The sequence below is a fragment of the Saccharopolyspora sp. 7B genome, from assembly GCF_020177435.1.
Lineage (GTDB): Bacteria > Actinomycetota > Actinomycetes > Mycobacteriales > Pseudonocardiaceae > Saccharopolyspora_C > Saccharopolyspora_C gregorii.
The window spans coordinates 57672-114539 of sequence record NZ_JAIUKC010000015.1; the positions used below are offsets into that span (position 1 = coordinate 57672).

General features: G+C 71.7%; 58 protein-coding genes and 1 pseudogene (2 of these 59 running past the window's edge). 20 read left to right on the plus strand and 39 right to left on the minus strand.

Annotated elements, in window-relative coordinates:
• From LCD33_RS03265 to nucS, 8 genes are all read right to left on the minus strand, one after another.
• Nucleotides 1-569, minus strand: partial view of a DUF3558 family protein gene (locus LCD33_RS03265; RefSeq protein WP_224956429.1) — the 5' portion only. The gene continues 403 nt to the left of window position 1, outside the view; 569 of the gene's 972 nt are visible here — the first part of the coding sequence; it begins with the start codon at nt 567-569; its stop codon lies off the left edge, out of view.
• A gap of 251 nt (nt 570-820) precedes the next feature.
• Nucleotides 821-1492 (minus strand): dihydroxyacetone kinase phosphoryl donor subunit DhaM, encoded by a 672-nt coding sequence (gene dhaM, locus LCD33_RS03270; protein WP_224956428.1) that lies wholly within the window; start codon nt 1490-1492, stop codon nt 821-823.
• Nucleotides 1492-2079 carry a dihydroxyacetone kinase subunit DhaL gene (dhaL, locus tag LCD33_RS03275; RefSeq protein ID WP_224977499.1) on the minus strand — a complete coding sequence of 196 codons (588 nt, stop codon included), beginning with the start codon at nt 2077-2079 and terminating at the stop codon, nt 1492-1494. Before dhaL ends, dhaM begins: the two co-directional genes overlap by 1 nt.
• Before the next feature lie 17 nt (nt 2080-2096).
• The gene (gene dhaK, locus LCD33_RS03280; protein WP_224956425.1) at nt 2097-3092 is read right to left on the minus strand and encodes a dihydroxyacetone kinase subunit DhaK; all 996 of its coding nucleotides are present in this window, start codon (nt 3090-3092) and stop codon (nt 2097-2099) included.
• Between the two features lie 386 nt (nt 3093-3478).
• Nucleotides 3479-4993 (minus strand): aldehyde dehydrogenase family protein, encoded by a 1515-nt coding sequence (locus tag LCD33_RS03285; protein WP_224956424.1) that lies wholly within the window; start codon nt 4991-4993, stop codon nt 3479-3481.
• A 317-nt stretch (nt 4994-5310) separates the two neighbouring features.
• Nucleotides 5311-5577: a hypothetical protein gene (locus LCD33_RS03290; protein WP_224956423.1), complete on the minus strand. Its 267-nt coding sequence runs from the start codon at nt 5575-5577 to the stop codon at nt 5311-5313.
• Between the two features lie 13 nt (nt 5578-5590).
• Complete coding sequence (locus LCD33_RS03295) at nt 5591-7273, minus strand: sodium:solute symporter family protein (protein WP_224966743.1); 1683 nt, start codon at nt 7271-7273, stop codon at nt 5591-5593.
• 539 nt (nt 7274-7812) lie between these two features.
• Complete coding sequence (gene nucS / locus LCD33_RS03300; protein ID WP_224956421.1) at nt 7813-8472, minus strand: endonuclease NucS; 660 nt, start codon at nt 8470-8472, stop codon at nt 7813-7815.
• Between the two features lie 107 nt (nt 8473-8579).
• On the opposite strand from nucS, the gene LCD33_RS03305 reads away from it, so the two are divergent.
• The 3 genes from LCD33_RS03305 (at nt 8580) to LCD33_RS03315 (ending at nt 11349) form a co-directional block, all read left to right on the plus strand.
• Nucleotides 8580-9968, plus strand: a complete 1389-nt coding sequence (locus LCD33_RS03305; RefSeq protein ID WP_224956420.1) for an amino acid permease — start codon at nt 8580-8582, stop codon at nt 9966-9968.
• Between the two features lie 103 nt (nt 9969-10071).
• Nucleotides 10072-10605: an NUDIX hydrolase gene (locus LCD33_RS03310; RefSeq protein WP_224956419.1), complete on the plus strand. Its 534-nt coding sequence runs from the start codon at nt 10072-10074 to the stop codon at nt 10603-10605.
• Between the two features lie 99 nt (nt 10606-10704).
• Entirely contained in the window at nt 10705-11349 is a 645-nt protein-coding gene (locus tag LCD33_RS03315; RefSeq protein WP_224956417.1) for a LysE family translocator, read from the plus strand.
• Between the two features lie 109 nt (nt 11350-11458).
• On the opposite strand, the gene murA is transcribed toward LCD33_RS03315, so the two are convergent.
• Nucleotides 11459-12715 (minus strand): UDP-N-acetylglucosamine 1-carboxyvinyltransferase, encoded by a 1257-nt coding sequence (gene murA / locus LCD33_RS03320; RefSeq protein ID WP_224956415.1) that lies wholly within the window; start codon nt 12713-12715, stop codon nt 11459-11461.
• Nucleotides 12716-12865: 150 nt separating this feature from the next.
• Between murA and LCD33_RS03325 the strand changes: the two genes are divergently transcribed.
• Nucleotides 12866-13438 (plus strand): cob(I)yrinic acid a,c-diamide adenosyltransferase, encoded by a 573-nt coding sequence (locus tag LCD33_RS03325; protein WP_224966742.1) that lies wholly within the window; start codon nt 12866-12868, stop codon nt 13436-13438.
• A gap of 4 nt (nt 13439-13442) precedes the next feature.
• On the opposite strand, the gene LCD33_RS03330 is transcribed toward LCD33_RS03325, so the two are convergent.
• Both LCD33_RS03330 and LCD33_RS03335 read right to left on the minus strand, forming a co-directional pair.
• Nucleotides 13443-13913, minus strand: a complete 471-nt coding sequence (locus LCD33_RS03330) for a GNAT family N-acetyltransferase (RefSeq protein WP_224977500.1) — start codon at nt 13911-13913, stop codon at nt 13443-13445.
• 19 nt (nt 13914-13932) lie between these two features.
• On the minus strand, nt 13933-14424 hold the full coding sequence (locus LCD33_RS03335) for a GNAT family N-acetyltransferase (protein ID WP_224956412.1): 492 nt from the start codon (nt 14422-14424) through the stop codon (nt 13933-13935).
• 71 nt (nt 14425-14495) lie between these two features.
• Here LCD33_RS03335 and LCD33_RS03340 point away from each other — a divergent pair, with 71 nt between their 5' ends.
• A complete protein-coding gene (locus LCD33_RS03340; RefSeq protein WP_224956411.1) occupies nt 14496-15413 on the plus strand; it encodes a LysR family transcriptional regulator in 918 nt (305 codons plus the stop codon).
• Nucleotides 15414-15514: 101 nt separating this feature from the next.
• Here the strand turns inward: LCD33_RS03340 and LCD33_RS03345 are convergent, their stop codons facing one another.
• From LCD33_RS03345 to LCD33_RS03400, 12 genes are all read right to left on the minus strand, one after another.
• Nucleotides 15515-15967 (minus strand): DUF2550 domain-containing protein, encoded by a 453-nt coding sequence (locus LCD33_RS03345; RefSeq protein ID WP_224956410.1) that lies wholly within the window; start codon nt 15965-15967, stop codon nt 15515-15517.
• A 13-nt stretch (nt 15968-15980) separates the two neighbouring features.
• Complete coding sequence (locus LCD33_RS03350; RefSeq protein ID WP_224956409.1) at nt 15981-16346, minus strand: F0F1 ATP synthase subunit epsilon; 366 nt, start codon at nt 16344-16346, stop codon at nt 15981-15983.
• Between the two features lie 245 nt (nt 16347-16591).
• Nucleotides 16592-18025 (minus strand): F0F1 ATP synthase subunit beta, encoded by a 1434-nt coding sequence (atpD, locus tag LCD33_RS03355; protein ID WP_224956408.1) that lies wholly within the window; start codon nt 18023-18025, stop codon nt 16592-16594.
• Nucleotide 18026: 1 nt separating this feature from the next.
• A complete protein-coding gene (locus LCD33_RS03360; RefSeq protein WP_224956406.1) occupies nt 18027-18950 on the minus strand; it encodes a F0F1 ATP synthase subunit gamma in 924 nt (307 codons plus the stop codon).
• 10 nt (nt 18951-18960) lie between these two features.
• Entirely contained in the window at nt 18961-20604 is a 1644-nt protein-coding gene (gene atpA, locus LCD33_RS03365; RefSeq protein WP_224956403.1) for a F0F1 ATP synthase subunit alpha, read from the minus strand.
• Between the two features lie 63 nt (nt 20605-20667).
• Complete coding sequence (locus LCD33_RS03370) at nt 20668-21498, minus strand: F0F1 ATP synthase subunit delta (protein WP_224977501.1); 831 nt, start codon at nt 21496-21498, stop codon at nt 20668-20670.
• Between the two features lie 72 nt (nt 21499-21570).
• Nucleotides 21571-22128: a F0F1 ATP synthase subunit B gene (locus tag LCD33_RS03375; RefSeq protein ID WP_224956477.1), complete on the minus strand. Its 558-nt coding sequence runs from the start codon at nt 22126-22128 to the stop codon at nt 21571-21573.
• Between the two features lie 37 nt (nt 22129-22165).
• Nucleotides 22166-22423 carry an ATP F0F1 synthase subunit C gene (locus tag LCD33_RS03380; protein WP_308011215.1) on the minus strand — a complete coding sequence of 86 codons (258 nt, stop codon included), beginning with the start codon at nt 22421-22423 and terminating at the stop codon, nt 22166-22168.
• A gap of 62 nt (nt 22424-22485) precedes the next feature.
• Nucleotides 22486-23265, minus strand: a complete 780-nt coding sequence (gene atpB, locus LCD33_RS03385; protein ID WP_224956399.1) for a F0F1 ATP synthase subunit A — start codon at nt 23263-23265, stop codon at nt 22486-22488.
• A 231-nt stretch (nt 23266-23496) separates the two neighbouring features.
• On the minus strand, nt 23497-23952 hold the full coding sequence (locus LCD33_RS03390; protein ID WP_224956396.1) for a hypothetical protein: 456 nt from the start codon (nt 23950-23952) through the stop codon (nt 23497-23499).
• The gene (locus tag LCD33_RS03395) at nt 23953-25128 is read right to left on the minus strand and encodes a glycosyltransferase family 4 protein (RefSeq protein ID WP_224966737.1); all 1176 of its coding nucleotides are present in this window, start codon (nt 25126-25128) and stop codon (nt 23953-23955) included.
• 238 nt (nt 25129-25366) lie between these two features.
• A complete protein-coding gene (locus LCD33_RS03400; RefSeq protein ID WP_224966736.1) occupies nt 25367-26017 on the minus strand; it encodes an L-threonylcarbamoyladenylate synthase in 651 nt (216 codons plus the stop codon).
• A 255-nt stretch (nt 26018-26272) separates the two neighbouring features.
• On the opposite strand from LCD33_RS03400, the gene LCD33_RS03405 reads away from it, so the two are divergent.
• The gene (locus LCD33_RS03405; protein WP_224966735.1) at nt 26273-27142 is read left to right on the plus strand and encodes an alpha/beta fold hydrolase; all 870 of its coding nucleotides are present in this window, start codon (nt 26273-26275) and stop codon (nt 27140-27142) included.
• 62 nt (nt 27143-27204) lie between these two features.
• Here LCD33_RS03405 and LCD33_RS03410 read toward each other — a convergent pair whose 3' ends face one another.
• Genes LCD33_RS03410 through LCD33_RS03425 form a run of 4 tightly spaced genes read right to left on the minus strand, consistent with a single transcriptional unit; the run spans nt 27205 to nt 31037 of the window.
• Nucleotides 27205-28164, minus strand: coding sequence for an ABC transporter substrate-binding protein (locus tag LCD33_RS03410; RefSeq protein WP_224966756.1), 960 nt, complete (start codon nt 28162-28164; stop codon nt 27205-27207).
• Nucleotides 28165-28220: 56 nt separating this feature from the next.
• On the minus strand, nt 28221-29264 hold the full coding sequence (locus tag LCD33_RS03415; RefSeq protein WP_224956389.1) for an ABC transporter permease: 1044 nt from the start codon (nt 29262-29264) through the stop codon (nt 28221-28223).
• Nucleotides 29264-30028: an ATP-binding cassette domain-containing protein gene (locus tag LCD33_RS03420; RefSeq protein WP_224966734.1), complete on the minus strand. Its 765-nt coding sequence runs from the start codon at nt 30026-30028 to the stop codon at nt 29264-29266. The genes LCD33_RS03415 and LCD33_RS03420 overlap by 1 nt, the downstream gene beginning before the upstream one ends.
• A gap of 34 nt (nt 30029-30062) precedes the next feature.
• Nucleotides 30063-31037 carry a LacI family DNA-binding transcriptional regulator gene (locus LCD33_RS03425; RefSeq protein WP_224956387.1) on the minus strand — a complete coding sequence of 325 codons (975 nt, stop codon included), beginning with the start codon at nt 31035-31037 and terminating at the stop codon, nt 30063-30065.
• A gap of 357 nt (nt 31038-31394) precedes the next feature.
• Here LCD33_RS03425 and LCD33_RS03430 point away from each other — a divergent pair, with 357 nt between their 5' ends.
• A complete protein-coding gene (locus LCD33_RS03430; protein ID WP_224956386.1) occupies nt 31395-31754 on the plus strand; it encodes a DUF3817 domain-containing protein in 360 nt (119 codons plus the stop codon).
• A 108-nt stretch (nt 31755-31862) separates the two neighbouring features.
• Here the strand turns inward: LCD33_RS03430 and LCD33_RS03435 are convergent, their stop codons facing one another.
• Nucleotides 31863-32363, minus strand: coding sequence for a MarR family winged helix-turn-helix transcriptional regulator (locus LCD33_RS03435; RefSeq protein WP_224956385.1), 501 nt, complete (start codon nt 32361-32363; stop codon nt 31863-31865).
• A gap of 123 nt (nt 32364-32486) precedes the next feature.
• On the opposite strand from LCD33_RS03435, the gene LCD33_RS03440 reads away from it, so the two are divergent.
• Nucleotides 32487-32792 (plus strand): MTH1187 family thiamine-binding protein, encoded by a 306-nt coding sequence (locus LCD33_RS03440; RefSeq protein WP_224956384.1) that lies wholly within the window; start codon nt 32487-32489, stop codon nt 32790-32792.
• Between the two features lie 59 nt (nt 32793-32851).
• On the opposite strand, the gene LCD33_RS03445 is transcribed toward LCD33_RS03440, so the two are convergent.
• A complete protein-coding gene (locus tag LCD33_RS03445) occupies nt 32852-33112 on the minus strand; it encodes a hypothetical protein (RefSeq protein ID WP_224956382.1) in 261 nt (86 codons plus the stop codon).
• Nucleotides 33113-33461: 349 nt separating this feature from the next.
• Here LCD33_RS03445 and trxA point away from each other — a divergent pair.
• From trxA to LCD33_RS03460, 3 genes and pseudogenes are all read left to right on the plus strand, one after another.
• A pseudogene (gene trxA / locus LCD33_RS03450) lies at nt 33462-34355 on the plus strand (thioredoxin); the annotation flags it as partial.
• Nucleotides 34356-34702: 347 nt separating this feature from the next.
• Nucleotides 34703-34888 (plus strand): hypothetical protein, encoded by a 186-nt coding sequence (locus tag LCD33_RS03455; RefSeq protein ID WP_224977502.1) that lies wholly within the window; start codon nt 34703-34705, stop codon nt 34886-34888.
• A gap of 111 nt (nt 34889-34999) precedes the next feature.
• The gene (locus LCD33_RS03460) at nt 35000-36325 is read left to right on the plus strand and encodes a DNA polymerase IV (RefSeq protein WP_224960405.1); all 1326 of its coding nucleotides are present in this window, start codon (nt 35000-35002) and stop codon (nt 36323-36325) included.
• A gap of 6 nt (nt 36326-36331) precedes the next feature.
• Here the strand turns inward: LCD33_RS03460 and LCD33_RS03465 are convergent, their stop codons facing one another.
• From LCD33_RS03465 to LCD33_RS03475, 3 genes are all read right to left on the minus strand, one after another.
• Entirely contained in the window at nt 36332-37117 is a 786-nt protein-coding gene (locus tag LCD33_RS03465; protein WP_224960404.1) for a hypothetical protein, read from the minus strand.
• 106 nt (nt 37118-37223) lie between these two features.
• The gene (locus LCD33_RS03470; RefSeq protein WP_224960403.1) at nt 37224-38411 is read right to left on the minus strand and encodes an acetyl-CoA C-acetyltransferase; all 1188 of its coding nucleotides are present in this window, start codon (nt 38409-38411) and stop codon (nt 37224-37226) included.
• A gap of 222 nt (nt 38412-38633) precedes the next feature.
• Nucleotides 38634-39575, minus strand: a complete 942-nt coding sequence (locus LCD33_RS03475) for a hypothetical protein (protein ID WP_224967040.1) — start codon at nt 39573-39575, stop codon at nt 38634-38636.
• Between the two features lie 124 nt (nt 39576-39699).
• Between LCD33_RS03475 and mce the strand changes: the two genes are divergently transcribed.
• Nucleotides 39700-40140, plus strand: a complete 441-nt coding sequence (mce, locus tag LCD33_RS03480; RefSeq protein WP_224960400.1) for a methylmalonyl-CoA epimerase — start codon at nt 39700-39702, stop codon at nt 40138-40140.
• A gap of 3 nt (nt 40141-40143) precedes the next feature.
• Here the strand turns inward: mce and LCD33_RS03485 are convergent, their stop codons facing one another.
• On the minus strand, nt 40144-40737 hold the full coding sequence (locus tag LCD33_RS03485) for a TetR/AcrR family transcriptional regulator (protein WP_224977503.1): 594 nt from the start codon (nt 40735-40737) through the stop codon (nt 40144-40146).
• A 75-nt stretch (nt 40738-40812) separates the two neighbouring features.
• On the minus strand, nt 40813-41202 hold the full coding sequence (locus tag LCD33_RS03490; RefSeq protein WP_224960398.1) for an SPW repeat protein: 390 nt from the start codon (nt 41200-41202) through the stop codon (nt 40813-40815).
• 183 nt (nt 41203-41385) lie between these two features.
• Here LCD33_RS03490 and LCD33_RS03495 point away from each other — a divergent pair, with 183 nt between their 5' ends.
• Nucleotides 41386-43017 (plus strand): M protein, encoded by a 1632-nt coding sequence (locus tag LCD33_RS03495; protein ID WP_224960397.1) that lies wholly within the window; start codon nt 41386-41388, stop codon nt 43015-43017.
• A gap of 215 nt (nt 43018-43232) precedes the next feature.
• Here the strand turns inward: LCD33_RS03495 and prmC are convergent, their stop codons facing one another.
• The 3 genes from prmC to rpmE form a co-directional block, all read right to left on the minus strand.
• Nucleotides 43233-44108 carry a peptide chain release factor N(5)-glutamine methyltransferase gene (gene prmC, locus LCD33_RS03500; RefSeq protein ID WP_224960396.1) on the minus strand — a complete coding sequence of 292 codons (876 nt, stop codon included), beginning with the start codon at nt 44106-44108 and terminating at the stop codon, nt 43233-43235.
• Nucleotides 44109-44245: 137 nt separating this feature from the next.
• Nucleotides 44246-45319, minus strand: coding sequence for a peptide chain release factor 1 (gene prfA, locus LCD33_RS03505; RefSeq protein ID WP_224960395.1), 1074 nt, complete (start codon nt 45317-45319; stop codon nt 44246-44248).
• Nucleotides 45320-45444: 125 nt separating this feature from the next.
• On the minus strand, nt 45445-45669 hold the full coding sequence (rpmE, locus tag LCD33_RS03510) for a 50S ribosomal protein L31 (RefSeq protein WP_224960393.1): 225 nt from the start codon (nt 45667-45669) through the stop codon (nt 45445-45447).
• 236 nt (nt 45670-45905) lie between these two features.
• On the opposite strand from rpmE, the gene LCD33_RS03515 reads away from it, so the two are divergent.
• A complete protein-coding gene (locus tag LCD33_RS03515; protein WP_224960391.1) occupies nt 45906-46289 on the plus strand; it encodes a hypothetical protein in 384 nt (127 codons plus the stop codon).
• A gap of 302 nt (nt 46290-46591) precedes the next feature.
• Here LCD33_RS03515 and LCD33_RS03520 read toward each other — a convergent pair whose 3' ends face one another.
• Nucleotides 46592-47281: a DUF305 domain-containing protein gene (locus LCD33_RS03520; protein WP_224960389.1), complete on the minus strand. Its 690-nt coding sequence runs from the start codon at nt 47279-47281 to the stop codon at nt 46592-46594.
• 4 nt (nt 47282-47285) lie between these two features.
• Nucleotides 47286-48086 (minus strand): DUF3105 domain-containing protein, encoded by an 801-nt coding sequence (locus LCD33_RS03525; protein WP_224960387.1) that lies wholly within the window; start codon nt 48084-48086, stop codon nt 47286-47288.
• A 209-nt stretch (nt 48087-48295) separates the two neighbouring features.
• Between LCD33_RS03525 and argS the strand changes: the two genes are divergently transcribed.
• From argS to rho, 6 genes are all read left to right on the plus strand, one after another.
• Complete coding sequence (argS, locus tag LCD33_RS03530) at nt 48296-49957, plus strand: arginine--tRNA ligase (RefSeq protein WP_224960385.1); 1662 nt, start codon at nt 48296-48298, stop codon at nt 49955-49957.
• Nucleotides 49958-50042: 85 nt separating this feature from the next.
• Entirely contained in the window at nt 50043-51461 is a 1419-nt protein-coding gene (gene lysA / locus LCD33_RS03535) for a diaminopimelate decarboxylase (protein ID WP_224960383.1), read from the plus strand.
• The gene (locus LCD33_RS03540) at nt 51462-52766 is read left to right on the plus strand and encodes a homoserine dehydrogenase (protein WP_224960381.1); all 1305 of its coding nucleotides are present in this window, start codon (nt 51462-51464) and stop codon (nt 52764-52766) included.
• Nucleotides 52763-53848 carry a threonine synthase gene (thrC, locus tag LCD33_RS03545; protein WP_224960379.1) on the plus strand — a complete coding sequence of 362 codons (1086 nt, stop codon included), beginning with the start codon at nt 52763-52765 and terminating at the stop codon, nt 53846-53848. Before LCD33_RS03540 ends, thrC begins: the two co-directional genes overlap by 4 nt.
• A gap of 2 nt (nt 53849-53850) precedes the next feature.
• Nucleotides 53851-54771, plus strand: coding sequence for a homoserine kinase (gene thrB, locus LCD33_RS03550; protein ID WP_224960394.1), 921 nt, complete (start codon nt 53851-53853; stop codon nt 54769-54771).
• A gap of 854 nt (nt 54772-55625) precedes the next feature.
• Nucleotides 55626-56868, plus strand: partial view of a transcription termination factor Rho gene (gene rho / locus LCD33_RS03555; RefSeq protein WP_224960377.1) — the 5' portion only. The gene runs 731 nt beyond the window's last position; 1243 of the gene's 1974 nt are visible here — the first part of the coding sequence; its start codon is at nt 55626-55628; the stop codon falls past the right edge of the window.

A 56868-nucleotide genomic window follows, 5' to 3' on the forward strand; every position in this document is an offset into this window, starting at 1 on the left:
CACGGATCCAGCACGGCCAGCGAGTTCGCGGGGAAGTTCCGGTGCGACACCCGGTGTTCCCGGATGGCGGCGGCGACCTGTTCGGCACCCGCCTGCGCCATCCCGCACAGCTCGACACCCGGACCACCGGCCAGCTGGTCGGCGCTCACCAGCACCGACCGGTCGCCGAGCAGCACCCGCCGGGTGCAGTGGCCCGGCAGCGGCGCCTCCTGCGCGATGCGCGGCTCGGCCTCGCCCACCACCGGATCCGACTGGCCGGGGTCTTCCGGCGCGAGTTCGCCGACCTTCACCTGCGCGAGGGCACCGCCGTCCGCGCGCACCCGCAGCAGGCAGTAGTCCAACGAGACGGTGCCCGCGTCGCGCACCTCGCCGAAGCGCGCCAGCGCGGCATCGTCGACCAGCGAACACGGGTCGACCGTGCGGGGATCGCCGAGGGCCGCCGCCCGATCGGCGGACTCGCGGTCCGGCGCGGGTTCGGGGAGCTGCTGCGCGACACCGCTGCACCCTGCGGCCAACAGCAGCGATAGCAGCAGCACCGGCAGGCCTCGGAAGCGGGGGCGCGACGGCATCGACTCACCCTAACCGCCCGGCGACCCGCTCCCGCGACGATGGGGGCGGGCCGCGCGGAACTCCCGGTCGCCGCGCCTCGACTCGTCGCACGGTCCCCGGACGGCAGGACGTCCGCGGCCGTCCGGTGGACCGCTTTCCGGGCGCGGGCGCGGATTTCCGGCCCGAGCTGCGAGGTCCCGGGCGGCGGTCCTCCGGGCGAAGCTGCCGATCCCCGAGCCGGGCGGGGCCGTGATCTCCCGGGCAGGCCCGGTCACTCGCCGAAGTTGCCCTCCACCAACTCCAGCACGCGCCGCACCGCCTCCCCGGCGTCGGCGCCGCTGGCGACGAGGGTCACCCGGTCGCCCTTGCGGGCACCGAGCCCCATCAGCCCCAGCACGCTCGCCGCATCGGCCTCCGCGTCGCCGAGCCGCACCCGCACGTCCGCCTGCAACCCGGCGAGGCTGCGGGCCAGCAACGCCGCCGGGCGGGCGTGCAACCCGACCTCGTTGCGCAGCTCCAGCTCCTCGGTGATCGTCTCCCCGGCCGGAGCGGCCTGCTCGATGTCCGACCCGACCCCGGCGGCGACCGCGGCGCGCGCCACCGCGTCCAGGTCCTTGCCGCCCTGCGCCTCCACGGCCGCGGCCACCGCGCCCTCCACCAACGGGGCGTCCGCGACGATGGCCCGCGTCGGGTCGCCCAGCGTCTCCACCGCCAGCTCCGCCGTCATCTGCGCGCTGCCCAGGTCGTAGAGCAGCACCACCCCGGAACCCGAGTCGGCGTCCGAGAGCGCCGCGGACACCTTGTCGAAGTCGGTGCCGAGAGCACCCCCGGCCAACCCGCCCGCGGGCAGCACCACCACGTCCGGCGCCATCTGCGCGGCCAGCTCCGCCACCCCCGCGGCGAGCCGCTCGCTGTGCGACACGACGACCAGTCCGACACCCATCACGACCTCGATTCGGCGAACGCGGACAACAGCAGCGCGGTCGAACGGGCGCCCGGGTCGACGTGCCCCGCGCTGCGCTCCCCCAGATAGGACGCCCGGCCCTTGCGGGCGACGAGCGGTTCGGTGGACTCCGCACCCGTGCGCGCGGCGGCCGCGGCCACCGCCAGCACCCGGTCCGGGCCCGCGCCCTCCGCGGCGGCGGCCGTCGCCGCGTCCACCGCCGGGACCAGCGCGTCCACCATCGTCTTGTCCCCCGGCTCGGCCCTGCCGCGGGCCACCACGCCCTCCAACCCGGACTGCAGGGCCGCCGCGACCGCCATGCCGTCCAGCTCGGTCGCGTCCCCCACCGCGGACGCCGCCCGCAGGAACGCCGTGCCGTACAGCGGACCGGACGCCCCGCCGACCGTGGAGATCAACGTGGTGGCGACCTGCTTGAGCACCGCGCCCGGCGTCTCCGGCGCCGCCGTGTCCAGCTTCGAAGCGACCGCGCGGAACCCGCGGTCCATGTTCTCGCCGTGGTCCGCGTCGCCGACCACCGCCGCGCCCGCCCGCAGCGCGGCGATCACGTCCTGTGCCGTGCAACCCATCAGTTCACCCGTCCTCGTCACCAGTGCAGTGCGGCCGTGCGCACCGGGTCGTCCCACAGCTCGGTGAGCTCGTCGTCCAGCTTCAGCAACGTCAGGCTCATGCCCTGCATGTCCAGGCTCGTCGTGTACGGGCCGACCAGCCTGCGGCGCACCCGCACGCCCCGCTCCGCCAACAGCCGCTCCGCGACGCCGTGCGCCAGGTACAGCTCGATCAGCGGCGTCGCGCCCATCGAATTCGTGAACAGCAGGACCTCGTCGCCCGCCTCGAACGGCAGGTCCGCCAAGATCGGCTCCAGCAGCCTCGCGACCAGGCCGTCCGCGTCCTCCATCGGGATGCGTTCCCGGCCAGGCTCCCCGTGGATGCCGATGCCGATCTCCACCTCGTCGTCGCCGAGCGTGAAGCTCGGGGAGCCCGCGTGCGGAACGGTCGGCCCGGTCAGCGCCACGCCCATCGACCGCACCCAGCCCACCACGCGCCGGGCGATCGCCTCGCAACCCGCCAGGTCCACGCCGCGCTCCACCGCCGCGCCGACGATCTTCTCCACCAGGACGGTGCCGCCCACGCCGCGGCGGCCCGCGGTGTGCGTGGAGTCCTTCACCGCCACGTCGTCGTCGACGATCACCGCGCGGACGTCGGTGCCCTCCAGGCCCGCCAGCTCCGCCGCCGTCTCGAAGTTCAGCACGTCACCCGTGTAGTTCTTCACCAGCAGCAGCGCACCCGCGCCCGCCTCGGTCTCGGCGATCGCCGCCTGCACCGCGTCCGGCGTCGGCGAGGTGAACACCGCGCCCGGCACCGCCGCCGTGAGCATGCCCCGCCCCACGAAACCGCCGTGCAGCGGCTCGTGGCCCGAACCGCCACCCGAGATCAACGCCACCCGGCCCGCCAGCGGCGCGTCGGCGCGCACGATCAACGCCGGATCGGTGCGCACCCGCAGCAGCTCCGGGTGCGCGGCGGCCATGCCGCGCAGCGCGTCGCCGACCACCGCGGCCGGATCGTTGATGATCTTCTTCACCGTTGCTCTCCTCGCCGCCGGATCGCGACCGCGGCGCCGCCTGCTCGACGACCGGTCTCGCTGGAACGTTCGGGCGCACCGACCACACGCGCCCGGAGCGACCGCCTCCGCACAATCCTCACCCCCACCGGGGCCGCGCGGCACCTCTCGGCCCGCCGCGACGCGCATTCGATCACTCCGAGCGGGCAGGTTACGCGGCGCGACGCACCAGCACACCGAGCACCGCCGGTGCGAGGAAGGGAGCCTTCCTGTCACGGGTGCGAGGAAGGGAACCTTTCTGTCACCAGCACGGCCAAGGGAACCTTCCTGTCACCGGCGCGAGGAAGGGAACCTTCCGGTCACCGCACGCGGGGCGCGGTGACCGGAAGGCCCTCGTGCTCAGCCCGTCAGCGCCCGCGGGTGAGGCGGATCAGCCGAACGACCGCGCGCACCGTGCCCTTCGAGCGGGCGAAGCTCATCGGGTTCAGCGGGATGCGGAACTTGGTGCGGGTCATCGACTGCGGGCGGGCGAACTCGCGCAGCCCGTCCTCGCCGTGGATGCGCCCGAACCCGGAGTCGCCGACGCCGCCGAAGGGCAGCGCGGGAACCGCGGCGAACGCGATGACCGAGTTGACCGCGACCATCCCGGCCCGCAGCTTCCGCCCCAGCTCCACCCCGCGGGACCGCGAGAACACGGTGCCGCCGAGGCCGTAGTTCCCCTGGTTGGCGCGCTCGACGCCTTCGTCCGCGTCGCGCACGCGTTCCACGACGAGGGTCGGGCCGAAGGTCTCGTCGACCGCCGCCGCCGAGCCGGCCGGGACGTCGACGAGCACCACCGGTTCCACGAACGGGGGCCGCACCGAGTCCTTGCCACCGACGACGGCCCGCGCGCCCCCGTCGAGTGCTTCGTCGACGTGCCTGCGGATGACCTCGACCTGGGAGGGCATGGTGATCGGCCCCAGGTCGGCGCCCGGCTCACCGCCGGGCCGCAGCTTCTTGGCGCGTTCGGCGACGAGTTCGAGGAACCGGTCCGCGACGGCCTCCACCACGAACACCCGCTCCACGCCGATGCAGGTCTGCCCGGCGTTGGACATGCCGCCCCAGACGGCGGCTTCCGCGGCGGCCTTGAGGTCGGCGTCGGAGTCGACGATGAGCGCGTCCTTGCCACCGCACTCGACCAGCACCGGGGTCAACGTCTCCGAGCAGGCCGCCATCACGCGCTTGCCGGTGGCCGTGGAGCCGGTGAACGCCACCTTGTCGACGCCGGACGCGCACAGCGCGGCACCGGTCTCGCCGAATCCGGTGGTGAGGGCCAGCACGGGGTGCTCCGGTACGACCTCGGCGAAGCTGTCCACCAACCAGCGACCGACGCCGGGGGTGAGTTCGCTGGGCTTGAACACCACCGAGTTGCCCGCCGCGAGCGCGTAGGCGATCGATCCCATCGGAGTGAACGCCGGGTAGTTCCACGGGCCGATCACGCCGACGACCCCGAACGGCACGTACTCGACGGTGGCGGCCTGGTTGGCCATCAGCACGCCGGACCCCACCTTGCGCCTGCGCAGCACCTTCTCGGCCTTGTTCGCCGCCCAGTGCAGGTGGTCGATCACCAGGACCAGTTCGAGCCGGGCGTCGTCGAGCGGTTTGCCGGTCTCCGAACAGATCACCCCGGCCAGCTCGTCGATGCCGCGCACCAGCAGGGCGCGCCACTGGTCCAGTCGTTTCTTGCGCTCCGCGAAGCCGAGCTCCGCCCACCACCGCCCGGCGACCCGGGCGGATTCGACGATCTCGTTGACCTCGGTGGCGTCGTGCAGCGGGTACCGGCCCACGACTTCGCCGGTACGCGGGTCGAGCGAGTCGAACGTGGTCTGCGCTGAGCTCGCTGCGGCCATCGGCTCGGCCTCGCCGCTGGCGGTCCGGGTCATGTGCTGCCTCCCACCGTGTCAATGGTCGTTGTGAATCGGCAGCCTACGGAAATCCCGCGCTCAGCGGCAGGTTCTGCGAACTAATGCCGGGTTCGCATGTGAACGGCGCGAAGTCCTCGCCCGCCCGCGCGGCCGCGGCAGCGGGCTCCCGGGTTCGCGGCGCACCGCCGTCGGACCGCACCTCGGTCGGCGCGGCGGCGGTCGCGCGTCCCGGGCCCGGACGTGCGAACGCGGCGCCGCCGACCAGGCCGAAGCCGTGGTCGACGACGCCGCGCGGACGGGCCGTTCCGCCCGGTGACCGGGCGGGAAGGTCCCGGTCAGTGTTCGGTCGCGGTGTCCTCGGAGACGTCCGCGGGCACCACGATGGGCCGCAACCGGACCCACAGGGCGAACAGGACGGCGAAGACGAGCATGCCGACGCCGCTCCACAGGTTGATGTTCATGCCCGCGGCCTTCGCCACGTCCTCGGAGCTCGCGGTGGCCCCGAGCACGGTGAGCACCAAGCCGTACAGGAAGAACAGCACGGCGATGATCAGCCGGATGTCGAAGGCGCCCGCGGTGCGCTTGCTTGTCTCAGTAGCCATGGGGTTCCTCCGGTCAGCCGAAGACGATGTTGAGCACGATGGTGATCACCAGGACGATGCCCGCCATCAAGCCGGGCTTGCGGTACCAGCCCGCGTCCTCACCCGAGTTCGAGGCCTGGAGCTTGGTCCGCGGCGTGAGCGAGTACACCAGACCGACCAGCTCGGCTTCGGGCTTCGGCCGGGTCACCACGCTCACCAGCACGCTGACCACGATGTCGACGACGAACGCGGCACCGGCACCGACGAAGCTGGCGCCCTGGCCCGGCAGGTCCAGCACCCCGGCCTCGGAGAGGCCGAACACCGCGACCGCGGAGACGGTACCCAGCACCAGGCCGAGCCAGCCCGCGGTCGGGGTCATCCGCTTCCAGAACATGCCCAGGATGAACGTGGCGAACAGCGGCGCGTTGAAGAACGAGAACAGCTGCTGCAGGTAGTCCATCAGGTTGGAGTAACCGGAGGCGATGAACGCGGTGCCGACGGCGATCACGGTGGCACCGACGGTGACCCAGCGACCCATCTTCAGGTAGTACTGGTCCGGCCGGTCCTTGGCGATGTACGCCTGCCAGATGTCGTAGGTGAAGACCGTGTTGAACGAGCTCAGGTTCGCCGCCATGCCGGCCATGAACGAGGCGAGCAGACCGGCCAGCGCCACGCCGAGGATGCCGTTGGGCAGCAGGTCGCGCATCAGCAGCAGGATCGCGTCGTTGTAGTCCACGCTGCCGGTCTCGGTCGCCTTGTAGGCGACGAGTTCCTGCACCGCGACGCCGGCGATCATGCCGGGGATGATGACGATGAACGGGATCAGCAGCTTGGGGAAGGCACCGATGATCGGGGTGCGCTGGGCCGCGGACATGCTCTTGGAGGCCATGGCGCGCTGCACCTCGACGAAGTTCGTCGTCCAGTAGCCGAAGGCCAGCACGAAGCCGAGGCCGAACACGATGCCCAGCACGCTCAGGAAGCTGTTGGTGAAGCCGGTGAGCTCGGTGCCCGGCCACGCCGAGAGCTGCTCGGCCCCGCCCGGGCTGGCGCTGATCTTCTCGACCAGGCCGTCCCAGCCACCGACCTTGTGCAGGCCGACCAGCGTCAGCGGCAGCAGTGCCGCGACGATCACGAAGAACTGCAGCACCTCGTTGTAGATCGCCGCCGACAGCCCGCCGAGCGCGGTGTAGGTGAGCACGATCGCGGCGGCCACCAGCACGGAGACCCACAGCGGCCAGCCCAGCAGCACGTTCACGATACTCGCCAGCAGGTACAGGTTGACGCCCGCGATGAGCACCTGGGCGACGGCGAAGCTGATGCCGTTGACCAGGTGGGCGGGCTTGCCGAACCGGCGCAGCATGAACTCGGGAACGCTGCGGACCTTCGAGCCGTAGTAGAACGGCATCATCACGATGCCGAGGAACAGCATCGCCGGGACCGCACCGACCCAGAAGTAGTGCATGGTCGGCATGCCGTACTCGGCGCCGTTCGCCGACATGCCGATGATCTCGATCGCGCCCAGGTTGGCGGCGATGAAGGCCAACCCCGTCACCCACGCCGGCAGCGCGCGCCCGGACAGGAAGAAGTCCAAGCTCGTGGAGACCGAGCGCCGGGCGAGATAGCCGATTCCGAGCACGAACGCGAAGTACAGCGCGAGCAGCACGTAGTCGACCGCACTGGCATCGAGCCGCAACTCTTCTTGGGCTAGCACGTCCACGGCTACCCCACCTCCAGACCCAACAAAGTCCAACGATAATCACCACCCGATCGGCGGCAGACGGACACTACCGCACAGTGGGACCACTCACACTGGACCGATACCAATTCGTTGAGCGTCACCTTTCGGAGGTATCGACACTCCCCCGAGCAGCGGAAACATCACGGACAGTCAGCCGCAGCAGCGGCACCGGAAACCCACCACGAACCGACGCCGAACCAACGCGGACGGTGAATCCACCACGCCGCACCGGACCAGTCCACAGGAGAAAACGGAAATCAACCCGAGCCGCCGGAGGCGCACCGAGCCGGTTCGCGCACCGGCGGAGCGCCGGGGCGGGCGGTGCGCGCAGGTGGGCCGCCGAACCCGGCCGGCCACGCCGAACACCGGCCGTCGACACGGCCGGCAGGACGAGGAGCAGGAGCGGAGGCGCGGAGCGCTAGGCTGATCATGCCTCCAGTGTTCCGCGCCCCACCGCGGAAATCATCACTCAGCGGAGTGAACACACGTTCGAAAGTCGGGTTTCACCCGGTGGCGGATCAGAACAGCCGGAACTCGTCCGGCTCGATCCCGCGCAGCTGGTCGTAGTCCAAGGTCACGCACCGGATGCCGCGGTCCTCGGCCAGCGTCCGCGCCTGCGGCTTGATCTGCTGCGCGGCGAACACGCCCGTCACCGGGGACAGCAGCGGATCCCGGTTCAACAGCTCCAGGTAGCGGGTCAGCTGCTCCACCCCGTCGATCTCGCCGCGGCGCTTGATCTCGACCGCGACGCTGGAACCGTCCGAATCCCGGCACATCAGGTCCACCGGACCGATCGCCGTCGGGAACTCGCGGCGCACCAGCGACCACCCGTCGCCGAGCGTCGTGACGTGCTCGGCCAGCAGTTGCTGCAGGTGCGCCTCGACGCCGTCCTTGACCAGGCCCGGTTCCGGGCCGAGCTCGTGCTTGGAGTCGTGCAGCACCTCTTCGAGGCTGATCACCAGCTTCTCGCCGGCCTTGTTCTGCACCGTCCACACGCCGGGATCCTCGATGAGCCAGCACGGCGGGCTCATCCAGTTCAACGGCTTGTAGGCGCGGTCGTCGGAGTGCACCGAGACCGAACCGTCCGCCTTCACCAGCAGCAGGCGCTGCGCCATGGGCAGGTGCGCGGTGAGGCGGCCGACGTAATCGACCTTGCAGCGAGCGATGACAAGACGCACCCGGCACAGGGTACGGGCGACGATCACGATGTCGAGCACCCATGCCGGTTCAGGGCAGGCGAACCTTCGAAAGATCACCAGTCGCACCGGGTCTACCGTGCGTTCCCGTGTCGTACGCCCAGCTGTTCACCCGAGTCAAACCGGTCGAGCGCCTCGCCGACGACGGCTCGCACACCGCGCTGCACCGCACGCTCGGACTCGTGCCGCTCATCGCGCTGTCCGTCGGCGCGACCCTCGGCACCGGCATCTTCGTGGTGCTCGCCGAAGCCGCGCCCGCCGCGGGCCCGGCCGTCGTCGTGTCGTTCGTGCTGGCCGGTCTCGCCGCGCTCTGCTCCGCGCTGTCCTACGCCGAACTGGCGGGCAGCGTGCCCGTCTCCGGATCGGCCTACTCCTACGCCTACGCCACGCTCGGTGAACTCGTCGCCTGGATCTGCGGCTGGTGCCTGCTGCTGGAGTACGGCGTCTCGGTGGCCGCGGTCGCCGTCGGCTGGGGCGGCTACCTCAACGAGTTCCTGCGCGGCACCATCGGGCTCACCCTGCCCGACGCGCTGTCCGCGCCACCCGGTGAAGGCGGCGTGGTCAACGTGCCCGCCGTCATCGTGGTGCTGCTGGCCACCGCCGTGCTGATGATGGGCGTGCGGGAGAGCGCCGCCGTCACCACCGCCACCACGCTGCTGAAGATCGGCGTGCTGGTGTTCTTCGTCTGCGTGGCGCTGACCGCGTTCCGCTCGGACAACCTCACCCCGTTCGCGCCCGCCGGCATCGCCGGGATCTCCGCCGGGGCGTCCGCGGTGTTCTTCTCGTTCATCGGCTTCGACGCCGCCTCCACCGCGGGCGAGGAAGCGCGCAATCCGAAGCGGGACCTGCCGCGGGCCATCATGATCTCGCTCGCGATCGTCACCCTCGTCTACGTCGTGGTCGCGTTCGCCGCCGTCGGCGCCGTCGGCACCGACGTGCTCGGCGGGTCGGACGCCTCGCTGGCCACCGCGCTGGAGATCGTCACCGGCCAGGGCTGGCCCGCGGTGCTGCTCGCCTTCGGCGCCGTCGTCGCCATCGCCTCCGTGGTGCTCACCGTGCTGTACGGGCAGACGCGGATCCTGGTGTCGATGTCCCGGGACGGGTTGATGCCCGCCAAGCTGTCCGCGGTCAACCGCCGGGCCGTGCCCGCGCACAACACCATGATCGTCGGACTGCTGGTGGCCGCCCTCGCCGCCGTGGTGCCGCTGAGCAGCCTCGCCGACGCCACCAGCATCGGGACGCTCGTCGCGTTCGGCGTCGTCAACATCGGCGTCATCGTGCTGCGCCGGCGCAAACCCGACCTGGAGCGGTCCTTCCGCACCCCGCTGATGCCGTGGGTGCCGCTGCTCGGGGTCGCGCTGTGCGCCTACCTGATCCTCGGATTGGACCGGGTGACCTGGCTCGTCTTCGCGATCTGGATGGTGGCGGGGCTCGCCGTGTACCTCGGGTACGGGCTGCGGCGGTCCAAGCTCAACTGAGCCCGGGTCGACGGGAAGGGAACCTTCCGCGCAGCCATGACCGGAAGGTTCCCTTCCGCACACCGCGCGACCGGCGCGCGGCGGGGCGGTGGACGATGGTCGGATGCGCATGACGAGCAGCCGCGAGGTGTACGCCAACGCGTGGATGACCGTCCGGGAGGACGGCATCCGCCGCCCCGACGGGTCCGACGGCATCTACGGCGTGGTGGACAAACCGGACTACGCGTTGATCATCCCGCTGGACGGCGACCGGATTCACCTGGTCGAGCAGTTCCGCTACCCGCTCGGGCAACGCCGCTGGGAGTTCCCGCAGGGCACCGCGCCCGACCGCGCCGAAGTCGAGACCGCCGAACTCGCCGCCCGCGAACTGCGCGAGGAAACGGGCCTGCGCGCCGAGCGGCTCACCGAGCTGGGACGCCTGGACGTGGCGCCGGGCATGTCCAGCCAGCGCGGTCGCGCATACCTGGCGACCGGGCTCACCGCGGGCGAGCACGAACGGGAACCGGAGGAGCAGGACATGCGGGCGGCGTGGTTCGAACGCGCCGAGTTCGAGCGGATGATCCGCGGCGGCGCGGTCACCGACGCCCAATCCGTGGCCGCCTACCAACTGCTCTGCTTGCACGAACGGGGGGTTTGACCGGTATCGCACCGGTCCCGGTCACGCGCGGCTGTGGCGCCCGTCGCGGGCGCCCGGAATCACGTGACGGAACCCGCCCCGGCTCCTTATCCTGCGCTGGTGCCAGCTCAACTCGTGCCCTTCGTGCTGTTCGTGATCGTGGTGACCCTCGCCCCCGGGCCGGACATGGCGCTCGGGCTGCGCAACAGCATCCGCGGCGGCTCGACCGGGATGTGGTGGACCGGGCTCGGCTGCTGCGCCGGCCTGCTGGTGCACGCGGCGATCTCGGTGGCGGGGCTCTCCGCGCTGCTGGCGGCCTCCGCCGTCGCCTACACGGCGCTCAAGCTCGGCGGCGCCGCCTACCTGGTGTGGCTCGGCGCGACGACGCTGTGGAAGAGCATCCGGAACCGGCACGAGGCGCCCGCGGCGGCGCTGCCGGAACCGCGGCCGGTCGCCGGGGGGCTGACGCGGCGCGCGGCGTTCCGGCAGGGCCTGGTGAGCAACGTGCTCAACCCGAAGATCATCCTGCTGTTCCTGACGCTGCTGCCGCAGTTCATCTCGCCCGGCGAACCGCGCGCGCTCACCTCGATGATCCTCACCGTGGCGTTCCTGGCCGTGGCGCTGGTGTACTGGCGGCTGGCGTCCTGGCTGGTCGGCGGCCTGCGCGAACTGCTCAGCCGCCGGAAGGTGAAGCTCGCGCTGGAACGCGCCACCGGCACCGTGATGATCGCCCTAGGCCTCCGGGTGGCCTTCGAGAGCGGCTGATGCAGACTCCACTTCGGCCACGTGGTGCTCGGGTGGCGGAACCTCAGCGGCGGCCGAACCGCGGAGCCGTCGGGAGCTGCTGAGCCGCGAGGAGTCCGCCGCCGGTCGGTCAGTCCGTGACGCGCTCGATGTAGGCACCCAGGCTGCGCAGGTTCTCCACGAAGTTCGGATAACCCCGGTCGATGTGGAACACGTCCCACACCTCGGTCACGCCGTCCGCGCACAACCCGGCCAGCACCAGGCCGACCCCGGCGCGGATGTCCGACGCCCACACCGGGGCGCTGGAGAGCCGCTCCAACCCGCGCACCACCGCGTGGTGCCCGTCGGTGCGCGCGTCCGCGCCCATCCGCACCAGTTCCTCGATGAACCGGAAGCGGGACTCGAACAGGTTCTCCGTGATCATCGACGTGCCGTCGGCCACCGCCGACAGCGCCAGCGCCATCGGCTGCAGGTCCGTCGCGAACCCCGGGTACGGCAGCGTCACGTAGTCCACGGCCAGCGGGCGGCGGTCCGCGACCACGCGGAACTCCTCATCGCCCACCACGACCTCGGCGCCCGCGCTGCGCAGCTTCTCCAGCACCAGGTTCACGTGGTGCGGGTCCACCCCGCGCACCTTGATGTCTCCCTGGGTGGCCACCGCGGCGAACGCCCAGGTGGCGCCGACGATGCGGTCGCCGATGACGCGGTGCTCCACCGCCTTCAGCGAGGTCACCCCGTGCACGGTGAGCGTCGAGGTGCCCGCGCCCTCGATCTTCGCGCCCATCTGCTGGAGCATCACGCACAGGTCGACGATCTCCGGCTCCCGCGCCGCGTTGTCGATCATCGTGGTGCCTTCGGCGAGGACCGCGGCCATCAGGATGTTCTCCGTGGCGCCCACGCTCGGGAAGTCCAGCCAGATCTGGGCGCCGCGCAGGTTCTCCGCCTCCGCCACCACCGCGCCGTGCTCGATGTGGCTGGTCGCGCCGAGCTGCCGCAGCCCGCTCTGGTGCATGTCCAGCGGACGCGAACCGATCGCGTCGCCGCCCGGCAACGTCACCACGGCCTTGCGGCACCGCGCCACCAGCGGGCCCAGCACGCACACCGAGGCGCGCAGCTTGCCCATCGACGGCGACACCGCCTCGTGGCTGATCTCCGCGGGCGTCGTGATGTACGCGGTGCGGCCCTCGATGGCGACCTCGCAGCCCAGGCTGCGCAGCACGTCGCCCATCAGCGGGACGTCCAGGATCTCCGGGCAGTTGGTGATCGTCGTCGTGCCCTCGGCCAGCAACGCGGCCGCCATCAGCTTCAGCACGCTGTTCTTCGCGCCGACCACATCGACTTCGCCGACGAGGCGCGCCCCGCCGTGCACGCGGAAGTGCTCACTCACGAACAGCAGGTTACGGGCCGGGCGCCGCCCCGTCCGTGGCGGGTGCGCCGGGCCGCGGCCGTGCGATGAAGGGAACCTTCCTGCCACCGGTGACCGGAAGGTTCCCTTCATCCCACGATCAACCGGCGCGCAGCACCTACCCTGGAAGGCATGGCCGTACACCTGACGAAGATCTACACCCGGACCGGCGACGCCGGCACCACGCGGCTCTCGGACAACTCGCAGATCAGCAAGACCGATCCGCGGCTGGTCGCCTACGCCGACGTGGACGAGACGAACTCGGTGCTGGGAGTGGCGCTGGCCACCGCGAGCTTCGACGCGGCGATCGTCGAGGTGCTGCGGACCGTGCAGAACGACCTGTTCGACGTGGGCGCCGACCTGTCCACCCCGGTGGTGCCGAACCCCGAGTTCCCGCCGCTGCGGGTCACCCAGGACTACATCGACCGGCTCGAAGGCTGGTGCGACGAGTACAACGCGCAGGTGCCGAAGCTGAACTCGTTCATCCTCCCCGGCGGCACCCCCGGCGGTGCGCTGCTGCACCAGGCCCGGTGCACGGCGCGGCGGGCGGAGCGCTCTGCGTGGGCGTTGCTGGAGGTCGACGCCGAGCGCAGCAACGCGCTCGCCGCCAAGTACCTGAACCGGCTCTCCGACCTGCTGTTCATCCTCGCCCGCGTCGCCAACCCGGACGGTGACGTGCTGTGGCGCCCGGGCGGCGGCGCCTGACCGGTCACAGCCGCTTGGCGAAGCACACCGAATCTGGATCGCCGCGGTACGGGCCGAACGCCGGGATGCCGGAGTAGCCCGCCGAGCGGTACAGCGCGATGGCCTCCGGCTGCCGGTTCCCGGTCTCCAGCAGGATCCGCTTGTGCCCGGCCGCCGCGGCCCGCTCCTCCAGCTCGGCCAGCAGCCGCCGCGCCAGGCCGCGGCCCCGCGCGCCGGGCGACACGTACATCCGCTTGAGCTCGACGTCGCCGTCCGCGAATTCCGACTCCGCCGGGTCGTACACCCGCCAGCCGCCGATGGCGACCGGTTCCGCCGCGAGGTAGCCGAGCAGGAACGTGCCGCGCGGGGCGCTGAACTGCCCGGAGTCGATCGGTGTCTCGTCCCGGCGCCCGTAGCGGCCCACGTACTCCTGCTGGACCTCCTCGATCAGCCGCTGCGCGTCGGGATGGTCGAACTCGGCGATCTCGATGTGCATGCGACCAGCTTAGGAGCGCTCAGCCCAGCACCTTCTCGAACCAGTGCCGGGCGTACTCGTTGTCGTTGTAGGCGGGGATCTCCGCGTAACCGGCCGAGCCGTACAGGGCGCGCGCGGCGTGCAGCTCGGCGGCGGTGTCCAGGCGCACCACTCCGCACCCCAGCTCCGCCGCGCTGCGCTCCAGCTCGGCCAGCAACGCCCGGCCCGCGCCGCGACCGCGCAGCACCGGGGAGATCCACATCCGCCGGATCTCCGCGATGCCGGGCTCCAGCACCCGCACCGCGCCGCAGCCCCGCACCGCGCCCGCCGCGTCCCGGACCAGCAGGAAGCGGCCGCGCGGCGGCGCGAAATCGCCCGGTTCCGGCGGGGCCGCCCGGCCCGGGTCGAACCCGGCGGGGAACACCTGCGCCAGCTCGGCGACGTACTGCTCCAGCGCGGCCGTGGCGTCCGCACCGGCGATCGATTCGGCGGTGATCGTGAACCGGCCGCTGTCCGGGGTCGCGTCCATCATGCGCCCAGTCTTTCCGAGCCGAAGCCTTCACCGCCAGTTACTCCGGCTTCCGATGGCTAAAGTGGAGCTTCATGGACCCGGTGAAGTTGCTGCTGCTGTTGGCGTTGCGCGAGGGCGGCAGCGTCACCCGTGCCGCCGAGCTCACCGGGCGCACCCCGCCCGCGGTGTCCCAGCAGCTCGCCCGGCTGGAGCGGGAAGCGGGCACCGCGCTCGTCGAACGCCTCCCGCACGGCGTCCGGCTCACCTCGCTCGGGGAGCAGCTCGCCGAACGCGCCGACCGGATCGCGCACGCCCTGCGCGGCGCCGAAGCGGACCGGGCGCGGCACCTGCGGCTGCACCGCACCAGGCTGCGGCTCGGAGCCTTCCCCACCGCGGGCGTGCGGCTGCTGCCCGAAGCCCTGGCCGCGCTGAACCGGCTGCACCCGGACAGCGAGCTGTCCGTCGTGGACCTCGGCCCCACCGAGGGCAACGCGCTCGTCGCCGAACGCGAACTGGACCTGGCGCTCGTCGCCTCCTACGGCGAACCGCTGCACCCGCCCGCCGGGGTGCGGCTGGTGCCGCTGCTCGACGACCCGGTGCTCGCCGTGCTGCCCGAACGCCACCCGGCCGCCACCGGTGGATCCCCGCTGGTGCTGCGGGACTTCGCCGCCGACGCGTGGGCGTGCGCGCCGCGGGAACTGCCGAACCGGCGCCAGCTCGACGACCTGGCCCGCACCGCCGGGTTCACCCCGCACGTCCCGTTCGAATCCGAGTCGTACGCCGTCGCGCAGGCCGTGGTGTCCGCCGGAGTCGCCGTCGCCTTCCTGCCGCGGCTCGCCATCGGCGACGTGCCGGGCACCGTCACCCGGGAACTCGACGAGTCCGCGCTGTTCCGGCGGGTGCACGCCGTGCTGCCCGCGCACTCCCCCACCGAGCTCGCCGAGGTGTTCCTCGGCCTGCTGCGCGACGTCTGCGCCGAACACGGCGGCACCGCGCACCCGGTGCGATGAAGGGAACCTTCCGGTCACCGGTGACAGGAAGGTTCCCTTCCTCCGGACCCGGCGCGCGAAAAAGCGCCCCCTCCGAAGAGGGGGCGCTGGACGCTGCGGGCTCAGGAAGCCCAGGGCACGGAACGCCCGGGCGGAGCGGACTCCAACCAGGACAGGAAGCCGGTGAGCGCATCCGCGCCCATCGCGACCTCGATCTCCTCGCCGCGACCGGTCAGGTGCAGCACGGTGGCCGCCTGCGGCAGCGCGTACACCTCGGACGCCGAGGGCTCGCGGCGGGTGGCGATCTCCACCTCCCGGCGGTTCACCACCCAGTTCGGGCCGGAACGCAGGCTCAGCACCCGGTACCAGGTGAACTCCTCACCGCGGTAGTGCGCGACGCCGAGGTGCCAGCCCCGCCCGCGGTCGTCGGTGCGCAGCCGCAGCGCCACGTCGATTCCGCCGGCGCGCAACTGCTGCAACCGCCGGCGCGCGGCCAGCACCACGCTCAGGGCCGCGGCCGCCAGGAGCAGCACCAGCCCGAAAACGATGATCGACCACACGCCCGCGGAGCCCATGTTCTGCGGCCCGTCAGACCGACTGCCCGGCCGCCCGAAGTCGACTCAGCGCTCTCGTGCGCGCTTCCTCGTCGTCGCTCTTGGCGTCGGCGCGGGCCTGCGCGACGTCGATCTCCTGGGCGAGTTCGGCCGACTCGGCGAGGACGCTGACGCCATCGGCGGTGACGGACAGGAATCCGCCCTGCACGGCGGCGGTGACGGTGTCGCCATCGGTCGTGGTGATCTTCACGACGCCACCCTCGACGAGCTGGCCGAGCAGCGGCTCGTGCCCCGGCAGGATGCCGATCTCGCCTTCGGTCGTCTGGGCCACGACGGTGGTCGCCTCACCGGACCACAGGCGGCGCTCGACAGCGACCAGCTGGACGGACATGTTGGCCACGCGCGTCTCCTTTGTCGGGTGTACAGCCCGCAGTCTAGCCAACGCCAGGCGGGCCCTGGTGACGGGCCGAGCAGGGCCGCGTCACATCCGGAGGGGTGCGAGCAGGGGAACCTTCCGATCACGGGTGACCGGAAGGTTCCCTTCCTCGGGGAAGGGCGAAAAAGAAGGCCGGGGCCCGTGACCGGACCCCGACCCGCTGCCGGTGGGTCTTCGCCGCGGTGGTGCACCGCGACGAAGACCAGGGCTCACTTCTCGGTGAGCTTCTTGTAGGCCTGCTCCAGGTCCTCCAGACCACCGATGGACAGGAAGGCCTGCTCCGGGTAGTGGTCGAAGTCGCCCTTGCAGAGCTTGTCGAACGCCTCGATGGTCTCCTTCACCGGCACGAAGGAGCCGTCCTGGCCGGTGAACTGCTTCGCCACGAAGAAGTTCTGGGACAGGTAGCGCTGGATGCGCCGCGCCCGCTGCACCGTCACCTTGTCCTCTTCGGACAGTTCGTCCATGCCGAGGATGGCGATGATGTCCTGCAGCTCCTTGTACTTCTGGAGGATCCGCTTGACCTCCTGGGCGACGCGGTAGTGCTCGTCGCCCACGACGGCCGGGTCCAGAATGGTGGAGCTGGAGGTCAGCGGGTCGACCGCCGGGTAGATGCCCATCTGCGAGATCGGCCGGGAAAGCTCCGTCGTCGCGTCCAGGTGGGCGAAGGTGGTCGCCGGCGCCGGGTCGGTGTAGTCGTCCGCGGGCACGTAGATCGCCTGCATCGAGGTGATCGAGTTGCCGCGGGTCGAGGTGATCCGCTCCTGCAGCTCACCCATCTCGTCGGCCAGCGTCGGCTGGTAACCCACCGCGGAAGGCATCCGGCCCAGCAGGGTGGACACCTCCTGACCCGCCTGGGTGAACCGGAAGATGTTGTCGATGAACAGCAGCACGTCCTGGTTCTGGACGTCGCGGAAGTACTCCGCCATGGTCAGCGCCGACAGGGCGACCCGCATGCGGGTGCCCGGCGGCTCGTCCATCTGCCCGAAGACGAGGGCGGTGTCGGCGAGCACGCCGGACTCCGCCATCTCGACCCAGAGGTCGTTGCCCTCACGGGTGCGCTCGCCGACGCCGGCGAACACCGAGGTGCCACCGAAGTTCTTGGCGACGCGGCGGATCATCTCCTGGATGAGCACCGTCTTGCCGACACCCGCACCGCCGAACAGGCCGATCTTGCCACCCTGCACGTACGGGGTGAGCAGGTCGATCACCTTGATACCGGTCTCCAGCACCTCGGTGCGGCCTTCGAGCTGGTCGAACGCCGGAGCCTTGCGGTGGATGGACCAGCGCTCGGCGTCCGAGGCGTAGCCCGGCTCGTCGAGGCAGTGCCCGAGGGCGTTGAACACGTGGCCCTTGACCACGTCGCCCACCGGCACCGAGATGCCCTCGCCGGAGTCGCGCACCGCGACGCCCCGGACGAGGCCCTGGGTCGGCTGCATCGACACGCAGCGCACCACGCTGTCGCCGAGGTGCTGGGCGACCTCGAGCGTCAGCGTCTTCGCCATGGCCTCGGCCGTGATGTCCACGGTGAGGGAGTTGTTGAGGTCGGGCACCTGGTCGCGCGGGAACTCGACGTCCACGACCGGGCCGAGAACCCGGACGACGCGGCCGGTGCCAGTAGCCGTGCTAGTGGCAGTCGCAGTCATGTCACTCACTTCCTGCTGACGAGAGCGCCTCGACACCACCGACGATCTCGCTGATTTCCTGGGTGATCTGGGCCTGGCGGGCCTGGTTGGCCTCACGGCTGAGGTTGCGGATCAGTTCGTCCGCGTTGTCCGTGGCCGCCTTCATCGCGGTACGACGCGCCGCGAAGACGGACGCCGCCGAGTCCAGCAGCCCGGCGAAGATCCGGGTGTTGATGTACTTCGGCAGCAGGGCGCGGAACAACGTGTCCGCGTCCGGTTCGAAGTCGTACACCGACCGCGGCTTCTTCGGCTCGTCGGAGTACTCGACCTCCAGCGGGGCGATCCGCGTGACGGTCGGCCGCTGAGTCAGCATCGAGACGAACTCGGTGTGCACCACGTGCAGCTCGTCCACGCCCAGCGTACCGTCCGGCCCGCCGTCGTCGGGGTAGTCGTCGGCGCCCGCGAGGAACGCCTTGACCAGGGTCTCCCCCACTTCGGCGGCGTCCGAGTAGGCGGGCTTCTCGGCGAAGCCGGTCCAGCTGGCCGCGACCGGGCGCTGGCGGAACCGGTAGTACGCGTCGCCCTTGCGGCCGATCACGTACAGCACCGGGGTCTTGCCCTGCTCGCGCAGCAGGCTCTGCAGCTCCTCCGCCGCGCGCAGCACGTTGGAGTTGTAGCCGCCGCACTGGCCGCCGTCACTGGTCACCACGAGCACCGCGGCCCGCTTCGGGTTGTCCCGCTCCACCAGCAGCGGGTGGTCCAGCGAGCTCGCGCCTGCCAGCTCGGACAGGGACTTGGTGATCTCGGCCGCGTACGGCCGGGACGCCTCGACCCTGGTGCGGGCCCGCATGATGCGGGAGGTGGCGATCAGTTCCTGCGCCTTGGTGATCTTCCGGATCGACTTGACCGACCGGATGCGGTCTCGCAGTTCTCGAAGATTGGCCATGGCTACCCGGTCACTTCTTCGGGGCGGGCTTGTTGACCTGGACGGTTTCCTTGCCCACCGCGTTCGCGTCCATCGCCTCGGCGTCGGCCTCCTGCGTGAGCGAGGTGCCGTCGGAGGTCGTGAACTGCTTCTTGAACTCCTCCACCGAGTCCACGATCAGCTTCTGGCCGTCGTCGGAGAGCTTCTTGCTCTCGACGATGTCCTTGAGCAGCGACTCGTGGGTCCGGCGCAGGTAGGCGAGGAATTCCGACTCGAAGCGCCGCACGTCGTTCACCGGAACGGTGTCGACGTGGCCCTTCGTCCCCAGGAACAGGGACACGACCTCTTCCTCGACGGGCAGCGGGTCGCCTGCGCCCTGCTTGAGCAGCTCCATCAGGCGGGCACCGCGGTCCAGCTGCGCCTTCGACGCGGCGTCCAGGTCCGAGGCGAAGGCGGAGAACGCCTCCAGCTCGCGGAACTGCGCCAGGTCGATCTTCAGCGAGCCGGTGACCGACTTCATCGCCTTGATCTGCGCGGAACCACCGACGCGGGACACCGAGATGCCGACGTCGATCGCGGGGCGCTGACCGGAGTTGAACAGGTCCGACTGCAGGAAGCACTGGCCGTCGGTGATGGAGATGACGTTCGTCGGGATGTAGGCCGACACGTCGTTCGCCTTGGTCTCGATGATCGGCAGACCCGTCATCGAGCCGGCGCCCATCTCGTCCGACAGCTTCGCGCAACGCTCCAGCAGGCGGGAGTGCAGGTAGAAGACGTCACCGGGGTAGGCCTCGCGGCCCGGCGGGCGGCGCAGCAGCAGCGAGATCGCGCGGTACGCCTCGGCCTGCTTGGTGAGGTCGTCGAACACGATCAGGACGTGCTTGCCCTGGTACATCCAGTGCTGGCCCAGCGCGGAGCCCGCGTACGGCGCCAGCCACTTCAGACCCGGCGAGTCCGAGGCGGGGGCGGCGACGATGGTGGTGTACTCCATCGCGCCCGCGTCCTCGAGGGACTTCTTCACGCCGGCGATCGTGGAGCCCTTCTGGCCGATCGCGACGTAGATGCAGTGCACCTGCTTGGCAGGGTCACCGCTGTCCCAGTTGCCCTTCTGGTTGATGATCGTGTCGACCGCGACCGTGGTCTTGCCGGTCTTGCGGTCGCCGATCAGCAGCTGGCGCTGGCCGCGGCCGATCGGGGTCATCGAGTCGATGGCCTTGATGCCGGTCTGCATCGGCTCGGCGACGCCCTGGCGCTGCACGACCGTGGCGGCCTGCAGTTCCAGCGCGCGCTGGCTCTCGGCCTTGATCTCGCCGAGACCGTCGATGGCCTCGCCCAGCGGGTCCACCACGCGGCCGAGGAAGCCGTCGCCGACCGGCATGGACAGCACCTTGCCGGTCCGCTTGACCTCTTGGCCCTCTTCGATGCCCGCGGACTCGCCCAGGATGACCGCGCCGATCTCCTGAGCCTCCAGGTTCATCGCCACGCCGTAGACGCCACCGGGGAACTCCAGCAGCTCTTCGGTCATCACCGAAGGCAGGCCCTCGACATGGGCGATGCCGTCACCGGTATCGGTGACGACGCCGACCTCCTCGCGGCTGACCTCCGGGGAGTAGCTGGAGACGTACTTCTCGATCGCACTGCGGATCTCGTCCGACGAGATCGTCAGCTCCGCCATGTCTCGTTCCTGCTCTCGGTTCGTTCTGGAAGGAAGTTCGTGTCCGGGCCGCGGCCCCCGCCGTCAGTCGGCGAGGTCGCGCCGGAGGGACTGCAGGCGCCCCGTGGTCGTCCCGTCGATGACCTCGTCACCGACCTTGATCAGCAGGCCGCCGCCGACCGCAGGATCCACTTCCAGGTGGACCGCGATGGGCCGCGAGTAGATCCGCTGCAACGTGGCCGCGAGCCGCTGCTGCTGCTGCTCGGTCAGTTCGACGGCGGACCGCACGTGCGCCACCGAACGCTCCCGGCGCTTCGCCGAGAGCTCCGCGAGCTCCTCCAGGCCTTCGCTGACGTGTCCGCCGTGCGGGTGCGCCACCAGCTGGCGCACCAGGGCCTGGGTGACCGGTTCGACCTTGCCGCCGAGCAGCTGGTCGACCAGCGCGGTCTTGCCGTCGGGGGCAGCGGCCGGATCGGCCAGCAGCCGCTCCAGCTCCAGTTCGGCGCCGATGATGCGGCCGATGCGGAACAGCTCGTCCTCGACCGCGTCCAGCCGGCCCGCCCGTTCCGCCTGCACCAGCAGGGCGACCCGGGCCAGCCGCTCCAGACCTCCGACCAGGTCCTTCGCGCTCGACCAGCGGGAGCGGACGGCTTCGACCACCACGGGCAGCGCCCGGGCGCCGAGCTTGCCGGCCAGCAGCTGCTTGGCCAGTTCCTCCCTCGAACGGGGTTCGGTGGAGGCGTCCGCCAGCGCCCGGCGCAGGGTCGACTCACGACCCAGCAGGGCGGCCACGCCGAACAGTTCGTCGGCGAGGCCGGTGATCTCCGCGGCCCCGGCCCCGTCGGTGGCCTGCAACAGCTGCAGCTCGGTGGCTGCCAGCGCATCGCGGCTCGCGGCGTTCACGAGGGTGCTCAACTCTCCAGGGCCTTTCGTTCTGGGGGAACCTTCGGGGACCACATCATGTGCGTGTCCATCGCACCGGCTCCGTCAGGACCTGCTGGACCCGGACGGTGCCGACGTGGATTCCAGTTCCTCCAGGAACCGGTCCACGGTGCCGCGGCGACGGGTCTCGTCCTCGAGGGACTCACCGACGATGCGACCGGCCAGATCCACGGCCTGCCGGCCGAGGTCGCCGCGCAGCTCGGCGACGATCTGCGAGCGCTGCGCGGCCAGCTGGTTCTGGCCTTGCGTGACGATGCGCTCCGACTCGGACTGCGCCTGCGCGCGCATCTCCTCGACGATCTGCTGGCCCTCGGCCCGCGCGTCGTCCCGGATCCGCGCCGCTTCGGCACGTGCCTCGGCCAGCTGCGACTTGTACTGCTCCAGCGTCCGCTGCGCCTCGGCCTGGGCCTGCTCGGCGCGGGCGATGCCGCCTTCGATCCGCTCGCTGCGCTCCGCGTAGAGCTTCTCGAAGCGCGGCACCGCGTACTTCCACAGTACGAAGAGCAGGATCAGGAAGGCGATCAGGCCGACGACGATCTCGGACGGCTCGGGGATGACGGGACTGTGCCCGCCCTCGGCCGCCAACAGCATCTGTGTCTTCACCACGACGTCTCCCAACGCTTTCCAGCCGTGAACAAGATCAGGCGGCGGAGGCGATGAAGTACACGACCAGGCCGATCAGGGCGAGCACCTCGACCAGGACGAAGGAGATCCAGGCGATGCCCTGCAGCTGGCCCTGGGCCTCCGGCTGGCGGGCGGTGCCGTTGATGACCGCGGCCCAGATCAGGCCGACGCCCACGCCCGGGCCGATGGCGCCGAGCCCGTAACCGATCGCGGCCAGACCGGGGTTGATGTTCCCAGCGGTTTCAGCGGCCTGCGCAAGAACGATGTTGCTCACTTTCACTACCTTTCAACTCGGTCCGCGCGAGTCGGCGCGGATCGGAGGTCTTGGTCTTGCTCTCAGTGCTCCTGGGCCAGCGCACTGCCGATGAAGTTCGCGGTCAGCAGCGCGAAGATGTACGCCTGGAGCACCTGGATCAGGGCTTCGACGAACGTCAAGGCAATGGAGAAGGCGAAAGCGACGATGGAGACCGGCTTCAACCCCGCACTCGCCTCCATGAGCAGGTACTCCCCGCCCAGGGTGAACACCAGCAGGATGAGGTGACCGGCGAACATCGCGGCGAACACCCGGATCGCCAGCGCGACCGGCTGAGCGATGAACTTCTGGAAGAACTCGATCGGCGACAGCAGCAGGTAGATCGGCTTCGGCACGCCCGGGGGGAACATGACGTGCTTGAAGTAGCCGAGGAATCCGTGCCTGGCGAAACCGACCGTGTGCATCACCACGTACGCGACGATGAACAGCGCGATCGGGAACCCGATGCGCGACATCGTGGGGAACTGGATCAGCGGGATGATCCCGAAGATGTTGTTCACCAGGACGAACGTGAACATCGCGAAGATCAGCGGGACGAACTTGCGGAAGTCCTTCGCCCCGATCTGCTCCCGCGCGATGTTGTTGCGGCTGAACTCGTAGAGGAACTCCGCGACGAACTGGGACTTGCCCGGTACCAGCTTCAGGTTGCGGGTCGCCATCACGAAGTACGCGCCGACGATCACCACCGACAGTGCGATCAGCACCATCGGTTTGGTTACGCCGCCGAAGATCGGCGGGAGGTCAAAAGCATCGGCACCCGGCGGTACGAACTGTCCGCCTTGGGCCAGCACCAGCGCGCCCAACTGGGCTCCTTCCGGTTCTCCCGAGGTTCACACCACCGGGGGAATCGTCATGATTTGCACGTAACGTACCCGATACGCGATCTGGCACGTTCGCCGACCCCACCCTAGTGAGCGCGAATACGTTCAGTAAGAGGTGGACGGTCGCCACACTGATGGGCGACCTGGCCGAAGCGGACAATACCAGCGGGTAACAAGTTTCGGGAAGCTACCCGCTGCAGATCAGCGACACCGTCACTGACCAGGAACGATGGTCGGAATCTTGGTCTTGCGGAAGGCAACGACCTCGGCTCCGGCCCACACCATGATGGTGGCCAGCATGGTGAGCGCCAGCGATGTCGGATGCAGCGCGTCGACCCCGCCCAGCAAGGTCATCACGATGAGTAACACCAGCATCTTGCCGACGTACCCGCCGAGCGCCACCGCCATCACGAACATCGGGTGCAACCCACCCGTCCAGCGCATCAGGAAGATCGTCAGCAGCGACGACCCGAACGCCACCGCTCCGCCCACCACCGCGCCGAACGCACCGGTCGCACCGACCAGCACCGCGGACACCACGACTCCGAGCAGCACCGTCACGGCGCCCGGCACCAGCGCGGTGCGCAGCATGGCGTCGGCCAGCTTGCGCACCGTCGCAGCGTGCGGGTTCTCCGCGGACTGCTCGGTGGACTGCTCGGTCTCGCTCATTCAGGCCCCTCGATCGGATCGCCATCGTCCGGCCATTCTCGGAATCAGCGAAATGATAGCTGCCGCCACCACGCCCAATCCGGCGACCCAGCCGACGACGGCCGCGCTGAACAGCGTCAACGACACCGCACCGAACGCGAGCACGCCCGCCCACAGGTAGATGAGCAGCACCGCGCGGCGCTGCGAGTGCCCGATCTCCAGCAATCGGTGGTGCAGGTGCATCTTGTCCGCGTGGAACGGGCTCTTGCCCGCCGCGGTCCGCCGCACCACCGCCATGATCAGGTCGAGCAGCGGGACGAACAGCACCGCGGCCAGCACCAGCAGCGGCGACAGCAGCGCCAGCAGGTCCTTGCCGCCGAAGCCCGCGTAGTCCGCCTTGCCCGACGCCGAGGTGCTCGCCGTCGCCAGCATCAAGCCGATCAGCATCGACCCCGAATCACCCATGAAGATCCGCGCCGGCTGGAAGTTGTACGGCAGGAAACCCATGCAGGAGCCGGCGATCGACGCCGCGATCAGCGCCGGCGGGTAGGCGGTCACGTCGCCGCCGTGCTGCTGGAGCAGGCTCAAGCAGAACGCGCAGGTCGCGCTGGCCGCGATCAGGCCGATGCCGGAGGCCAGCCCGTCCAGGCCGTCCACGAAGTTCATCGCGTTGATCATCGTGACGACCAGCAGCACCGTCAGCAGCTGGCCCTGGTTGCTGTTGAGCACCATCAGCTGGCCGATGTGCCCCTCGTCGCCGCCCCACGGCACCCAGAAGCCGAACCACTGCACGCCGAACAGGACCAGGATCCCCGCCGCGGTCACCTGCCCCGCGAGCTTGGTCAGCGAATCGAGTTCGAAGCGGTCGTCCAACGCGCCGACCAGCACGATCAGCCCACCGGCCACGATCGCGGCGGCGGCATCGTTGGAGAAGTCGAAACCCCGCGACAGCGCGGGCAGGTTGCTCGCCAGGAACATCGCCGCGAGCACCCCGCCGAACATCGCCACCCCGCCCATCCGCGGGATCGGCGTCAGGTGCACGTCGCGCTTGCGCGGGTAGGCGACCGCGCCCACCCGGATCGCCAGCAGCCGGACCAGACCGGTCAGCAGGAACGTCACCGCCGCCGCGGTGAGCAGAACGAGCAGGTATTCGCGGACGGGCAATCCCGCCGGCGCCCACAGAGGTGCGTTGTCCATGGCGGCTCTACCCTCGCGGGGCGACGGCCCGCGGAAGGTCGATGTCCGGCCACCGGAACGGCGTCTTCAAGCTCGGCGCTCCTCATCGCTGTCCACGTTGCGCATCCGGGTGCTAACGCTATCGGCAAACAGCCGCGCCACGACCACCGGTCCGGATCAGCGAAGATCGTCCGTCCTGTCCGCCTCCTCCCGCTCCCGGCGAACTCCTCACCGCGGGAGCGGGACGGGCGGACAGCGGTCAGGCGAGCGGTTCGACCTCGACGCCCAGGACCTCGGTGAGCTGCTCCAGGGTGATCTCACCCTGGCGCAGCACGCGCGGCGCCGCCTGGGTCAGGTCCACGATCGTCGAGGCGACCGGCTCCCCGGTCGGGCCGCCGTCCAGGTAGACCTGCACCGAGTCACCGAGCTGGTCCTGCGCCTGCTGCGCCGTCGCGGGCGGCGGGTTGCCGGTGCGGTTCGCGCTCGACACCGCCATCGGGCCGACCTCGCGGAGCAGGTCCAGCGCCACCGGGTGCAGCGGCATCCGCAGGTTCACCGTGCCGCGGGTGTCGCCCAGGTCCCAGGCCAGTGACGGCGCCTGCGGCAGGATCAGCGACAGGCCACCCGGCCAGAACGCCTCCACCAGCGCGCGGGCCTGCTTCGACACGGACTGGACCAGGCCGTCGATCGTCGACCACGAGCCGACCAGCACCGGGACCGGCATGTCGCGGCCGCGGCCCTTCGCCGCCAGCAGCGCACCCACCGCCTCCGCATCGAAGGCGTTCGCGCCGATCCCGTACACGGTGTCGGTGGGCAGGACCACCAGGCCACCTGCTCGGACGGTGTTGGCGGCGGCGGCGAGACCGGATTCCCGGCCGTCCGGACGGTTGCAGTCATACGCGGTGCTCACGCTCCGAATCCTGGCACGCCCCGCGCGCAGCACGGCGGGTGGTGCCCGTCCGCACCGGCGCGGGCCTATCCTGCCGAGTAACACCGGCGCCCCCGCACGAGATCTGAAGGGGTGCGCCCGTCCCCGGCGGAGTCGTCGCCCCCAGCACGCTCGAACGCGGCCACGCGACGGACCCGCCCACGTCTGCTCGAACGATCGGCAGGTCCGCGTCGCCGCACCGGACTGCCGCACGCCGGTCCCGAACAAGGAGTACAGATGACCGCCCCGCCCCAGGGTGTCGAGGTCGACCACGTCGAGTTCCCTGCCGGCAAGATCCGCTACTACCGCGCGGGAGCCTCGGGGCCCGCGATCGTGCTGCTGCACGGCGGCGGTCTGGACAACGCGATGCTGAGCTGGCGGCACGCCATCCCGGTGCTCGCCGCCGACCACCGGGTCTACGTCCCCGACCTGCCCGGCCAGGGCGGCAGCCTCCCGTGGCACGGCCGCGCCAACCAGCGCACCTGCGAGGAGGTGCTGCGCTGGCTGCTCGACGCGTGGGGAGTGCGGGACACCATGATCGTCGGGTTGTCGCTGGGCGGCAGCATCGCCACCGGCTTCACGCTGCGGCACCCGCGGCGGGTGCGCGGCCTCGTGCTCGTCGGCTCCGGCGGGCTCGTGGCCCGGCTCGACCGGCACCTGCTCAGCTACCTCGCCACCCGCGTCGACCTCATCGGCACCACCGGCGCGAAGCTGCTGGCGCGGCACCGCGGACTGGCCCGCCGGATGCTGGCGAAGCGGCTGTTCACCGGCGACCGTCCGGTGCCCGACCTGGAGAGCATCGTCGACGAGGTCGCCGCCGAAGCCGCGCAGCGCGACTCGGTGTTCGCCGACTGGCAGCGGGACTCGCTGGGGCGGCGCGCCATGCGCGTCAACCACGGGCCGCACCTCGACCAGCTCCGCTGCCCCGTGATGTTCATCCACGGCGAGCAGGACTCGGTGGTGCCCGTCTCCTCGTCGCGGCAGGCCGCCACCGCCATCTCCGGCGCGCAGCTGCACGTGATCCCCGGCGCCGGGCACTGGCCGAACCGGGAGAAGCCGAACGAGTTCAACGCGCTGCTGCGCGAGTTCGTGAACGCGCGGGCGTGAGGGGGGGAAGGGAACCTTCCGGTCATCGGTGACCGGAAGGTTCCCTTCATCGCACCCCCTCGTCAGCAGGTGGCGCGGTAGAAGTGCTGCGCCTGCTGCTCCATCGAATCCCGGGTGAGCGCGATCATGTCGGTCTTCGTCTCCCGCTCCACCGGCTCGCCCTTGATGGCGGCGATCGCCCGGTTCACGCCCTCCCGGCCGATCTCGGCGGGGTTCTGCGCGATGAGCGCCTGCACCCGCCCGCTGCGCAGGTCGTCGACCTGCTTGGGGCTGGCGTCGAAGCCGACGAGCTGCACCTGACCGGACCGCCCGGCGTTGGCGAGCGCGGTGCCCGCCCCCTCACCGGTGTTGAGATTGGTGCCGAACACGCCCACCAGGTCCGGGTTGGCGGCCAGCGTCGCGGACACGATCTGCGCGGCGGTGGCCGGTTCGTTCTCGGTGTACTGCGTGGGCAGCAGCTTCAGGTTCGGGTGCTTCGCGATCTCCTCCTCGAAGCCGCGGGCCCGCTCGTCGGTGGTGGAGGTGCCCGCCTTGGTGTTCAGCGCCAGCACCGAACCGGGCCGGTCCCCGACGAGCTCGGCGAGGGTCTGCGCGGCCAGCACGCCGCCCGCGTGGTTGTCCGAGGACAGCGAGCTCACCGCGATCGACCGGTCCTCCAGCGCGGTGTCGACCTCCACGACCTGCACACCGTTGTCCTTCGCCTGCTGCAGCGGGGTGGCGAGCGCCTTGTCGTCGGTCGGCGCGATGATCACCGCACCGGGCCGGGAGCTGACGACGCCGTTGAGCAGCTGCGCCTGCTCGGCCTGCTCGAACTTCTCCGGGGCTTGCGCGTTGAGCTCGTACCCGGCGGCCGCGGCCGCCTCCTTCGCCGCGCACTCGATGGAGACGTAGAACGGTTCCCCGCGCATGCCGGTCAGCAGCGCCAAGTTCTTGTTGCCCGGCTCGGTGGCCGCTCCCCCGCCGTCCCCGATCTGCCCGGATCCGCAGCCCGCGAGCAGAGCGCCCGCCGCCAGCACGACCATCACCTTCGACTTGATCTTCACTTGTTCCTCCACACACCGTTGTGCTGCAAAGCGGGTCAGCGGCTGCTGCGCGCCCGGCGGCGCCGCTGGTCGAGCCAGACGGCGGCGACGAGCACGGCACCGACCGCGATCGGTTGCCAGAACGGCCGGACCCCGGCCATGACGAACCCGGCGTCGAGCACGGCGGGGATGAACACGCCGATCACGCTGCCGAGGATGGTGCCCACGCCGCCGAACAGGCTGGTCCCGCCGAGGACCACCGCGGCGATGGCGTTGAGGTTGTCGTTGCTGTGACCGCTGATCGTCGTGGTGCCGAAGTAGGCCAGCGACATGAACCCGGCGAGCCCCGCCAGCACCCCGGTCAGCGCGTACACCGCGACCAGGTGCCTGCTGACGTCGATGCCCGCGCGCCGCGCCGCCTCCGCGTTGGAACCGATCGCGTAGGTGTGCCTGCCGAACCGGGTGGTGTGCAGCGCCCAGCCGGCCAGCAGGGTGACCGCCGCGGCCAGCAGCACCAGGTTCGGCACCACCCCGAACGAGGTGCCGGTGCCGAAGGTCTCGCGCAGCGCCGCGGGCACGGTCCGCACGTCGATGCCGTTCGTGAGCAGCTGCGCGGCGCCGAGAGCCGCGCCGAACGAGCCGAGCGTGACGATCAGCGCCGGTACCTTCGCCACCGCCACCAGCAGCCCGTTGAGCACGCCCCACGCGGCACCGCCGAGCAGCGCCACCACCAGCCCGACCGCGATCACACCCCACCCGGCACCGGTGGCGTCGCCGCCGCTGACCGCCTCCATCGTCTGCGCGGACACCACCCCGGCGAACACCAGCACCGAACCGACGGACAGGTCGATGCCGGAAGTGATGATCACGAAGGTCATGCCGACGGCCAGCATCAGCAGCGGCGCCGCCTGCACCAGCAGCGTCTGCAGGTTGAACAGGGTCGGGAAGGCGTCCGGGCGCACCGCGCTGAACAGCACGCACAGCGCCACCAGCACCAGCCCGGTCCACAGCGTCGGCGAGGCGGCCAGCCGGGCGCGGAAGCCCTTCGGGGTCTCGGCGAGCTCTCCGGTGACCTCGGAGTTCGGTGTCGTCGCGGGCATCAGCTCTCGTCCTCCTGGGTCAACGCCCCGGTCATGGCGCCCACGAGCTCTTCCAAGCTCACGTCGGCGGCGCGGAAGCGGGCGACGCGGCGGCCCAGCCGCAGCACCTCCACGCGGTCGGCGACCGACCGCACCTCCGGCATGTTGTGGCTGATCAGCACCACTGAGATCCCGGTGTCGCGGACGCGGCGCACCACGTCGAGGACCCGCTCCCGCTGCACCACGCCGAGCGCGGCGGTCGGTTCGTCGAGGAACACCAGCTTGTCCGCCCAGGCCACCGAGCGGGCCACCGCGACGCTCTGCCGCTGGCCGCCGGAGAGCGCGCCGATCGGCACGTCCAGGTCCGGCAGCGAGACGCCGAACGTGGCGAACTGCTCGGCGGCGCGGCTGCGCATGGCCTTCTTGTCCAGCATCCCGAGCTTGCCGAGCAGGCCGGGGCGGCGGATCTCCCGCCCCAGGTACAGGTTCGCCGCCGGATCGAGGTCGGGAGCCACCGCCAGGTCCTGGTAGGCCGTCTCCACCCCGTGCGCGCGGGCGGCGACCGGCGAGTCCAGCTCCACCGGTTCGCCGGAGATCAGGACCTGCCCGGAGTCCGGGCGCTCCACACCGGACAGGCACTTGACCAAGGTGGACTTCCCGGCGCCGTTGTCGCCGATGAGGGCGACCACCTCGCCGGGGTGGACGGTGAACGAGGCGCCGCGCAGCGCTTCCACGCCGCCGTACCTCTTGGTGAGTTCGCGTGCTTCCAGCAGCGGTTCGGACATCAGACCTTCCCGGGTTCGAGGGGGTGGTTCCGGTTCACGCCGACACCTCGCCGGATCCGCGCGCCAGCAGCCGCGTCGGCAGCACCAGCCGCCGCGGCGGGGCGGTGTCGCCGCCGAGCCGCGCGTACACCGCCCGCGCCGCCGAAGCGCCCAGCTCCCGCACGTCGTAGGTGATCACCGTGATCGGCGGGTCCAGCAGATCCGCCAGTTCGAAGTCGTCGAAGCCGACCAGCGCCGGGCGCGCCACCCGGCCCGCCAGCGCCCGCAGCGCGTGCACCGTGATCCGGTTGTTCCCCGTGACCAGCGCGGTGGCCGCGCGCAGCGGCCCGGCCAGCGCGTCCGCCACCGACTCCGCGGTGTGCGGCCCCATCCGCACCAGCTCGGCGTCGAACGGGACACCGGCCTGCGCGCAGCCCTCGCGGAACCCGCGGAGCCGCTCCGCCGCGGTGCTGATGCCCGGCGCGTCCCCGAGGAACGCGATGCGCCGGTGCCCGTGCTCGGCGAGGTGCCGTGCGGCCAGCGCGGTGCCGCCCACGTTGTCGACCAGCACCGTGTCCGCTTCCACCCCGCCCGCCGGCCGGTCCACGAACACCACCGGGGTGCCGGTGCCGACCTCCCGCGCCAGGTAGCCGTGCCGGTCCCCCGCGGGCACCACCAGCAGGCCGTCGACCCGGCGGGACAGGAATTCCAGCACCAATTCCCGCTCCCGCGCCGGATCCTCGCCGGAAGAACCGGTCAGCACCTGGGCGCCCTGCGCGCTCACGACCTCTTCCACGGCGCGCGTCAACATCGAGTAGAACGGATTCGCCACGTCCTCCAGGACGAGGCCCACGATTCCGGTCTCGGCACCACGCCGCAGATTTCGCGCCCCCAGGTTGCGGCGGAAACCGAGCTGGTCGATCGCGACGAGAACGCGGGACGCCGTGCCCGGATGCACCCCGCGCTCCCCGTTGACCACCCGAGACACCGTTTTGATGCTCACCCCGGCGAGGCGCGCCACATCGTTCATCGTGGCGCGCCGAACATTCCCGGAATCAGACAACGTTGTCATGATCTGGCGGATTCCACCGGGCCGGGCCAGCGGTGTCAATGCTCGACCGCACCGCTGCATACCGACGGGCGCAGAAATGCGGCCGAACGGCGCAGCGGAACCGCGGAAATCATTCGTCCGCGATCGGCCCCGCACTTTTCCGAATCAAGATCGAAACCAGCGGAATCCACCGGGAGGACAAGGTTGTCACAATTCCGTTTCGGGATCGATCACGACGCGACGCCCGTCACCGGTGGCCGTGTGACCGCGCGCACCCGGCACACTCGAAGACGTCGAGCGCCGACCGGCGGCGCCGCGCGGAAAGGCTGGTTCACGGTGTTGCGCACCTACGCGGGGTGGTTCCGCCTCGTCGCGATCGCCGAAGCGTGCTCGTGGGCGGGGCTGCTGATCGCGATGGCGTTCAAGTACGGCCTCGGCATGCCGACGGGCGTCACCGTCCTCGGCTGGGTCCACGGGCTCGTGTTCACCGGCTACGTCGTGACCTGCCTCGTGGTGTTCAGCCCGCTGCGCTGGTCGTTCCCCGTCCTGGTTGCCTCGCTGGTGTCGTCCATCCCGCCGCTGGCCTCCGTCGCCTTCGAACGCTGGGCGAACCGGCGCGGACTGCTGACGTGGCGCGACTCGGCGGAACCGACGTTCTGGGGGCGGGTCGCCCACGTCCTGCGCACCCTCAACTGATCATGCGATGAAGGGAACCTTCCGGTCACCGGTGGCAGGAAGGTTCCCTTCATCGCACCGGGACGCGCGGGGCCGCCGCGATGATCGAGAGGTACCGGCGGGTGCGCCTCAGAAGTCCCCGGCCGCGTGGCGGACCCTGCCGAGCAGTTCGGTGAGCTGCTGGGTCTGCCGCTCGGTCACCCCACCCAGGCCGAACTCGATCTCGGTGACCGATTCGGTGGCGCGCTTCATCAGGTCCCGCCCGCCGTCGGTGATCTCCACCAGGGTGGTGCGCCGGTCCGTGGGGTGCGGCACCCGGCGCACCAGCTCGTCGTGCTCCAACCGGTCCACGATGTTGGTGACGCTGGTCGGGTGCAGCTGGAGGCGGTCGCCCATCACGCGCATCGGCAGGCTGCCGCGCCGGGAGAAGGTGAGCAGCACGAGCGCCTCGTAGCGGGCGAACGTCAGGTTGTGCGGCCGCAGCGCGGTGTCCACTGCGGACTGGAGGATCTGCTGGACCCGCATCACGCTGGTGACCGCGGCCATCGTCGTCGACGGTCCGATCCGCTCCGACCACAGCTCGGCCGCTCGTGCGATGGGATCGAAGGGCAGCGGACTACGAGCGCTCATGCCCCGACGCTAGCAGCGGGCGTCGCGGAGACGAATGACCATTCGCCCGCCGATGCGCGAGGTCCCGGCCGGATCGCGCATGATCGTGCTGAATCTGCCCGAACAGCGCAGGAGGAAGAGCGAATGCTGGTGGCGTTCAGCGTGGCCCCGTCCGGTTCCGGCGAGGACGGCGGCGTGAGCGAGGCGGTCGCGGCGGCGGTGCGGGTGGTGCGCGAATCGGGCCTGCCGCACGAGACGACCTCGATGTTCACCACGATCGAAGGTGACTGGGACGAGGTGATGGACGTGGTGAAGCGGGCGACCGAAGCGGTGTCGTCGCGCTCGCCGCGCACCAGCCTGGTGCTCAAGGCCGACATCCGGCCCGGGCACACCGGGCAGCTGCAGGAGAAGGTGCGCCGCGTCGAAGAGCACCTGTCGGCCGGGGAATGAACGAACCGGCCGGGGAGTCCTCGCGGACTCCCCGCCCGGTCGTGTTCGCACTGGGTCGATCAGCCCTTGATGGAGGGGTGGTCGACGACCGGCGCGTTGGTGCAGTCGCTGGTCTGCGGCGACAGGACCGGCACCACGACGCCGATGGCGGCACCGACGTTGTTGCCGCAGGCCTGCACCGGCACCGCGCTGATGTTGTTGTCGTCGACCAGGTTCACACCTTCGTTGCCGGCGGTGTCGGCGAAGGCGGTCGAGCCGAGGGACACCATGCCGAGGGCTGCGATGCCGGCAGCGCCGGCGACGCGGGTTGCAATACGCACGTTCTGAAACCTCTCCTAGAACTTCGGGCAGGGAGCTCGGTCCCGGCTCTTTCCCGGGGCTCCCCTCGCACCGATCGAGACAAGATCCCGACCAGGCACAGTGGCTCCTTCGGCGACCACCCCGGGAAAACCTGAGGGGAATCCACGTAACCTCAGCCTTTCGAGTGGTCATCAACACTCGTTCAGGTTGATCTCTCAGGTAGAGCTAGCGGACCGTCACCGGCCGTGCGGCGCAGCTCCCGGCCCCGCCGGACAACCCTTGCCCACGCACCGCGCGCGAGGCGCCGCGTGTCAGGATGGAGAGGTGACGAGGCCCGATCCACGCCAGAACGCAGCCATGCCCGCCGCGATGGCGGGCGCAGTCGACCTGTCCGCGCTGAAGACCAAAGCGGACAACGCCTCCCGGCAGCCCGCCGCGGGCGGCCCCGCCGAGCACACCTCGGCCCCCGGGACCCCGACGGTCATCGACGTCACCGAATCGACCTTCCAGGCCGAAGTCGTGGACCGCTCCATGCAGGTCCCCGTCGTCGTCGACCTGTGGGCCGAGTGGTGCGGCCCCTGCAAGCAGCTCTCCCCCGTGCTCGAACGCCTCGCGGCCGAAGGCGGCGGCAGCTGGGTGCTGGCGAAGGTCGACGTGGACGCCAACCCGCGGATCGCGCAGCTGTTCCAGGTCCAGTCCATCCCCACCGTGATCGCGATCGCGGGCGGCCAGCCCGTCGAAGCCTTCGCCGGCGCGCAGCCCGAACCGCAGATCCGGCAGTGGATCACCCAGCTGCTCGACGCGCTGCGCGAACAGCTCCCCGGCATCAGCGCCGCCGAGCAGGGCGCAGCCGATCCCGGTGAGCAGGAAGAACCGGAAGACCCCCGGTTCACCGCCGCCGAAGACGCGCTGGAGAACGGTGACTTCGCCGCCGCCGAAGCGGCCTACCAGCGGATCCTCGACGCCGAACCCGCCAACGAGCAGGCCAAGGCCGCGCTCGCCCAGGTCCGGTTCAGCGCTCGCGCCGAGAACGCCGACCCGGCCGCCATCGAGCGCGCCGACGCCGCGCCCGACGACGTCGACGCCCAGCTCGCCGCCGCCGACGCCGAACTCGCCGGGCAGCAGGTGGAAGCCGCGTTCGACCGGCTCGTGCGCACCGTCAAGCGGACCTCCGGCGACGAGCGCAACCGCGTCCGCCAGCACCTCATCGACATGTTCGAGCTGTTCCCCGACGGTGACCCGCGGGTCACCCAGGCCCGGCGGGGGGGTGCCCGCCGCCGCGGAGTTGCTGAGTCGCCCACCCCCCCCCCCCCCCCCCCCCCACGGCCAAGGCAGGGCGCCCCCCGCGGGGGGGGGGGCGCCCCCCCCCCCCCCCCCCCCCCCCCCCGGGGGGGGCGCCCGGTTTCGTTCCGGGGGTCGTCGCGACAGGAAGGTTCCCTTCGTCGCGTCCGTGACAGGAAGGTTCCCCTCATCGCACGCGCCGGGCGCCCACGAACTCCGCGTGACAGGAAGGTTCCCTTCCTCCCACCCGTGACCGGAAGGTTCCCTTCCTCGCAGCACGGCGGCCCGGATCGGTGCCGTGCCTGCCGCGACCGCCCTACGCTGGGGACATGGCTTCCTACGGAGAACTCTTCCCGGGGCGCAAGCTCCGGCACGAGGGCGATCAGGGCGCGCCCGGGCGTGAGCACGATCCGGGTGGCCCGCTGGACCTGGACGGCGGCGTCGTGTTCCTCGCGCCGCCGAAGCAGGGGTCCGGTGAGGCACCACCGGAGCGGGACGCGCCTGCCCAGGACTGACCGCGCCCGAGGGCGAGGAAGGGAACCTTCGTGTCATCCGTGACCGGAAGGTTCCCTTCCTCCCGGGCGGGGTGCGTGGTCGTTGTCGGTGGCATCTCGTTGAATGTGCACATGCGCAGATGGGTGCTGCACGTGGACATGGACGCGTTCTTCGCGTCGGTCGAGCAGCTCACCCGTCCCACGGTCGCCGACCGGGCGGTGCTGGTGGGCGGCTTGGGGCCGCGGGGCACGGTGGCGGGGGCGAGCTACCAGGCCCGCGCCTACGGGGCCCGGTCGGCGATGCCGATGGCGGAGGCGCGGCGGCGCTGCCCGGTGGCGGTGGTGCTGCCGCCGCGGGGCCGTGTGTACCAGGCGGTGAGCCGCCGCGTGTTCGAGATCGTCCGGGACGTGTCGGAGGTGGTCGGCCAGGTGTCGATCGACGAGGCGTTCCTGGAGCCGGTGGAGCTGGCGGGTGCCGAGCCGGCGGAGGTGGAACGGTTCGCGGCCGGGTTGCGGGAGCGGATCCGCGGCGAGGTGGGGGTGCCGGCGTCGGTCGGTGCTGGTTCCGGCAAGCAGCTGGCGAAGATCGCGTCGGGGTTGGCGAAGCCGGACGGAGCGCTGGTGGTGCCGCCGGAGCAGGAGCTGGAGCTGCTGACCGGGCTGCCGGTGCGGAAGTTGTGGGGCGTGGGCCCGGTCACCGAGTCGAAGTTGCACCGCATCGGGGTGTACAGCGTGGGTGAGCTGGCGGCGCTGCGCTTGGGCGATGCGACGGCGCTGCTCGGGCAGGCGCACGGCGCGGAGTTGCACCGGCTGGCGCACGGCGTGGACGACCACCCGGTGGCGGAGCGCGCGGAGGCGAAGCAGGTCAGCGCCGAGACGACGTTCGACGTGGACATCACGGAGCCGGTGCGGTTGGCGACCGAGGTGGACGGGATGGCGGAGCACGCGCACCGCAGGCTGGTGTCCTCGGGCCGGGCGGCGCGGACGGTGACGGTGAAGGTGCGGGACGCGGATTTCACGACGATCAGCCGGGCGGAGACGTTCGCGACGGCGACCTCGGACCTGGGCCCGCTGGGTGCGGCGGCGCGGCGGCTGATCGGGGTGGCGGTGCCGCCGGGCACCCCGGTCCGGCTGGTGGGCGTGTCGTTCTCGGGTTTGGCGACGTCGGAGCAGGAGGCGTTGTTCGGCAACCCGTCCCAGGAACCCGAGGCGGTTCCGGAACCGGACTCGTCGGCGCCGGTGGCGGATCCCGCGCCGGTGGCGGCGCACCGGTCGTGGCGCGCGGGCGACGACGTGTTCCACCCGGATGCCGGGCACGGCTGGGTGCAGGGCGCCGGGTTGGGCCGGGTCACGGTCCGCTTCGAGACGGCCGTGACGGGTCGCGGCCGAGCCCGCACGTTCCACGACGACGACCCGGCACTCACCTCCGCCGACCCGTTGGACAGCCTCGGCTGGTGAAGAGCCTCAGAGCTTGGTCGAGTCCGGGAAGTGGATGGGCGGGAGGTGCCTTCGGTAGTGCCCGACCCACTTGCGCGGCGCCACGGTCTGCACGGCGCGTTCCACGGCGCGCGGGAGCCGGGTGAACGGCGGCAGGTGGAAGCGGTAGCGCACCGACGGGGTCCCGGGCAGCGAGGGCTGCTCTTCGACGCGCCAGCGCTCCAATTCGGGGTGCCTGCTGCTGAATCCCGGGTCGGCCGGGTAGAACTCCAGCGCCACGCGCCGCTCGGGGTGCACGGGCCGCTTCTGCTCGATCCACGGGAGGCTGCCGATGCCGATGGCGGAGATCTCGTTCCACGACACCCCGTACACCTCGCCGAGGGTGCGGGCGTAGAAACCGCTGCGGTCGAGCAGGAAACCGCGGCTGCTGAGCATGCCCCGGGAGGAGATCACGAAGCCGAGGAACACGATGCCGAACACCAGCTGCCACACCCACATGCCGACGGTGCTGCCGTTGTTCGCCAGGGTGGCCGCGCACAGCACGGTGCCGAGACCGCTGACGCCGCCGCCGATGAGCAGCAGGCGGAAGCTGTTCGCGGACACGTCGACGTCCTGCGCTTCGGGACCGAGCCCGACGGGCGCCGGGGGTTCCGGGGGCTGCTCCTGCTTGCCGTAGACGCGGGTCGCGGAGCCGCCGCGTTCCGCCCCCATCCGCGCGGTGGCGTCATTCCTGCGGGTGACGCGGCCGGGCACCGTCGCCCATTCCCGTCCGGCCCGGTCCGCGCGTTGCCATCCACCTGGAAGCCACTTCATGCTCGCCAGGGTAGCGGCGAACACGGAACGTGATCACGGTCGGTGGCGCGAAACCAGGGCGGCATCAGGGTGATTTCCGGGCTCCCCCGATGCCGCCCGTGCCGGGTCAGCCGGCGGGGACGCGGAGGATCAGCGCGTCGCCCTGACCGCCGCCGCCGCAGAGCGCGGCCGCGCCGGTGCCGCCGCCGCGGCGCCGCAGTTCCAGCGCCAGGTGCAGCGCGATGCGGGCACCGGACATGCCGAGCGGGTGGCCGAGGGCGATGGCGCCGCCGTTGACGTTGACGACGTCCGGGGAGAGCCCGAGCGCGCGGGTGGAGACGATGCCGACGGCGGCGAACGCCTCGTTGATCTCCACCAGGTCGAGGTCGGCGACGTCCACGCCGCCCTTGGCGCAGGCCGCCTTGATCGCGTTCGACGGTTGTTCGTGCAGGCTGGCGTCCGGGCCGGCGACGACGCCGTGCGCGCCGATCTCGGCGAGCCAGGTCAGGCCGAGTTCCTCGGCCTTCGCCCTGCTCATGACGACGACGGCGGCGGCGCCGTCGGAGATCTGCGAGGCCGACCCGGGGGTGATGGTGCCGTCGGGGGCGAACGCCGGGCGGAGCTTGCCGAGCGATTCGGCGGTGGTGTCCGGGCGGATGCCCTCGTCGGCGTCGACGACGACCGGGTCGCCCTTGCGCCGCGGCACCTCGACGGGGGTGATCTCCTCGGCGAACGCGCCGCGTTCCGCGGCGGCTCCGGCGCGCTGGTGCGAGCGGGCGGCGAACTCGTCCTGCTCAGGCCGGGTGAGGCCGTGCCGGGAGTTGTGCTTCTCCGTGGAGGCACCCATCGCGATGTCGTCGAAGGCGCAGGTCAGGCCGTCGAACGCCATGTGGTCGACGAGCTGCGCGTCGCCGAACTTGGTGCCTTCGCGGGAGCCCGCGAGCAGGTGCGGGGCCTGCGTCATCGATTCCTGGCCGCCGGCGACGACGACGTCGAACTCGCCGGCGCGGATGAGCTGGTCGGCGAGGGCGATGGCGTCGAGCCCGGACAGGCACACCTTGTTGATGGTCAGCGCGGGCACGTCCATCGGGATCCCGGCGTGCACGGCGGCTTGCCGGGCGGGGATCTGGCCGGCGCCGGCGGTCAGCACCTGCCCCATGATCGTGTACTGCACCTGGCCGGGGGCGACGCCGGCGCGTTCGAGGGCGGCTTTGATGGCCACACCGCCGAGCTGCGCGCCCGAGAAGTCCTTCAACGAGCCCAGCAGGCGGCCCATCGGGGTGCGCGCCCCGGCAACGATCACAGATGTGCTCACAGTGGCCTCCCGGCCCTCTCGTCGACTACCGCTGCGCACCGCTCGGGCGCGCTCTCCATCATGCGCTCGACCCGCCCACGTCCACGCGTGGCACGCAGTGCCATCTGGGCACTCTCGCACAGGAACACCATCGGCAGGAAGGTTCCCTTCCCGTCACGGCGCCTGCGAGGAAGGGAACCTTCCTGCCACCGGTGACCGGAAGGTTCCCTTCCTCGCAGTCCGTCAGCAGGCGCCGCGGCCCGCGGTGAGGTCGCACAACCCCGCCCCCGCCGACCAGCGCAACGACTCCCGGGCGTCGGAGCCGAGCGCCCTGGACGCGGACACGTCGCCGCGCGCCCCGGTGTCGGCGGCGAGCCAGTAGCGCACCTCGTGTCCGCCGCGGGTCAGCACGTAGAACGGGTCCGGCACCGGCGCGGGCCCGTAGCCGGGGACCCGCCACGCCTCGTCCCCCTGCGCCGCGGCGGGGTCGACGAAGGCGCAGTCGTGGACGGCGCCCGCGTAGCGGCACCGCCGAGGTGCGGCCCCGCCGTGCATGCCGACGGTGGTGTCCTCGACGACGCCCGCGGCGAGGAGCCGCTGGTACACGTCCTCGCAGGCACCTTCGTCGCAGGCGTACCAGGAGCTCCAGGCGGCGGCGCGCGCCGCGGCCGGGGAGGAGCCGTCGCCCAGTTCGCCGCAGTACTTCCGCACCACGTGCGGTGCGACGGTGCGCGCGGCCGTGCCGGTGTCGATGGCGGCCGCCGCGGTCGCGTCCGCGCCGAGCCCGGCCGAGTCGAGCTGCCAGGCCCCGACGCCGGGGCTGAAGAAGATCCCCGGTGAGCTCCGCCCCGGGTCGGCGAGCGCGGTCCCGTCGTCGTACCGGGAGAGCGTCATGGGCGCCGGTGCGCCGCCGGAGGCCGCGACCTCCGGCCAGGTGGGCGCGAGGACCAGGCGAGCGGCGGTGTCCACGTCCACCGCGCAGTCCGCCCCCGCCGCGGCGTCGGCGGCCGCGGCGCGCACCGCCGCGTGCGGTTCGGCTCCGAACTCCAGCGGCCCCGGGTCGACCCAGGCGCGTTCGTGCTTGAGCCGGACCTCGTCGGGTACGCCCGCGGAGATCGACGGGAGGCCGATCACGAGCACCGCGGTGGCCACCGCGATCAGCCGGGTTCGTCGTCCGGAGACCATGTCCCACCCTCCACGTAGACGGCGCGCGGCGCCCGGGCGCGCACCGCGGCGGCACCCGGGCCGAGGCCTTTCCTGCCACATCTCGCACCCCCGCGCAGGATTCGCGGCGCGTTAGGCTCCCGCCATGCAGAGCGAACTGAGCGGGTTGGTCACCGCCGTCGACCACGTCGGCATCGCGGTCACCGATCTCGACGCCGCGATCGAGTTCCAGCGCGCCACGTTCGGCCTGGAGGTCGCTCACACCGAGGTCAACGAGGAGCAGGGGGTGCGGGAGGCGATGCTGCGCGCGCCGGGCGACGCCGCCGGGGCCACCCAGCTGCAGGTGATCGCGCCGCTGCGCTCCGACTCGGCGATCGCGAAGTTCCTGGACCGCAACGGGCCGGGCCTTCAGCAGCTCGCGTACCGGGTCACCGACGTGGACGCGGCGAGCGAGGCCCTGCGCGCCAAGGGCCTGCGGCTGCTCTACGACGCGCCGCGGCGGGGCACCGCGGGCAGCCGCATCAACTTCGTGCACCCGAAGGACGCGGGCGGGGTGCTGGTGGAGCTCGTCGAACCCGCGTCCTGACCGTCAGCGCGGGCCGAGCCCGCGGGCGATGAACTCGATCTCGCGGTCGGCGGACTCGTCGTGCTCGGCGCGCGCGGCGACCGCGTGCCGGTGGTCGATCACCCTGGCCAGCAGGACGGCGGCGGTGTCCACGTCGGCGCGCGCCGGAGCGGGTGCCGCGGCGGTGACGACCTCGCGGACCTGGGCCACGACGGCCCGGAAGCGTTCGCGCAGCGCGCGCCGGACCGCGCTGTGCGTGTCGGCCTCCCGCCACAGCAGGTGGTGCAGCGGCAGCGTCGCCTCGAACCGCCGGTCCAGCTCGGCGACCAGGCGGCGCAGCGTGCCCGCCACGTCGCCCGGCACCACGATCCGCCGGACGTCCACGCGCTCCGCGGGCAGCCGGTCCACGAGCGCCACCAGCAGGTCCGGTTTGCGGCGGAAGTAGTAGTGGATCAGGCCCTTCGGCACGCCGGCCCGCTCGGCGATCCGCGACGTGGGGGTGGCGGCGAACCCGGACTCGGCGAACAACTCGCCCGCCGCCGACAGGATCCGCTCCCGCGCCGACGCCGCCGGCGCGCGACGTCGGCGACTCGGCTTCCCGTCGGTGAACTCGCGCACAGCGCCTCTTCCCGTCAGCGGGCCGCACCGACCGACCGCGCGGAAGTCCCGCGGCCGGAGCGCGCGGCCGACCGGTCAGTGCTGACCGGCCACGCCCCTGCCGTGCGCCACGGTCGCCTGCGGCAGCGCCGCGGCGCCGACGAGGACGGCCAGCACCCCCGCCACCCAGGAGGTCCACGCGGCCCCGGTCAACGCCGCATAGCCCAGCACCCACGGCGCGATGAACAGCAGCACCCCCAGCAGCATGTGGGCGTACTCGCTGGTCATCGACCTGGGCAGCGCCAACGACCACACGGCGGCGATCACCAGCAGCCCGCCGAGCACGACCATCGCCGACAGCGCACCGCCGTTGGTGCGCGTCCACATCGTCGCGAGCACGACGTACACCCCGATCACCAGCGCCGCCCAGTCCTGCCACCGCGTCCAAGGCCGGACCTGCGACGGTTCGTTCGTCCTGGTCGCCATGTCGATCACCTCCAGCAGCCCGCCCGACGCACCCCACCGTTCGCGTTGACCGGCCGGCCGAACAAGGGACTTCCGGCCCGAGACCGCGCGCTCAGCCCCGGTCCGGTGGTTCCGCGGCGCGATTCTCCGGTCATCCCGCCCACACCTCCCACAACGCGGTTGCCTTCCAGGTAGCGTTGAACCATGGGCCTCGCCGACGATCGTGATCTTCTCCCGCTGGGATCGGGCTTCGACCTCGTTCGCAAGAACGGATACGACCGCGCCCAGGTCGACGAGCATCTCGAACGGGTCGACGCGGATCTGCGCATCATCACCTCCGACCGCGACGCCGCCGTGTCGCAGGCACGCGATCTGTCGAAGCAGCTCGAATCGTCGCGCTCGGAGATCGAGAACCTCCGCGGTCAGGTGGAGCGGCTGTCCAAGCCGCCGACCACGCTGGAAGGGCTCAGCGAACGGCTGCAGCGGATGCTGCGCCTCGCGCAGGACGAGGCCAACGACATCCGCGCCCGCGCCGAGAAGGACGCCGCCGAGACCCGCGCCCGTTCCGAGGCCGAAGCGGGCGCGCTGCGCACCCGCTACGAGAAGCTCATCGCCGAGGTCGACACGCGGCGCTCCGAGATGGAGCAGGAGCACCGGTCGACGCTGGAGAAGGCCAAGGCCGAAGCCGAGCGGATCACCACCGAGGCGGAGGAGAACCGCAAGCGCGCCGACGAGGAGTCCGAAGCCCGCCGGGTGCAGGTCGAAGAGGACTTCGAGATCGCGATGGCGGCGCGGCGCACCGAGTCCATGAAGCTGCTCACCGAGCAGGAGACGACCAGCAAGGCCGACGCCCAGCGCCGCGTCCGCGAAGCCACCGAGGAAGCCAACCGCAGGCTGCGGGAAGGCACCAACGAGGCGCACCGCCGGGTCCGCGAGGCCACCGACGAGGCCACCAGGCTCACCACCGAAGCCCAGCAGGCCGCGGAGAAGCTGCACCGGGAGAGCACCGAAGCCGCCCAGCTCCTCGAACGCGAGAGCACCGCGGCCGCGGACAAGCGCGAGAAGGACAGCATCGCCGCCGCCCAGCAGCGCGAGAAGGAGAGCGTCGAGGCCGCCGAGAAGCGGGAGCTCGACAGCACCCGGGAAGCGGAACGGCTGGTCGCCGAGGCCACCGAGAAGTCCGAGCGGATGGTCCGGGAGACCACCGACGAAGCGACCCGCCTCGTCGAGGAGGGCACCCGGGAACGCGAACGCCTCATCCGGGAAGCGCGGCTCGACGCCGAGCGCAGGCTCGGCGCCACCACCGAGGAGTGCCAGCGCAGGCTCACCAAGGCCGACCAGCAGGTGCACTCGCTCACGGAGCTGCGCGACACCGTCGCGAGCAAGCTGCGGGACGCCGCGGAACTGCTCGGCCAGACCACGCCGCTGCTCGCCCGCCTCGACCAGGAGGACGAGGAGGAGGCCGCGCTGCGGGAAGCCGCCGCGGAAGCCCGCGAGCAGGCGCGCAAGTCCGCCGAAGCCGAGGTCGCCGAAGACCGCTCGCACGAACCCGCACCGCAGGCCGCCCAGCCGGGGCAGCGCCCCGCGCAGCAACCCCAGCAGCGGCCGCAGAACCAGCAGCGCAGCGGAGCCGAAGGGCCCACGGAGAAGATCCAGCGCCAGAACCTCCCCGGCGCGGCCAACCCCGGGCAGCAGCAGCGGAACCCGCACGACCCGCCGACCCGGCGGATCCAGCTGCCCATCCCCGGCGCGGCCGAACAGCAGCAGCGCCAGGGCACCGAGCAGGGCGGCCCGAAGTCCGCACCCGCCGAGCAGGCACCGCGACAGCACCGCTGATCGACCACCGGGCGAGTCCCGGACGCGTTCGCGAAGCCCGGCCAGGGCACACCCCGGCCGGGCTTTTCGACGTCCGCACCCCGGTGGAGGAAGGGAACCTTCCGATCACCGGTGGCAGGAAGGTTCCCTTCCACCACCCACCGCGCGGATCCGGGCAGCACGAAGGCCCGCTCGTCGCGGGAAGCGGAACGGCCGGCAGCGCACCGGCCGGTGGATCAGTGCTCCGGCACGGCCCGCCGCGCGGTGGCGAACCGCGGGCGCCCCGCCAGGTCCGGGTGGTCCTCGACGTCGCACAGCACCCGCCGCGCCTTGAGCAGCGCGGGCACCGAACCGCCGTGGGTGTCGTCGTGCTCGATCGCCACCCCGCCGCCGGGCCGCAGCAGCCGCGCGGCGCACCCGACGACCTGCCGCACCACGTCGAGCCCGTCGCGGCCGCCGAACACGGCGCCGTGCGGGTCGTGGTCGCGCACCTCCGGCGGCACCGGCGTGCCCTCGGGCACGTACGGCGGGTTGCACAGCACCAGGTCGACGAGCCCTTCGAGCTCCATCAGCAGCGTCGGATCGCCCACGTCACCGGAGTAGAGCCGGACCGGGGTGTCGCCCGCGGCGGCCTGCTGGTCCACGTTGTGCCGCGCCCACGCCAGCGCGTGCGGGTCCAGTTCGACGGCGTGCACCTGGGCGTCGGGGCGGGCGTGCGCGGCGGCCAGCGCGAGCGCCCCGGTCCCCGTGCACAGGTCGACGATCACGGGCCGCTCCACGCCGTCGAGCACCGAGAGGCCCCAGGCGAGCAGCAGCTCCGTCTCCGGCCGGGGGACGAACACGCCCGGCCCGACGCTGAGCTCCACGCCGCCGAGGTGCGCGTTGCCGACCAGGTGCTGCAGCGGGATCCGCTCGGCGCGGCGCTGCACGAGCGCCTGCAGCGCCTCCACCACCGGCGGGTCGACCAGCGGCACCATCATCAGTTTGGTGCGTTCCACGCCGAGCAGGTGCGCGGCCAGCAGTTCGGCGTCCGTCCGGGGGCTCGCCACGCCTGCCGCGGACAACCGACGTTCCGCTTCGAGGATGGCCAGGCGCAGTGGCTGTCGAGTCACGGGGGCAAGCTTAGAGCGCATGATCCGGGAGCTCGTTCAGGCGACACCCCGGAACGCGGAGAACCGCCCCGGCACGGCGAACACGACCCGGTCGGGTCGATCCGGTACCGCGCGGCCCGGGCACGCGGCCGGTCCGCTCAGGCACTCGCGGCAAGCCGGTCGGCGCGGTCCGCGGCGACCAGCGCCTCCAGCACCCCGTCCAGGTCCCCGTCGAGCACGTGGTCCAGGTTGTAGGCCTTGTAGTTGACCCGGTGGTCGGAGATGCGGTTCTCCGGGAAGTTGTAGGTGCGGACCCGTTCGGAGCGGTCCACGGTGCGCACCTGGCTGCGCCGCGTCTCGGCTGCCTCCTTCTGCGCTTCCTCCTCGGCGAGCGCCTGCAGCCGGGCGCGCAGCACCTGGATGGCGCGCAGCTTGTTCTGCAGCTGCGACTTCTCGTTCTGGCAGGACACCACGGTGCCCGTCGGCAGGTGGGTGATGCGCACCGCAGAGTCGGTGGTGTTGACGCTCTGCCCACCGGGCCCGGAGGAGCGGTACACGTCGATGCGCAGGTCCTTCTCGTCCACCTCGACCTCGACCTCTTCGGTCTCCGGGTACACCAGGACACCGGCCGCGGAGGTGTGCACCCGGCCCTGCGATTCGGTGACCGGCACCCGCTGCACCCGGTGCACGCCGCCTTCGAACTTCAGCTTCGACCACACGCCGTCCGGCCCGGTGTCCCCGGCTTTGGCCTTCACCGCGACCGTCACGTCCTTGTAGCCGCCCAAGTCGGATTCGGTGGCGTCGAGCACCTCGGCCCGCCAGCCCTGCCGCTCGGCGAAGCGCAGGTACATCCGCAGCAGGTCACCGGCGAACAGCGCCGATTCCTCGCCGCCCTCCCCGGACTTGACCTCCAGCACCACGTCGGAGGAGTCGTGCGGGTCGCGGGGCAGCAGCAGCTCGGTGAGCTTCTCCTCCAGCTCCGGCACGGATTCGGCGAGCGCATCGGCTTCGGCGGCGAACCCCTCGTCGTCGGCGGCCAGCTCGCGCGCCGTCACCAGGTCGGAGCGGGCCTGCTCCCACTCCTTCGCGACCTTCGCCACGGGGGTCAGCTCGGCGTAGCGGCGGCCGAGCTTGCGCGCGGTGGCCTGGTCGGCGTGCACGTCCGGTTCGGCCAGGCGCCGTTCCAGTTCCGCGTGCTCCGCGAGCAACTCGTCGAGCTTGGACGTTTCCACGGGAACCTTCTTCGCTGCTGGACCGGACGGGCTGGACCGGGATTCGGCTGGACGAGCGGGCAGGGCCCGGCACGACGACGGCGCCCGCCCTGCGCAGTGCGCGAGGACGGGCGCCGTCGGCCCAGCTACTTCGCGGCGTTCTTCTGCCGCCGGCCGTAGCGGGCCTCGAAGCGAGCCACCCGGCCACCGGTGTCCAGAATCTTCTGCTTGCCCGTGTAGAACGGGTGGCAGTTGGAGCAGACCTCGACCGTGATGTTGCCGGCCTTGCTGGTGCTCCGGGTGGTGAAAGTGTTCCCGCAGCCGCAGGTCACCTGGGTGGCGACGTACTCGGGGTGAATGTCCGACTTCACGCGTGTCCTCCTGTTCGGGGCCGCCGGGTCCTCGCCGACGATCATCGCGAGGTGAACCGGAGCCGACTCGGCCTGTCATTCTGCCAGACCGAAGGCGCTGACCTGGAACGCAGTCGCCGAGCACGTTATTCCTGGCGAGCGGCTCGCCCGACCGCCCGGCGCGGGCAGGCGACCGCCCGCCGAGCGGCCGCCGCGACGCGGTGCGAACGGACCCGTCCGCCAGCATCCTTGATCCCGTGCTGTGCCCTGCGCTGCGTGACCTCACGGTCCGGATGTGGATCCTGCTGCCGCCGCTGTTCCTCGTCGGCGCGAGCGGCGTGGCCGCGCTGGTGTCCTGGTCCTTCCAACCGGGACGGCCCGGGCTGGAGGTGTCGCCGCCGGTGCTGCTGGGGTTCGCCGCGGGGCTCGCGCTGTTCACCGGCGGGAAGGTGCGCTGGTCCCGCGACTGGCAGCGCCGCTGGCTCCGGTTCGCCTACCCGGCCGCGCTGTTCGGCTGCGCGCTCGGCGCCGACCGGGTGCTGGTGCCGCTGCTGCCGACGCTGCTGCTCGGCGGGGTGGCGCTGGTGGCGCTCGTGGTCGTCGCGGTCCGCGGTGCGGCGCGGACCTGCGAATCCCGCTGACCGCTCCCTGATCCCCCCAGCTTTCCCGCGCACCCGCGCACCCGCGAGGAAGGGAACCTTCCGGTCACCGGTGGCAGGAAGGTTCCCTTCCTCGCCCGGCGGCGTGCGCCGACGCGGGGCCGGGGGGGGGGGGGGGGGGGGGGGGGGGGGGGGGGCCCCGGGGCCGGCCCGCGCCCCCGCCGCGCGGCGCCGGGGGCCGGGCCGCCCGCCGGCCCGGCCCCCGCCCGCGGGGGCGCGGGGGGGGGGGGGGGGGGGGGGGCGCCCCCCCCCCCCCCCCCCCCCCCCCCCCCCCGGGGGAGACCTCAGTTCGCGGGCAGCGGCGCGACCCCGCGGTCCGCCAGCATCCCGCGCATCAGCTCGCTCTCGGTGCCCTGCGAACCCAGCATGTTCGCCGCGAGCCCGCGCACCGGTTCGAGCCCGGCGTGCTCGGCGCCGTAGCGGGCCATCGGCGCCCCGCCCTCGTGGTGGCGCAGCATCAGCTGCAGGAAGTACGCGTCGAACGCGGGACCGTCGAGCCCGCGCAACCGGTCCAGCTCCGCGGTGTCGGCCATGCCGGGCATGGTGGCCGCGCCGGAGCCGGTGGCCGCGCCGTGCATCGAGTGCTGCTCCATGCCGTGCTCGTGCCCGCCGGAACCCATCCACCGCATCGGCGAGGTGCTGCCGGTCGGCTCGTCCCACAGGTTCAGCCAGCCCTGCATCCGACCGATCTGGTCGCGCTGGTTGGTCTCGATGTCGAACGCGAGCTGGCGCACCGCGACGTCCGCCGCGTGCTCCCTGGCGAGCGTGGCCATGGTCACGGCCTGCTGGTGGTGCGTCGACATGTCCTGCGCGAACCCGATGTCGACGGCGCTCGGTGCCGGTTCGGAGTCGTGCGAGGGGGTGGCGATGAGCAGCCCGCCCGCGCCGCCGAGCAGCAGCAGGGCGGCGGCCGCCACGACGGCGATGGCGATGCGCACCGGCATCGACGCGTCGGGGTTCTCCTGGGTGCTCACCGGGTCACCGACCGCCCATCTCGCCCTGCGCCTGCTGGGTGCCCTCCCCGCTCATCGGGATGGCGTCCGCGGGCGGCGGGCTCGCGTCGAACGGCGGCGGGTTCTGGGTGTCGAACGCGCCCGGGTAGGCCTGGCAGGAGCCGCCGATCTCCGGGTAGACGTTGTTCGGGTTCTCCTTGAGCGCGGTGATGAACTGGTCGATGCGCGCGTCGTCCGGGCTGTCCAGCTTCAGCTGGTGGCCCCAGGACTGCAGGGAGATCGGGGAGTCGAGGCCCGGGTACGGCGACATCATCGTGTAGGGCTTGTTCTCCACCCGGCGGGCGAGCTTCTCCTTGCCCGCCTCGTCGATCCGCGCCGGGTCGTAGGCGATCCAGATGGCGCCGTGCTCCAGCGAGTGCACCATGTTCTCGGTCCGCACCGCGTTCGGGTAGACGACGCCGGTGCAGTCGGCCCAGATCCCGTCGTGCGGGCCGCCGTAGGGGGGCGTCTTGTCGTAGGCGACGCGCTGGGCCGGAGTGACGTGCTGCTGGCCCGGGTACTCGGCGGTGACGACGCCGGGGATGCCCTTGGACGGGTCCGGGTTCTCCGGGCTCGGCTTGAACGGTGCGGCGGCGGCTTCCGCCTTGGCCTGCGCCTCCCGCGACTCGGCCTGGCCGGCGTAGCGGACGTAGGCGTAGCCGAAGACCACGACCGCGACGAGGAGCACCACTCCGACTCCGGAGATCGTCGCCCACGGGATCGAGCGCTGCTGCACCACGGAACCGCGCGCCTTGCGCATCGCCTTGCTCTGCTTACCGCTCGCCATGCTGTCCGGACCTCGTCTCGCCATCGGTCGCCAGGTGACCCGGCTCGCCAGTCTAGGGATCCCACGGCCACCGGAGGGCGTACGTCGAACACGTCGTGGGTCACGTTCTCACACCGAGGTCACCGCCCGATCACCTACCGTGCACGCGACGGGCCCGGCGATCGCACCCGTTCGCTGAACAGCGGCGACGCATCCTTAGACTTCTCCAGGTGACTCCCGCCGCGCTCGCTGATCTGGTCCGCAACGCCGCCGTCGACGTGCTCTCCGCACGTGACCTGGACGTTTCCGTGCTCCCGGAGACGGTGACGGTGGAGCGCCCCCGCAACCCCGAGCACGGCGACTACGCGACGAACCTGGCAATGCAGGTCGCGAAGAAGGCGGGCGTGCCGCCGCGCGACCTGGCGACCTGGCTGTCCGAGGCGCTGGCCGCGCAGGACGGCATCACCGAGGTGACCGTCGCCGGGCCGGGCTTCCTGAACCTGCGGCTGGCCACCGACGCGCAGGCCGGGATCGTGCGCGACGTCGTCACCGCCGGAGCCGGGTTCGGCCGCGGCGACCGCTACCAGGGCCTGCGGGTGAACCTGGAGTTCGTCTCGGCGAACCCGACCGGCCCGATCCACCTGGGCGGCACCCGCTGGGCCGCGGTCGGCGACGCGCTGGGCCGCACCCTGTCCGCGCAGGGCGCCGAGGTGGTGCGCGAGTACTACTTCAACGACGCGGGCGCGCAGATCGACCGCTTCGTGCTGTCGCTGCTGGCCGCCGCGAAGGGCGAGCCCGCGCCGGAGGACGGCTACGGCGGCGACTACATCGCCGACATCGCCCAGCGGGTGCTCGCCGCCGAACCGGGCGCGCTGGAGCAGCCGGAGGCCGAACGGCACGAGACGTTCCGGCGCGTCGGCGTGGGCCTCATGTTCGAAGAGATCAAGCGCAGCCTGCACGAGTTCGGCACCGACTTCGACGTCTTCTTCCACGAGGACTCGCTGCATGCCTCCGGCGCGGTGGAGACGGCCGTCGCGCAGCTGAAGGAATCCGGGCACCTGTACTTCGAGGACGGCGCCTGGTGGCTGCGCTCCACCGAGTTCGGCGACGACAAGGACCGGGTGGTGATCAAGAGCGACGGGGGCACCGCCTACATCGCCGGGGACATCGCCTACCTGCGGGACAAGCGGGGCCGCGGCTTCGACCTGTGCCTGTACATGCTCGGCGCCGACCACCACGGCTACGTGAGCAGGCTCAAGGCCGCGGCCGCCGCGTTCGACGACGACCCGAACGCGGTCGAGGTGCTGATCGGGCAGCTGGTGAACCTGGTGCGCGACGGGAAACCGGTGCGGATGAGCAAGCGCGCGGGCACCGTCGTCACCCTGGAGGACCTGGTCGAGGCGGTCGGCGTGGACGCCGCCCGCTACTCGCTGACCCGCTCCTCGGTGGACTCGGCCGTGGACATCGACCTGGACCTGATCAGCAAGCGCAGCAACGAGAACCCGGTCTACTACGTGCAGTACGCGCACGCCCGGCTGTCCTCGTTGCAGCGCAACGCCGCGTCCCTCGGCATCGACCGGGGACCGGTGCAGGAGGCGGACCTGTCGCTGCTCTCCCACGAACGCGAGGGCGACCTGATCCGCACGCTCGGCGAGTACCCGCGAGTGGTGCTCTCCGCCGCCGAACTGCGGGAACCGCACCGCATCGCGCGGTACCTGGAAGAAGTGGCCAGCGCCTACCACAAGTTCTACGACGCGTGCCGCGTGCTGCAGCCCGGTGATGACCAGGCGAACGCGCTGACGATCGCGCGCCTGCAGCTGTGCGAGGCGACCCGCCAGGTGCTGGCCAACGGTCTGGGGCTGCTCGGAGTGAGCGCCCCCGACCAGATGTGACCGACGACGTCCACGCCCGGCGTTCGGGCGGCCGCGCCGGGGAACGGCTCCCCGGCCGGCACGAATCCGCAGAGGAGCCGCGATCATGCGCGCCCATCCCGCCGGACCTCGGCACGCCGAGGTCCTGTTGCCGGGCAGCACAGCCGGGCCGGTCCCGGCGGACGAGTCCGAGCTCGACGAGTTGCACGCGGCGGTGTGGCCGCGCGGTGCGCACCGGGAGGACGACGGCGCCGTCTCCTTCGCCGGGACGGACGTGCGCGAACTCGTCCGCGAGCACGGCACCCCGCTGTTCGTCCTCGACGAGGCCGACTTCCGGTCCCGCTGCGCCGAATACGCGACCGCGTTCGGCGACCCCGCATCCGTGCACTACGCGTCGAAGGCGTTCCTGTGCACCGAGGTGGCCCGCTGGGTCGCCGAGGAAGGCCTGAGCCTGGACGTGTGCAGCGGCGGTGAGCTCCGCGTCGCGCTGCGCGCCGAGTTCCCGCCGGAGCGCATCACGTTCCACGGCAACAACAAGTCCACCGCGGAGCTGGCGACCGCCGTGGACGCCGGCGTCGGTTCCGTCGTGCTGGACTCGTTCCACGAGATCGCCCGCCTGGACCACCTGGCCCGCGAACGCGGTGTCGTGCAGCCGGTGATGATCCGGGTCACCGTCGGTGTCGAAGCGCACACCCACGAGTTCATCGCCACCGCGCACGAGGACCAGAAGTTCGGGTTCTCGCTGGCCGCGGGCAACGCCGCCGAAGCGGCCCGCCGCGTCATCAAGGCCGACGGCCTCGACCTGGTGGGCCTGCACAGCCACATCGGTTCGCAGATCTTCGACGACGACGGTTTCGGCCTGTCCGCGCACCGGGTGGTGTCGCTGCTGGCCGAGCTGCGCGCCGAGCACGGCGCCGAAGCGCTGGGGAACCTGACCACCGTGGACCTCGGCGGCGGCCTCGGCATCGCCTACACCCCCGACGACGACCCGCTGCCGGTGCGGGAGCTGGCGACCCGGCTGCACGACGTGGTCCGCAAGGAGTGCGACCTCGCCGGGTTCGAGCCGCCGCGGGTGGCCGTCGAACCGGGCCGCGCCATCGCCGGGCCCGGCACGGTCACCGTCTACGAAGTGGGAACGATCAAGGACGTCGAGCTCGACGGCGGCGTGTCGCGCCGCTACGTGAGCGTGGACGGCGGCATGAGCGACAACATCCGCACCTCGCTCTACGACGCCGTCTACGACTGCAGGCTCGTCTCCCGATCGGCCGAAGCGCCCCCCGTGCTGTCCCGCATCGTGGGCAAGCATTGTGAGTCCGGTGACGTTGTGGTGCGAGACTGCTGGTTGCCGGAGGACATTGCTCCGGGCGACCTGCTGGCCGTCGCCGCGACGGGAGCCTACTGCTACGTGATGGCGAGCAACTACAACCGACTCCCCAAGCCGCCGGTGGTCGCCGTGCGGGACGGGCGGTCGCGACTGCTGCTGCGCAGGGAGACCGAGGACGACCTGCTCCGGCTGGAGGTGTGAGTGATCGAGGACCGTGAGCCGATCCGCGTCGCGCTGCTGGGCTGCGGCACGGTCGGCACCGAGGTACTGCGCCTGCTGCAGGGCCGCCCCGAGGAGTTCGCGGCGCGGACCGGTGCACCCGTGCAGGTCACCGGCGTCGCCGTGCGGCGGCTCCACAAGCATCCGAACGTCCCCGAGCAGCTGCTCACCACGGACGCCGCCGCGCTCGTCGACGGCGACGTGGACGTGGTGGTGGAGCTGATCGGCGGCATCGAACCGGCCCGCTCGCTGCTGCTGCGCGCGCTGCGCAGCGGCAAGTCGGTGGTGACGGGGAACAAGGCGTTGCTGGCCGAGCACGGCTCGGAGCTGTACGCCGCCGCCGACGAGTCCGGGGCGGACATCTACTTCGAGGCCGCCGTCGCCGGGGCGATCCCGCTGCTGCGCCCGCTGCGCGAATCCCTCGCCGGGGACCGCATCAACCGGGTGATGGGCATCGTCAACGGCACGACGAACTACATCCTGTCCGCGATGGACTCCACGGGCGCCGGCTACTCGGAGACCTTGGACGAGGCCGGGCGGCTGGGCTACGCGGAAGCGGATCCGACCGCCGACGTGGACGGCTTCGACGCGGCGGCGAAGGCCACCATCCTGGCGTCGCTGGCGTTCCACACCCGTGTCGCGGCCACCGACGTGCACCGCGAGGGCATCTCCGGCGTCACCCCCGGCGACATCGCGGCCGCGAAATCGCTGGACCGGGTGGTGAAGCTGCTGGCGATCTGCGAGCGCGTCGTCGCCGAGGACGGCACCGAATCGGTCTCGGCCCGCGTGCACCCGGCGATGATCCCCCGGGACCACCCGCTGGCCGGGGTCGGCGGCGCCTACAACGCGGTGTTCGTGGAGGCCGAGGCCGCGGGGAGCCTGATGTTCTACGGCCAGGGCGCCGGCGGGGAGCCGACCGCGAGCGCGGTGCTGGGCGACCTCGTCGCGGTGGCGCGGAACCTGGTCGTGGCGGGCAAGGGTCCGCGCGAGTCGGCACACGCGAACCTGCCGGTGCAGCCGATGGGCGCCACCCCCACCCGCTACCACATCAGCCTCGACGTGGACGACAAACCGGGCGTGCTGTCCCAGGTGGCGGCCACGTTCAACGACAACGATGTGAGCATCTCGGTGGTGCGCCAGGCGGGCAGGGGCGAAGAGGCCAGCCTGGTCGTGGTCACCCACACCGCCACCGATGCGGCCCTGAAATCCACAGTGGACAAGATTGCCGGGTTGGCCTCGGTGCGCGAGGTCGTCAGCGTGATGCGCGTGGAAGGTGAACCGTCGTGACTTCGAACATCCAGGGTGCGCCCGCGAGGGCCGGGTGGCCCGGCCTCATCGAGGCGTACCGGGACCGGGTGGAGATCCCCGAGGGCGCCCGCGTGGTCACCCTGCAGGAGGGCGGCACCCCGCTGGTGCCCGCGCAGCACCTCTCCGAGCTCACCGGCTGCGAGGTCCACCTCAAGGTCGAGGGCGCGAACCCGACCGGTTCCTTCAAGGACCGCGGTATGACGGTCGCCATCACGCACGCGCTCGCCGCGGGCAGCAAGGCCGTCATCTGCGCCTCGACCGGCAACACCTCCGCCTCGGCCGCGGCCTACGCCTCGCGCGCCGGGCTCACCTCGGCGGTGCTGGTGCCGCAGGGCAAGATCGCGATGGGCAAGCTGGCGCAGGCCGTGGCGCACGGCGCGAAGATCCTGCAGGTGCAGGGCAACTTCGACGACTGCCTCGAACTCGCCCGCAAGACCTCCGCCGAGCACCCGGTGACGCTGGTCAACTCGGTGAATCCGGTGCGGCTGGAAGGCCAGAAGACCGCCGCGTTCGAGATCTGCGACGTGCTCGGCTCCGCCCCCGACGTGCACTGCCTGCCGGTGGGCAACGCGGGCAACATCACCGCCTACTGGAAGGGCTACGCGGAGTACGCCGCGGACGGCGTGATCCCGTCCACCCCGCGGATGTTCGGCTTCCAGGCCGCGGGCGCCGCGCCGCTCGTGCACGGCGCGCCCGTGCTCGAACCGGAGACGATCGCCACCGCCATCCGGGTCGGCAGCCCCGCCTCCTGGCAGCACGCGGTGTCCGCGAAGGACGCCTCCGGCGGCCTGTTCGCCGCGGTCACCGACGAGCAGATCCTGCACGCCTACCGGCTGCTGTCCTCCCGGGAAGGCGTGTTCGTCGAACCCGCCTCCGCCTCCAGCGTCGCCGGGCTGCTGGCCGCGGTCGAGGACGGCCGGTTGCCGCGCGGGTCCCGCGTCGTGTGCACCGTCACCGGGCACGGCCTCAAGGACCCGGACACGGCGCTGTCCGGCATGGTCGAGGTCGAGCCGCTGCCGGTGGACCCGCGAGCCGTGGCCACCGCGCTGGAACTGGTGTGAGCCTGCGGGCCGGCGGTGGGGTGCGGGTCGTGGTGCCCGCCTCCACCGCCAACCTCGGCTCCGGGTTCGACGCGCTCGGCATGGCGCTCGCGCTGCACGACACCGTGCACGTGGCGGTGACCGGCGGCCCGCCCGGCAGCGCGGTGGTGACCGCCGAGGGCGAAGGCGCCGGATCGATCCCCACCGACCACGAGCACCTGGTCGTGCGGGTGCTGCACCGCACCTGGTCCGAGCTCGGCGTGCCCGCGCCTGCCGTCCGGTTGCGCTGCCGCAACGCCATCCCGCACTCGCGGGGGCTGGGTTCCTCGGCCGCGGCGATCGTCGCCGGGGTCGCGGCGGCCTACGAACTCGCCGGTTTCCCGCTGCGCGAGACCAAGAACCTCGAACAGGCGCTGCACCTGGCCGCCGACTGCGAAGGCCACGGCGACAACGTCGCGGCCAGCCTGCTCGGCGGCGTGGTGATCGCCTGGCAGGAGGCGGACCGGTTCCGCGCCGCCTCGCTGCCCGCGCATCCGGACGTGCACCCGATCGCGCTGGTCGCGGGCGGCGAGTCCGCCACGCACACCACTCGCGGATTGCTGCCCGAGCGGGTTCCGCACGCGGACGCCGCGTTCGCCGCGGGCCGTGCCGCGCTCGCCGTGCACGCCCTCACGACCGACCCGTCGCTGCTGCTGGCCGCCACCGACGACCGGCTGCACCAGGACTACCGGGAATCGGCGTGGCCGAACACCATCGAGCTGGTGCGGCGGCTGCGCGCGGCAGGCGTGCCCGCCGCCGTGTCCGGCGCCGGACCGACGGTGCTGGCGCTGCCCGCGGGCGGTGAACTGCCCCGCACGGTGGACACCAGCGGGTTCACCGCGCTGCGCCTTCCGGTCGATCGGCGCGGCGTTCAGGTGATATCCGAGCCGACGACGGCGGAATGACCGGCCCGGGCCGACCATTCCGCCGCGCGTGGTGGTACAAAGGACATGTCGGCAGGACGTCAGGACTGCACGGCAGGTGTTCCGAAACGGTGGATGCTCCGGCACGGCCGATTGCGCGAACACCGTGATCGAACGAGGGCGTGCCACGCCTGCGGAGGTTGTTGCACCTCGGTGGCGAGGCGTCTACCCTCAAGGTCAATCAGTCACCGCGCGCTCGGCGCCGGTGCCGCATCCGGAGCTTCGTTCTCCGGGGCACATTTCCCGCTGGTGAATCGACTCCACTCCACACGGGTGAAGATCAGGATCTGCGGGTTGCCGGACGCGGTGGCAGAGGCAGGAGTTGTCAACTCAATGGGGTTCGCGCGGGGCTGCCGACCTGTGGGTTCCGGCCGACGCCGCATGGGGGCCTGACCGCGATGGTCATGCTCTCGACGCGATCGACGCCGGATCGGCGCACCCCGGTGCCCGTCGTCCCGATTCCGCTCTGCGGCAGATCGGGCGGACCGGAAATCACAGCGCTCCCCGTGAACGACGACATCTGAGTGAGGCGGCAGCAGGGCGTGCATCGGCGAGTGTGGATCGGAGTGGATGCGTCGCACGTGCACCGTGGTTCTGACACGCAGGAGCGTGAAAACCGCACCGCGCAACGGCATTCGGACGAGCACATGACCCGGGTACCTCCCACCGCCCGGTGCTGCTGGTCCCCCTGATCGCCGACGTCGATCGAGCCGCGCGTGCGTGTTGAACTCGACCGGCATCGGGCTGGTAGCACATCAAGGCCGTTCCGCTGACAACAGCGGGCGGGCAATCCGCTGGGTCGCGTAGGAGGCGCGGTCCGGTCAGGAAGGACATTCGTGAGCAACACCGAACTGTTGAGCAGCGAGACGACCAACGGCGTCTCCCAGGCTGGCCAGCAGGAGTCTGAGCAGCCGTCCGCGGGCGCCGAGACCAACGGCGCCCCGCGCCGCCGCGGCGGGCTGTCCGGCATGGTCCTCGCCGAGCTTCGACAACTCGCCGGGGAACTGGGGATCGACACCAGCGGCCTGCGCAAGGGCGACCTGATCGCGGCCATCAAGGAGCGGCAGGGCGGCGCCCCCGCCAAGCCCCGCGCGGCCGCCAAGCCTGCGCAGGAGGACGCCCCGGCGCAAGAGACCGCGCCGAGCCGCGGCAAGTCCCACCAGCCCGCGCTGGACGAGACCGACTCCGCTGCCCAGCAGCAGGACTCGGGCTCGGACTCCGGCAACAACGGCTCCGCGCCGAACCGCGGGCGCTCCCGGCGCCAGCAGCCCGCCGAGCAGGGCGGTGAGGACGAGGGCCGCCGCGGCAACCGCCGCCGTCGCTCCTCCAACCGCTCCGGCGGCAACCAGGACCAGGGCGACGAGCGCGGCCAGGACCGGGGCGACCGGCAGAACGACCGCGGCGACCGGGGCGACAACCGGGACCGCGACAAGGACAACAACCGGGGTGACCGGGGCGGCCAGGACCGGGGTGATCGCGGCGACCGGGGTGGCCAGGACCGGGGCGACCGGCAGAACTCCCGGCAGCAGCAGGACAAGCAGGACAACCGTCCGCAGGACGACTCCGACGAGGACGGCGGCCGCAGGCGCGGACGCCGCTTCCGGGACCGCAGGCGCAACCGCGGCCGTGCCGAAGGTGGCGGCAACGAGCCCGAGGTCCGCGAGGACGACGTCCTGCTGCCCGTCGCCGGCATCCTCGACGTGCTGGAGAACTACGCGTTCGTCCGCACCTCGGGCTACCTCGCCGGGCCGAACGACGTGTACGTGTCGCTGTCGCTGGTCCGCAAGTACGGGCTGCGCCGCGGTGACGCGATCAAGGGCGTCATCCGGCAGCCCCGGGACAACGAGCAGCAGCGGCAGAAGTTCAACCCGCTGGTCCGCGTCGACTCCATCAACGGCCTCGAACCGGAGGCGTCGAAGGGCCGCTCGGAGTTCCACAAGCTGACCCCGCTGTACCCGAACGAGCGACTGCGGCTGGAAACCGAACCGCAGAACCTCACCGGCCGGATCATCGACCTGGTGATGCCCGTCGGCAAGGGCCAGCGCGCGCTGATCGTCTCGCCGCCGAAGGCGGGCAAGA

Coding starts and splice junctions, on each gene's coding strand:
- LCD33_RS03345 (WP_224956410.1), bottom strand. CDS start 15,967: ATGGGCTCCGCGGGCGTGTGGTCGATCATCGTTTTCGGGCTGGTGCTG.
- dhaL (WP_224977499.1), bottom strand. CDS start 2,079: ATGGGTTGCACGGCACAGGACGTGATCGCCGCGCTGCGGGCGGGCGCG.
- LCD33_RS03285 (WP_224956424.1), bottom strand. CDS start 4,993: ATGACCCGGACCGCCAGCGGCGAGGCCGAGCCGATGGCCGCAGCGAGC.
- LCD33_RS03490 (WP_224960398.1), bottom strand. CDS start 41,202: ATGGCGACCAGGACGAACGAACCGTCGCAGGTCCGGCCTTGGACGCGG.
- LCD33_RS03475 (WP_224967040.1), bottom strand. CDS start 39,575: ATGGTCTCCGGACGACGAACCCGGCTGATCGCGGTGGCCACCGCGGTG.
- LCD33_RS03290 (WP_224956423.1), bottom strand. CDS start 5,577: ATGGCTACTGAGACAAGCAAGCGCACCGCGGGCGCCTTCGACATCCGG.
- LCD33_RS03455 (WP_224977502.1), top strand. CDS start 34,703: ATGGCTTCCTACGGAGAACTCTTCCCGGGGCGCAAGCTCCGGCACGAG.
- LCD33_RS03495 (WP_224960397.1), top strand. CDS start 41,386: ATGGGCCTCGCCGACGATCGTGATCTTCTCCCGCTGGGATCGGGCTTC.
- dhaM (WP_224956428.1), bottom strand. CDS start 1,492: ATGGGTGTCGGACTGGTCGTCGTGTCGCACAGCGAGCGGCTCGCCGCG.
- LCD33_RS03425 (WP_224956387.1), bottom strand. CDS start 31,037: ATGAACGATGTGGCGCGCCTCGCCGGGGTGAGCATCAAAACGGTGTCT.
- LCD33_RS03440 (WP_224956384.1), top strand. CDS start 32,487: ATGCTGGTGGCGTTCAGCGTGGCCCCGTCCGGTTCCGGCGAGGACGGC.
- LCD33_RS03310 (WP_224956419.1), top strand. CDS start 10,072: ATGCGCATGACGAGCAGCCGCGAGGTGTACGCCAACGCGTGGATGACC.
- LCD33_RS03390 (WP_224956396.1), bottom strand. CDS start 23,952: ATGAGCGAGACCGAGCAGTCCACCGAGCAGTCCGCGGAGAACCCGCAC.
- LCD33_RS03525 (WP_224960387.1), bottom strand. CDS start 48,086: ATGGCGAGCGGTAAGCAGAGCAAGGCGATGCGCAAGGCGCGCGGTTCC.
- LCD33_RS03340 (WP_224956411.1), top strand. CDS start 14,496: ATGGACCCGGTGAAGTTGCTGCTGCTGTTGGCGTTGCGCGAGGGCGGC.
- LCD33_RS03420 (WP_224966734.1), bottom strand. CDS start 30,028: ATGTCCGAACCGCTGCTGGAAGCACGCGAACTCACCAAGAGGTACGGC.
- LCD33_RS03395 (WP_224966737.1), bottom strand. CDS start 25,128: ATGGACAACGCACCTCTGTGGGCGCCGGCGGGATTGCCCGTCCGCGAA.
- mce (WP_224960400.1), top strand. CDS start 39,700: ATGCAGAGCGAACTGAGCGGGTTGGTCACCGCCGTCGACCACGTCGGC.
- LCD33_RS03415 (WP_224956389.1), bottom strand. CDS start 29,264: ATGCCCGCGACGACACCGAACTCCGAGGTCACCGGAGAGCTCGCCGAG.
- LCD33_RS03460 (WP_224960405.1), top strand. CDS start 35,000: ATGCGCAGATGGGTGCTGCACGTGGACATGGACGCGTTCTTCGCGTCG.
- LCD33_RS03435 (WP_224956385.1), bottom strand. CDS start 32,363: ATGAGCGCTCGTAGTCCGCTGCCCTTCGATCCCATCGCACGAGCGGCC.
- LCD33_RS03410 (WP_224966756.1), bottom strand. CDS start 28,164: ATGGTCGTGCTGGCGGCGGGCGCTCTGCTCGCGGGCTGCGGATCCGGG.
- atpD (WP_224956408.1), bottom strand. CDS start 18,025: ATGACTGCGACTGCCACTAGCACGGCTACTGGCACCGGCCGCGTCGTC.
- atpA (WP_224956403.1), bottom strand. CDS start 20,604: ATGGCGGAGCTGACGATCTCGTCGGACGAGATCCGCAGTGCGATCGAG.
- LCD33_RS03335 (WP_224956412.1), bottom strand. CDS start 14,424: ATGATGGACGCGACCCCGGACAGCGGCCGGTTCACGATCACCGCCGAA.
- LCD33_RS03360 (WP_224956406.1), bottom strand. CDS start 18,950: ATGGCCAATCTTCGAGAACTGCGAGACCGCATCCGGTCGGTCAAGTCG.
- LCD33_RS03405 (WP_224966735.1), top strand. CDS start 26,273: ATGACCGCCCCGCCCCAGGGTGTCGAGGTCGACCACGTCGAGTTCCCT.
- LCD33_RS03465 (WP_224960404.1), bottom strand. CDS start 37,117: ATGAAGTGGCTTCCAGGTGGATGGCAACGCGCGGACCGGGCCGGACGG.
- LCD33_RS03325 (WP_224966742.1), top strand. CDS start 12,866: ATGGCCGTACACCTGACGAAGATCTACACCCGGACCGGCGACGCCGGC.
- LCD33_RS03330 (WP_224977500.1), bottom strand. CDS start 13,913: ATGCACATCGAGATCGCCGAGTTCGACCATCCCGACGCGCAGCGGCTG.
- lysA (WP_224960383.1), top strand. CDS start 50,043: ATGCGCGCCCATCCCGCCGGACCTCGGCACGCCGAGGTCCTGTTGCCG.